Source organism: Phreatobacter sp., from assembly GCF_027532945.1.
Taxonomy (GTDB): domain Bacteria; phylum Pseudomonadota; class Alphaproteobacteria; order Rhizobiales; family Phreatobacteraceae; genus Phreatobacter.
Window position 1 is genome coordinate 223,576 of the sequence record NZ_JAPZTZ010000003.1, and the last position, 54,366, is coordinate 277,941.

The window sequence follows — 54,366 nt, forward strand, 5'->3', positions numbered from 1 at the left end:
GGACAAATCGCGCGTTTTTCATGAGAAGGGCCGAACGCCGCCGCTAAACTGGCGCGATCGCCCCGCCCCACAGGACACCCCGCATGACCGCCGATCTCCTCGCCTCACTGCGCCCGGAAGCCTCGGGCGCCCCCGCCAGCGGCATTGTCGAGCTGTCGAAATATGCGCGGGCCGCCGGCGACGTGATCCAGCTGTGGGTCGGCGAGGGCGACACGCCCACCCCCTCGTTCATCTACGAGGCCGCGACCCGCTCGCTCGCGGCGGGCGAGACCACCTACACCTGGCAGCGCGGCATCCCCGAGCTGCGGCAGGCCATCGCCACCTACGCCTCCGACCTCTATGGCCGGCCGCTGTCGCCCGAGCGCTTCTTCGTCTGCGGCTCAGGAATGCAGGCGATCCAGATCGCCATGACCATGGTGGCCGGTGCCGGCGACGAGATCCTCATTCCCTCCCCCACCTGGCCGAACGCCCCGGCGGCTGCGGGCCTGCGTGGCGCGACGCCGGTCTTCGTCGCGCTCGACCATGGCAATCGCGGCTGGCAGATCGACCTCGACAAGCTCGAGGCGGCGATCACGCCCAAGACCAAGGCGATGTTCATCAACACGCCCTCCAACCCGACCGGCTGGACCGCGACCCGCGAGGAACTCGCCGCGATCCTGGCACTCGCCCGCCGCCACGGCCTTTGGATCGTCGCCGACGAGATCTACACCCGCTTCGTCTGGACCGAGGGGTCGCCGCGCCGCGCGCCCTCCTTCCATGACGTGCGCGAGGACGGCGACCGCATCATCTGGGTCAACACCTTCTCGAAGAACTGGGCGATGACCGGCTGGCGCACCGGCTGGGTGGAGGCAGACCCGTCCCTCGGCGACGTCGTCGAAAACCTCATCCAGTATTCGACCTCGGGCTCGCCGGTCTTCGTGCAGCGCGCCTGCGCCGTGGCGCTCGAACGCGGCGAGAGCTTTCTCGCCCACCAGATCGCCAAGGCCCGCAAGGCCCGCGACATCGTCTCGGAGGCGATCGAGGCGACGGGCCGCTGCCGCTTCTCCCGCCCCGATGGCGCATTCTACCTGTTCTTCGGCATCGACGGCGTCACCGATTCGAATGCCGCGGCGATGAAACTGGTCGATATCGCCAAGGTCGGGCTCGCCCCCGGCAGCGCCTTTGGGCCGGGCGGCGAGGGCCACTTGAGGCTCTGCTACCTGCGCTCTCAGGAGCAGATCGAGATCGCGGCGGAGCGTTTGCGCAAAGCCATCCCCCTTTTGTGATGCATTTTGGGGAAGGAAACCGCCCTTACCCGTTGCAATGCGCAAAACTCCGTAGCATGGTCCGGGGGGTGAGGCGAGTTGACGCAGGGGGCCATCCTGCGCAGCGCCAAGCGGAGGATCCCCCATTCAGCAGGTCGTCCCCCCACCGGCGAGTGTCTCGGAGGCACGGTTGTCGAGCGTTCTCGACATGGCCGGCGAAGGCATCGTCGTGCTGGATGCCGGCGGTACGATCCTCGTTTTCAACAAGGCCTGCGAGGCCATGTTCGGCCGCACCACGGCCGATGTTGCCGGACGCAAGTTCGGCATCCTGCTGGCCGACCCGCATCAGCCGGAGGGCACGTTGCTCGCCACATGGGTCGGCGCGCCGCGCGAGATCGCCGGCCGCCACCGGGATGGCACGGCGCTGCCGCTGGAACTGTCGCTGGCCCGTGCCGATACGGCGGAGGGCGCGCAGTTTATCGCCATCCTCAGGGACCTTCGCCCCCGCCGCGCCACGCAGGAGCGGCTCGCTCGCCGCGAGTCCGAGCTGTCGCATCTCGCGCGCGTCGCGGCGCTCGATCAGATGGGCGCGGCGCTCGCCCATGAACTCAACCAGCCGCTGACCGCAGCAACCCTCTATCTCCAGGCCGCCGACAGGCTGCTCGACCCCCACGGGGCGGCGACCGAGGTCGTCGCCAAGGCGCGCCGCGAGGCGGAACGGGCCGGCCGCATCGTCCGCGCCATGCGCCAGTTCATCGCCAACCGCCCGCCGGAGCAGGTGCCCGTGACCTTGGCGCCGCTGGTCGAGGAGGCGGTGGAGCTGACGCTGATGGGCCGTCGCGCCTGCGGCGGTGTCAGCATCGAGGAGGCGGTGCGCGGCGTCTCGGTCGTCGGCGACGCGATCCAGATCCAGCAGATCGTCGTCAATCTCGTGCGCAACGCCCTGGACGCGGTTGGCGACCGGGAGGACGCGCGCATCACCGTCACCATCGGCATTGCCGCCGACAAGGCGACCATCGCGGTCAATGACAATGGCACCGGCGTGCCGCCGGAGGCCGTCGCCGACCTTTTCACGCCCTTCGCCACCTCCAAGCGGTCCGGCCTCGGCCTCGGCCTCGCCATTTCCCGCACCATCGCCGAGGCCCATGGCGGCGACATCCATGTCGAGCCAGGCGGTGACGGCCGCGGCGCAACCTTCACGCTGATCCTGCCGCTAGAGACGGGACCGGCCCCTTCCCCCGATGAGCGGAGGTCCCTCCCGTGAGCACCCTTCACCGCAATGACGTTTATGTGGTCGACGACGATCCGGCCGTGCGCGACGCGCTGAGCACCATCCTGTCGATGGAGGGTTTCGGCGTCACCGGCTTTGCGGACGGTCCGTCCTTCGTCACGGCGGCGCGGCATCGCCGACCGGCCTGCGTCATCCTCGACGTCAACATGCCGGGTACCTCCGGCCTCGACGTGTTGCGCCAGTTGAAGGCTTCCGCCTCCACGGCGCCGGTCTTCGCCATTTCCGGCCAGGCCGACATCCCCATGGCCGTCGACGCGATCCGCAACGGAGCGCTCGACTTCTTCGAGAAGCCCTTCGACGCCGGGCGCCTCGTTAGCCGCGTGCGTGAGGCCATTGCGCAGACCGAGCAGCCCGCGACGCAGCCCTCGCGCCTTGCCTCCCACTTCCCCGGCATGGAACTGCTGACACCGCGCGAGCGCGAGGTGCTCGAGCAGATCGCCGCCGGCTCCTCCAACAAGGAGGCGGGCCGCACGCTCGGCATCAGCCCGCGCACCGTCGAGGTGCATCGGGCCCGCATCATGGAGAAGCTCGGCGCCCGCAACGCTGCGGACCTCGTCCGCATCGTCCTCACTGAGCACTGAGCGGCGGCGTCAGCCGCGGCTGACGGCGGCCTGTTCGAAGGTCGCCATGCCCTGATGGACGGCGAGCGCATTGCGGACGATGCCGCAGGCGAGCGCCGCTCCCGATCCCTCGCCGAGCCTCATGCCGAGATCGAGCAGCGGACGCTTGCCGATCTTCTCGAGCACGCGGCCATGGGCGGCCTCCGCCGAGCGATGGGCGGCGATGCAATGGTCGAGGCTTGCCGGGTCAATCGCATGCAGGATGGCGGCGGCGGCGGTGACCACATAGCCGTCGAGCAGCACCGGGATGCGCTGCAGGCGCGCGGCGATGATGGCTCCGACGGCAGCGGCGATCTCGCGGCCACCGACACGGCGCAGCACTTCCAGCGGATCGAGGCCGGGGCCACCGGCGCGGGCGACGGCGCGGGCCACGACCTCGGCCTTGCGCGCAAGGCCCTCGTCATCGACGCCGGTTCCGCGGCCGACCCAGTCGGAGGCCTCGCCACCGTAGAGGGCGTGGTGGACGGCCGCAGCGATGGTGGTGTTGCCGATGCCCATTTCGCCGAGGCAGAGCAGGTCGGCCCCGACGATGGCCTCCATGCCGAAGGCGATGGTGGCGGCGCAGGCCGCCTCGTCGAAGGCATCATCCTCGGTGATGTCCGGGGTCGGCACGTCGATGGCGAGGTCAAAGACCTTGAGGCCGATGTCGTTGGCAACACAGAGCTGGTTCACCGCGGCCCCGCCGGCGGCGAAATTGTCGAGCATCTGGCGGTTCACGGCGTCCGGGAAGGCCGAGACACCCTGCTTCGTGACGCCGTGCGACGTGGCGAAGATGGCGACGAGCGGCCGATCGACCCGCGGCTTAGGATTGGCGCTCCAGGCCGCCACCCATTCGACGATGGTCTCCAGACGGCCGAGCGCCCCCGCCGGCTTGGTCAATTCGGCGTCCCGGGCCCTGACGGCGGCGATCGCCGCCTCGTCCGGGCCAGGCATACGCGTCAACAGGTCGCGGATGTCGTCGAAGGGGAGGCCCGTCGGGCTGTGGGACGGCGAAGGCATGGAGCGCTTTCGAAATCGGATGGGGGGCGAGCGGTACCAGCAGAGGGTATCGGCGCACAAGCCGGCTGGCGGCGGGGCGCGGCACTGGCTATGCCATTCGCCATGGACAATCCAGCCCTCTGGCGCGACACCGTCGTTGCGCTGCGCTTTTTCTCAAGGCTGCCACTGCCCGCCCTGCCCGGCGAGGCGGATCCCCATGGGCTGCCCGACTTCACCCGGCTCATTCGGGCGGTGCCGCTGGCGGGCTTCGTCCTCGGCGGCCTTGCCGGCGCCGTGGTGCTGGCCGCCTCGCTGGTCCTGCCGCCGGTGATCGCAGCACTGCTCGGTGTCGCGGCTGCGGTGGTGATGACCGGGGCCTTCCACGAGGACGGACTTGCCGATTCCGCCGACAGCTTCGGCGGCATGACGACGGAGAGGCGCCTCGACATCATGAAGGACAGCCGCATCGGCACATTCGGTGCAGCGGCGCTCATCCTCGGCCTCGGCCTGCGTGTCGCCGGCCTGACCGCTTTGGTGGCCGCGGTCGGTGGCGGGCGGACGGCGCTCGCCATGGCGGCGATCGGCGCTGCCTCGCGGACGGTGGCGCTCGGCCTGCAGGTCCATCTCGATCCCGCCCGCATCGAGGGCGCGGCCTATGCGACGGGACGCCCACAGGCAGCAGACTGGCATATCGCCCTCGCCATCGCGGCGGGGCTCGCGCTGCTGCTCATCCCGGCCGGCGGCATCGCCGGGGCCTTCCTCGCCTTCGGCGTCGCCGGCCTCATCCTGCCGCTTGCCATCCGCTTCGCCTCAGCCCATGTCGGCGGTCAGACCGGTGACCTCACCGGCGCCACCCAGCAGGTCATCGAGATCGCCATGCTCCTCGTTCTCGTGGCCATCGCCGTGCCTGTGGGAGCTGCCTGATGAACGCGCCGCTGCCGCCGGTCTCCAGCCCCTGCATCCGCATCTGCCGCATCGACCCGCAGGCGCGCATCTGCGAGGGCTGCGGCCGCAGCCTCGACGAGATCGCCAACTGGATGGCCATCGGCGAGGTTCGCCGCCGCGCCGTCATGGCGGAGCTGCCCGGCCGTCTCGCGCGACTGGCGGAGCGCTGAGCCATGCGGCTGGTGCTGTGGATCCTGCTGGTCAGTGTCGTCCTGCTGGTGATGGTAGCGGCGATCCGCTCGGGCGGCCTCGCCGAGGGCAATCTCGACTCCGGCGACTGGGCCTCGATCATCGGCCTCACCATCCTCGCCAGCCTCAGCGGCGCGACCGTGCTCGGCATGTTCCGCGGCCGGGCCGGCGACGCGGTCCAGGCGGCCCTCGCCTGGCTCGGCATCTTCGCCGTGCTGGGCGTCGTCTACACCTATCGCTACGAATTCGAATCGGTCGGCCGCCGCGTCCTCGGCAACGTCATTCCCGGCATGGGCCAGGAGGGCGTCACCGGCAGCCGCGAGGTCACCGTGCCGCGCAGCGGCGGCTCGACCTTCGTCGCCCGCGTCTCGCTCAACGGCTCCAGGGCCGTTCCCATGCTGGTGGATACCGGCGCATCGGCGCTCGTGCTGACCGACGCCGATGCCCGCCGCGCCGGAATCGACCCGGCGAGCCTGTCCTTTTCCATCCCGGTCCAGACCGCCAACGGCTCGGCCATGACCGCCGCGACAACCGTCGGCACCGTCACCCTCGGCCCGATCGTCGAGCGCAATGTCCGGGCCCTCGTGGCGCGGCCGGAGGCGCTGACGACCAGCCTTCTCGGCCACACCTTCCTCGACCGGCTGGAAAGCTACGAGGTGCGCGGCGGCCGCATGGTGCTGCGCGGACGCAACTGACGGCTTGCCAGCGTGGAGCCACCGGCGGCATGGTCCGCGCCGCAAAGAGGATGCCTGATGAGCCCGATCTCCCGTCGTGACACCCTGACCGCAAGCCTCGGTGCGGGCCTCGCCGCCGTTGCGGGAAGCCAGGCCGGTGCGCAGACCCCGTCCCAGCCCGGCGCCACGGTCACGCTGCTGCTGGTCAACGACATCTACAAGATGGGCGATGAGAACGGCCGCGGCGGCTTCGCGCGCCTCAACGCCATCGTGAAGGCCGAGCGCGCCCGCGGCGTGCCGATGCTCTATGTCCATGCCGGCGACATGTTCTCGCCCTCGCTGATGTCCGGCTTCGACCAGGGCGCCCATACGGTCGAGCTCACCAACATCGCCCCGCCCGACGTCTTCGTGCCGGGCAATCACGAGTTCGATTTCGGGCCCGAGGCCTACATGAAGCGCCGGCAGGAATCGCGCTTCCCCTGGTACGCGTCCAACATGCGCACCGCCGATGGCGGGCAATTGCCTGGCCATGAGGACGGGCGGATCATCGACCTCGGGGTGGTGAAGCTCGGCGTCTTTGGTGTCGTGCTGCCCAACTCGCCGGAGGTCTCCTCCACCGGCACGTTCCGCTTCCTGCCGACCATGGAGACGGTGCGCCGCGAGGCCGCGCGGCTGCGGCGCGAGGGCGCCGACCTCATCGTCTGCTGCGCCCATACCGACCGGAAGGACGACCTGGAGATCGTCCGGTCGCGTCTCGTGGACGTGCTGCTGACAGGCCACGACCACGACCTCGCCATCGCCTATGACGGTCGCACCGTCATGGTCGAGAGTTCGGAAGAGGGCTACTACGTCACCGCCGTCGACCTGACGCTCTCCCGCGTCACCGCAGACGGCGTGACGCGCATGGCGTTCACGCCCTCCTTCCGGGTCAATGACAGCCGGCAGGCCGTGCCCGATCCCGAGACGCAAGCACGGGTCGCGGATTACGAGAAGATCCTGTCGGAGGAACTCGACGTCGCCATCGCCACGCTCACCGGTGAGCTCGATACGCGCACCGCGTCGGTCCGCTCCGGCGAACAGCCCATCGGCAATCTCGTCGCCGACGCCATGCGCGCCGCCACCGGCGCCGATGTCGGGATCACCAATGCCGGGGCCATCCGCGGTAACCGCATCTATCCGGCGGGCCACAGGTTCACGCGGCGTGACGCGCTGAGCGAACTGCCCTTCGGCAACCGCACGGTCGTCGCCAAGGTCTCGGGCGCCGACCTGCGCCAGGCGCTGGAGAACGGCGTCAGCCAGGTCGAGCAGCGCGCCGGCCGCTTCCCGCACGTGTCGAACCTGACGGTGGAGGTCGATCCGCGCCGGCCGGCCGGCAGCCGGGTGGTCTCTGTGCAGGTTGGTGGCCAGCCGCTGGACGATGACCGGGTCTATACGGTAGCGACCAATGATTTCATGCTGCGTGGCGGCGACGGCTATACCAGCCTCGGCCTCAGAGCCCCGGACAAGGACGTGCAGGGCAAGCTGGTGGCATCCGATCTGATGACCCACATGCGCCGGCTCGGCACGGTCGCGGCGCAGCGCGAGGGCCGCATCATCCTGCGCTAAGCCATGCCGGCGCCATGGTGACGCCGCGAAGGCGAGGCACGCCGGGGCAGCCCCGGAGGTTTCCATGCCGCATGCCCCTGCCCTCACCCGCCGTGCCGTCGTCACCGCCGCCGCGGTGCTGCCCCTTGCGGGCGCGTCCCACGCCGCGGAGACGGTTGAACGGGATGACCTGCTCTCCGTCTTCCGCGAGAAGGGCCTCACCGGCTGCTTCGCGCTGGTCGATGCACAGACCGGCCGCAGGACGCTGGTGGGCGCGGCGCGCTCCCGCCAGCGCTTCGTGCCGGCCTCGACCTTCAAGATTCCCAACAGCCTCATCGCTTTCGAAACCGGCGTGGTGCGCGACGCCGACGAGGTGCTGCCCTATGGCGGCGGCCCTGTCGCGGTGCCGGCCTGGGGCCGCGACATGTCGCTGCGCGAGGCCATGCCGATCTCCAACGTGCCGATCTTCCAGGAGGTGGCGCGGCGTGTCGGCCTTGCCCGCTATCGCGACTGGCTCGCACGCCTCGACTACGGCAACCGCGATCCCGGCACGGTGGTCGACCGCTTCTGGCTTGACGGTCCCTTGCGGATCAGCGCGCTGGAGGAGGCGGCGTTCAACGCCCGCCTCGGCACCAGGGCACTGCCTGCCTCGCAGCGGGCGCAGACCCTTGTCCACGACATCATCCGCATCGAAAGCCGAGGCGGCGCGACGCTCCATGCCAAGACCGGCTGGTACGTTCAGCGCGGCCAGACCTCGATCGGGTGGTGGAGCGGCTGGGTGGAACGCAGTTCGCAGATTCGGGCGTTCACGCTGAACATGGACATGCCTCAGATGGCCATGGCGCCGCTGCGCCTCGAGATCGGACGTAACCTTTTGGCACGATTGGCCATTTTTTCCCTGTAGCTCCCCGCCGCGGGAGCTGTCGAAACGGTTTCCAGATACCAATCGCCGTGACTTTCATGCCGCACTGGCAGGCCGTCATGGGGGGCGGGCTGCAGCGCGCCTTGTAACTCCGCGTTGCATGGGTAACGTGCCACCAGCCTAATTCAGGACACGCTCATGACCTTTCGTACAAAACTCCTGTCCTCAGCCTGCCTGATCGCGCTGTCGACCGGCGCCGTCCAGGCGCAAGGGCTCTCCGCGCCGAACACCGGCTGGACGGGCGGCTATGTCGGCGGCCTCATCGGCGTTGGCTTCGGGTCGAACCGGATGCAGGAGGATATTTCCGGCGGTCTCGGTGCCTTCAGCCCGGCCGGCACCGTGTACCGGCTGTCCGGAACTGGCGCCGTCTTCGGTGCCTATCTCGGCTACAATTGGCAGGTCTCGCCCACCGGCCTCGTCGGCATCGAGGCGGATCTGACCTACAATACAGCGTCGGGTTCAGCGGGAACGTTTTCTTTTGGCGTTACTGCCAATGGCAAGTCGCAATTCGCGGGCAGTCTCCGGGCTCGGGCCGGGCTCGTTGTCGACCGCGCCCTCTTCTATGTGACGGGTGGACTTGCCCTCGGCAATCCGTCGATCACCATCGATCAAGCCGGCTTCCCATCCCCCGCCCGTCAGGACTCCCTGCGGGCTGGCTTCGTCGTCGGCCTCGGCACGGAGTACATGGTCAGCCAGGCCTGGACTGTTCGTTTCGAGGGCCTATACTACGATTTCGGCTCGTTCCGCGTGACCGACCTGACGAACACCGGCTACATCTTCCCGGGCCGGGCGTCGCAGTTCCAGGCCCGCGTCGGCGCAAGTTACCGGTTCTGATCGCTCCCGTTACGGAGCCGAAAGTCCCAGCCGATCCAGCAACGCCTTCATCTTCTGGCTTTCGCCAGCAAGGCGCTCCGCGAAGGCGGCCGCATCGCCATGGACCGCCTCGACGCCGGACAGCTGCACCGCGTTACGGAAAGCCGGCTCCGAAAAGGCGCGCCGGCAGGCCTGCTCCAGAGCGGCTTGCCTCCCGGGCCTCAAGCCCGCCCGCACGAACAGGCCTCCGAAAGCCTCCAGCGCGACCGGATAGCCGAGGGACGGGATCGTCGGCAGGCCCGGATAGGCCGCCGACGGGCGCTGGCTGAAGGTTGCCAGCGGGCGAACCAGAGTGGGATCGAACGATCCGGTCGCCAGCACCGCGCCGTCGAGCTGGCCATTGGCGAGATCCGCCAGCATCTGACCATGGGCGCGATAGGGAATGTCGTTGACGCTGATTCCGGCGCTGGTGGCGAACCCCATGAGCTGCAGATGGGTGGCGGCCGCACGTCCCTGGTGGCCCATGCGCAACGCGCCGGGGGCCGCCGCCGCCCTCCCCACCAGATCTGGCACGTCAGCGATGCCGGAGGCCTTCGAGGCGACCAGCACGAAGGACAGTTCATAGACCTGGCAGAGCGGCAGATAGGCCGCCGGATCGAGGTGCGGTTCGCGCTTCAGATGCGGATGCACGGTGAGCTGGGTCGGTCCGGAAAAGACCAGCGTCAGGCCGTCCGGTTCGGCCTGGGCGAGATCGACGAAAGCCAGCGTACCAGCGGCGCCGTCGCGGTTTGCGACGACAGGACGACGCCCCAGAGCCGGCTCCAGCGCCTCGGCAAGAGCGCGGGCGAGCGCGTCGATGGTGGTGCCGGCCGAGAACGGCACAATGATTCGCACCTGTCCCGCATCCTGAGCCCGCGCCGCGCGGCCGAGAAAGGCGAGCCCCAGCAGTCCTGCGCCGAGACCGAAAGCCCGCCGTCCGATCAACGCCTGGTTGTCTCGATCACGCATGTCTGCCTGCCCTGCCCGTGCGACCGATCGCGACCCGCCGAAACTCGACCGACTGCCATCGCCGATCTGCTGTAGCCTGCCACCGGCCACCATGCCTATCCCGGACTCCGAGATGATCTTCGTCGACACGATCCACCTGAACGCCCGGCTGTTCCCGAACCGGCCCGCCCTGATGATGGCGGACCGGCTCGTGACCTATCAGATGCTGTCGGATGCCATCCATTGGCTCTCGGCCCGACTGCACCAAGCAGGCCTGAGGTCCGGCGACATGGTGCTGGTCGACATCGAAAACCCGGTCCGTCACGTCACGCTGGTGTCGGCGTTGATGAACCTGGGCATCGTCTCCATGACCGGCAGCGGTCAGATCGCACAGGTGCCGAAAGTCGGCATCACGACGGTGCTGGCGAGCCGTGCCATGGACGTCCCGCGCGGCATGCGCATGGTGGTGGTGGACGATGGCTGGTTCCAGCCTCCGCAGGACGCGACTTATCCGAGCGACCCTGCATCGCGCGATCCGCGCCGCCTGATCCTGTTCGGCCTGACCTCGGGCACGACTGGCGAGCCGAAGGCCATCCCCTTCACGATTGGCGAGTTCGACCTGCGACTGCGCAACCTCATGCTCTATCACGGCGCGCCCGGCACCGAGCGCGACCTCGTGCTTATCGGCTTCGCCTCACAATGGGCCCTGTCGGAAACGGCGCGGGCGCTCGCCTCGGCGCGCACGGTGTGCCTTGCGCGCACCGCGGAAGAGGCCGTGCGGCTGGTCGACCAGTACCAGGTCGGCGTCATCCTTGGCTCGCCGCAGCAGTTTGCGGGGCTGCTGGCGGCGCTCCGCGACACTCCGGTCTCCTGTGCCTCGGTGCGACTGGCGTCGGTGGCGGGTGCGATGTTGGGGGCGGAACTCGGTGCCGCCATCCGCCGGCGGATCGCACCTCAGGTGCTCGTGGGTTATGGGTCCACCGAAGCCGGCAAGACCGCCATGGCCCATCTGGACAGCGTGGAGACGATCCCCGGCGCCGTCGGCCACGTGGTGCCATCGGCGCGCCTTGAGATCGTCGATGGCGACGACCGTCCGGTTCCCGCCGGCACGGTCGGCCGCATCCGCATCATGGCGGCCGGCGGCGGGCGGCCCTATGAGCCCGGCACGCTCTTTCCCGACCGTACGCCGGACTGGTTCTACCCTGGCGACCTCGGACACCTGACGGCGGACGGAATGCTGGTGGTCGTCGGACGGTCTGACGACCTGATCAATGCCGGCGGCCTGAAGATCGCCCCGGAGCGCGTCGAGGAACTGGTCGCCGGCCATCCCGCCATTGCCGAGGCGGTGGCTTTCGCACTGCCAGGTGCGACGGGCATCGACGAGATCTGGCTGGCCGTGGTCGCCCGACAGCCGGTGAGCGCCGAGACGATCATCGCCCATTGCCGCAGCCGCAGCGAGACGCTGGCCCCGCGGCGCATCCTCTTCCTGGAGGCCATGCCGCGGGCGGCGCTCGGCAAGCCCGATCGCATCCGCTTGCGGGCGCTGGCCAGCCGCTGAGATCAGGCAGCGCCGCGGGTGGCGAGGTCCCAGACGAAGCGCAGGCAGACGATCAGCAGGAAGATGCCGAAGGAGAGCTCTAGCTTGCGCTTCGGCAGCGAATGGGCGAGCCGCGCGCCCAGCGGGGCCGTCCACATCGAGGTCGGGATGAAGAGGAGGAAGCCGATCAGCGAGACATAGCCGAGGGCGAAGGGGAACTGGACCGCCGCGACGTTCGGAAACTCCGCCGCCTTGGGCCAGCCGGCATAGATGAAGCCGAGGGCGCCGGGGATGGAGATGAGCACGCCGAGGCCCGAGGAGGTCGCCACCGCATTATGGATGGTGCGGCCATAGGCCATCATCACGAGATTGCCGAGCTGGCCGCCGCCGATGCCCATGAGGCTCGACAGGACGCCGATGATGCCGCCGGACACCACCATGCCGGTCGGGCCGGGCATGCCGGTGCCGAAGTTCAGCTCCTTGCCCGTGAGCAGCCGCCAGGCCGAGAGGCCGGCGACGACGACGAAGACCGCCTTGAACACGCCGGGCGGGGCATAGCGGGCGATGAGCGAGCCGACGATGACCCCGACAATGACGGGAACGGCCCAGGCCTTCAGGATCTCCATGTCGACGGCGCCCTTGGCCCGGTGCGCCTGGAACGAGCGGATCGAGGTCGGGATGATGATGGCAAGCGAGGTGCCGACGCAGAGCGGCATGCGCAGCTCGACCGGCACACCGACCACGCCGAAGAGCTCGTAGAGCACCGGCACGATGACGGCGCCGCCACCGACCCCGAAGACGCCGGCGAGGATGCCCGTCACGGCGCCGGCGGCGAGCAGGCCGACGGCGAGAATGGCAAGTTGGTCGTAGGGAACGCCGAAGAGCATGGGGACATCCGCGCGCGGGGATCACAGCGGGCGGCTTAAACCCGCATCTGCGTGCGAACAAGGCCCGGCGCCGCGTGTCCGGCCTGCACGGGTCCTCATTCGATCCGACAGGAGATCGGACAAGGCCGGCAACATGACGGTTACGGGGGAAATGCAGCGAGCCTCCCGCGGCGTCAGGCGGCAAAGGACGCCTGCGACAAGGGCGTCATCGGCGAACGGATCCGCAGGCCAGCAAGGCCACGGGACGCACCGCCCCAGTCAACAGGAGACAGGACCATGACCTCGTTCAAGACCCTTGCCGTCGCCGCCCTCTTCGCGCTCAGCGCCGGTTCCGCCATGGCGCAGACCGCTGGCGGTGGCGCAGGCGGATCGGATGGCGGGGCCGGCGCCACCAGCTATGACCCTCCGGCGGCGATCCTTGTCGTGCCGGGCGTGCCCCAGCAGCCGCTTCGTACGGACAGCGACTCGATCCTCACCTGCCGCTACGAGTTGCTGCGCGGCCGGTTCTGCGAAACTTACCACCTGCGCTGATCGCGACCTGCGGCAAGATCGGGGGGCGGCCGCAAGGCCGTCCTTCATCGTTCCGGCCCTGAACCGACCTGGCCTCAGGCCGCGATCTCGCCAGGGCTGGGCCGTCCGGCGACGAGCGCCATGGCCTCGCGCAGCACCTCGACGCCCGCACCCGGTTTCACCGCCTCAACCGAGAGGTGGCGGCGGAACTGGCGGGCACCGGGGACGGCCTGGAACAGGCCGAGGATATGCCGGGTGATCGACGACAAGCGCACACCAGCGGCAAGCTGCCGCTCGACATAGGTCAGATAGGCCTCGAGCGCGGCAAGTCCGTCAGCGACGGGTGCGTCTGCGCCGAACAGCACCGGATCGACCTCACGCAGCAGGGCCGGCGACTGGTAGGCGGCGCGGCCGAGCATGACGCCGTCGAGCCGGACGCCGTCGCGAGGCGCCAGCAGCGCCTCCGCCTCGGCGATGCTGGCAATGCCGCCGTTGATGGCGACGGGAAGCGACGGGAACCTCGCCTTCAGACGGAAGACACGGTCATAGTCGAGCGGCGGGATCTCGCGGTTCTCGCGCGGTGACAGGCCCTGCAGCCAGGCCTTGCGGGCGTGGATGATCAGCGCGTCGGTGCCCGCCGCCACCACCGCGTCGGCGAAGCGGTCGAGGGCGGGTTCGGGGTCCTGGTCGTCGATGCCGATGCGGCACTTGACGGTGACCGGCAGGCGCACCGCCGCCTTCATCGCCGCCACGCAGTCCGCCACGCGCTCCGGCTCCGCCATCAGGCAGGCGCCGAAATGGCCGCCCTGGACCCGGTCCGACGGGCAGCCGCAATTGAGATTGATCTCGTCATAGCCATAGTCAGCGCCGATCCGCGCCGCCTCGGCCAGGGCCGTCGGGTCCGAGCCCCCGAGCTGCAGCGCCACGGGATGCTCGACTGCGTCGAAGCCGAGCAGGCGATCACTGTCGCCGTGAATGATGGCGTTGGCCGTGACCATCTCCGTGTAGAGCCTCGCCCGGCGCGACAGCACGCGATGGAAGACGCGGCAGTGCCGGTCCGTCCAGTCCATCATGGGGGCGACCGTGAAGCGCCAGGGGCTCATGTCAGCGTTGGGTGTCATGCCGTCGTTCGTCGTCGCAGCGGGATGGCGGGGCTGACCGCCCACACCGGTTCTCCGGCCTGTCTAGCCTCTCCTGGAGGGGTGCATAGCACATCTGGAACGCTCATGCGGCGGCGCGGATCGCCTTGCGAAGCACGGCGAAGACGCGCGGGTCGGAGCATTGCGCGACGTTGAAGCGCAGGTGGCTGCGGGCCGTCTGCGACAGGCTGAAGGCGTTGCCGGGGGCGAGCACGACATTGTCGGCCAGCGCCCGGCGTGCGACCGCGGCGGCATCGATGTCGCCGGGCAGCCGGCACCACAGGAACATGCCGGCCTGCGGCTCGAGCCACGGAACGAGGCCGAGATCGCGGAGCTTGTCGGCGGTCTCGGCGCGGGCCGTGGCGAGGCGGGTGCGCAGTGCCGCCACATGGCGGCGGTATCCACCATCGGTGAGGACGGCATGAACCAGTTCGGCCGCCAACCCGGCGCCGCCGAAACTGGTGGCGACCTTCAGGTCGGTGAGACCCTGGATCCAGGATGGCCGGGCGACGAGGTAGCCGCAGCGCAGCCCGGCGGACAGGGTCTTCGAGAAACTGCCGCAGGAGATCACCCGCTCGAGCCCGTCGAAGGCGGCGAGCCGCGGCGAAACTTCGACCTCGAAATCAGCGAAGATGTCGTCCTCGACGATGGTGAGATCCGCCCGCCCGGCGAGCGTCAGAAGCCGGTGGGCGACAATCGGCGACAGGGTCGCTCCGGTCGGATTGTGGACGCCGGCATTGGTCACGTAGAGCCGCGGACGGTGCTCGGCGAGCGCCCGCTCGAACAGCGCGAGGTCGGGGCCCTGCGCAGTGTAGGGGACCGGCACGACCTTGGCGCGGTGGGCGCGCAGCAGGGCGTGGAAATTGAAATAGCAGGGATCGTCGACCAGCACGGTGTCGCCGGGTTCGACGAGGAAGCGGCAGGCGAGATCGAGCGCCTGCGTGCCCGACTCGGTGATGATCACCTGGTCGGCGGCGGCCTCGATCCCCTGCCCCGTCACGCGGCGGGCGAGGAGGTGCCGCAGCGCCGGCAGACCCTGCGGCGTGCCGTAATCGGTGAGAGCGAGCGCATCGCCACGGGCGAGGCCGCGCAGAGCCCGCCGCAGGCTCTCTTGCGGCATCCAGGACGCCGGCAGCCAGCCGCAACCGGGCATCAGCAGGTCCGGATTGCGGCCAAGAGCCTGCCGCGTGATCCACAGCGGATCGACTTCCTGGTCGAGCTTCGGCCCGAGATCGGCGAGGGAGAGCGGGGCGAGCGGCGCATCGACATAGAAGCCCGAACCCGGGCGCGAGGTAATGATCCCTTCCGCCGAGAGCCGGTCATAGGCCTCGACAACCGTGGATTTGGAGACCTTCATCGCCGCCGCAAAGGCGCGGATGGACGGCAGCCGCGCGCCGGGCGTCAGTGCCCGCTGCGCCACCCGCTGCTTCACCTCACGGACGACGCGGTCCGTCAGGGTCTCTGTCGCCGTCTCACCCTTCTCCAGCATCCGTACTGCTCATCGCCACCGGACAGTTCGCCTGGATTGTACTGAAGTGTCCCTTGAGGCGCCAGCGCCCGGCTGCCACTGCTGCGGCACGCGCGGAGGAGCGGATGGACAGGACGACAGACGGCTGGATCAGCGGCTTCACCGGCATGGTGATCTTCAGCGGCTCGCTGCCGGCGACGCGGGTCGCCGTGGCGGATTTCGACCCGGTCTTCCTCACGGGGATGCGGGCGACCATCGCCGGCCTCCTCGCCCTGGCGCTGATCGGCCTGTTGCGGGTCGACCGCCCCCGGGCCAGTGACCTTGTGCCCCTCGCCATCGTCTCGATCGGCGTCGTGGTCGGCTTTCCGCTGCTGACGGCGCTCGCCCTCCAGCATGTCGGCGCCGCCCATTCCGTCGTCTTCATCGGATTGCTGCCGCTGGCCACGGCCGCCTTCGGCGTGATGCGGGCGGGCGAACGGCCGCGGCCAATCTTCTGGCTGTTCTCGGGCCTCGGCAGCGCGCTGGTCGCGGGCTTCGCCCTGAGCCAGGGCGGGCGAGCCTCCCTCGTCGGCGACGGGTTGATGATCGCCGCCGTGCTGGTCTGCGGCCTCGGCTATGCGGAGGGCGCGAAACTGGCGCGCCGGCTCGGCGGCTGGCAGGTGATCTGCTGGGCGCTGGCGCTGTCGCTGCCGGTCATGGCGGTGCTGGCGGCGCTCACCTGGCCGCCCTCCTTCGCAGCGGTCTCGGGGGCGGCCTGGATCGGCCTCGGCTATGTGTCGCTGTTCAGCATGCTCATCGGCTTCGTGTTCTGGTATCGCGGGCTCGCCCTCGGCGGCATCGGGGCTGTCGGTCAGCTCCAGCTGCTCCAACCCTTCTTCGGCCTGGCGCTTGCGGCAACGCTGCTCGGCGAACCGGTCAGCCTCGCCATGGTTGCGGTCACCGTGGCGATCGTCGCCTGCGTCGCGGGAGCCAAGCGATCGGCAGGGTGACCCTCGCGCTCCAGGCCGCGATCATCGCCCAAAACCCTCCGCCGCACGCCAAAAAGCGCGACATGGCGGCCAGATCGGTGAGGTCCTGGCCGCATTGCTCAGCTGGCGTGCCGCAGCGCGGTGCGAACCGGCCCCTTGCGTGCGTTTTGCTGGACCCTGTCCCCCGTTCGCCCGGCTTGTCGTATCTTGTATCATCGGTGAGGGTCTTGGGCATGGACAGGCTTCTCACCGAAGACCAGCGCCGGATCCTCGCGAGCGTCGACGGCTTCGCGGCACAGCACCTGCCGCCCGACGAGGTGCGCCGCCGCGACCGCGAGCACCAGACGCCCTATGACCTGCTGCCGGCCATGGGCGAGGCGGGCTTCTTCGCCCTCGCTGTCCCTGAGGCCCATGGCGGGCTTGGCCTCGGCTGGCGCGAGGTGGCGCTGGTGCAGGAGCGCCTCGGCCGGCACGGCTACATGGCCGCCTCGATCTACAACCGCGTTGTCGGCTTCGGCGTCATGTCGGTGCTTGCCTATGGCTCTGAGGCACAGAAGGGGGACCTGCTGCCGGGCCTCCTCTCAGGGGCCTTTTTCATCGCCCTCGCCCTGACCGAACCGGGCGCGGGCAGCGATGCCGGGGCGCTGTGCATGCGGGCGCGTCGCACGGCCGGCGGCTATGTCATCTCCGGGGCGAAGATCTGGATCAGCGACGCGAAGGGCGCCCGCTTCCTGCTCACCGCCGCTCGCACCGGCGAGGCGGCCACGGGCAGCGACGGCGTCACGCTCTTCCTCGTGCCGAGCGATGCGCCGGGCCTGACGCTGTCGCCGCTCGCCAAGGTCGGCAACAACTGCATGCCGAGCTTCGAGATCGGTTTCACCGATGTCGAGGTCGGCGAGGAGGCGGTGATCGGCGAGGTCGGTGGCGGCTTCCGCCACCTGATGTCGACCCTGCATTATTCGCGCGCGAGCATGGCGGCGACCGTCACCGGCGCGGCCCAGGCCGCCCTCGACGGCGTCATGGCCCATGCCCGCGAGCGCCAGCAGTTCGGCAAGCCCATTGGCTCGTTCCAGGTCCTCGCCCACCGCCTTGCCGACCTGCAGACGCGGGTCGACCTGTCGCGGCTGATGGTCCGGCATCTCGCGACGCTCATCGACAGCGGCCTGCCCTGCAAGCGCGAGGCGGCGCAGGCGAAGGTCGTCGCCACCGAAACGCTGCGCGACGTCGCAGACCAGGGCATGCAGATCATGGCCAGCGCCGGCTATGCCGCCGACAGCGACATCCAGCGCTTCTGGCGGGATTCGCGGCTCTACACCTTCGGCGAAGGCACCAACGAGATCCTGCGCGACGGCATGGCGCGCGAACTGGGACTGACCGGGAGACAACCGACATGAGCGCCGTCAAGGCCATCGACACTGTCGTGAACATCTGGACGCCGGAGGCCCTTGCCGGCCGGCCGGACCGCACCGGCTTCTACACCGAGAAGATGCGGGTCAATGCCCAGACCTTCGCCGGCGTCACCCACAAGGAGATGCTGGAGCGGATGGACCGCGCCGGCATCGAGAAGAGCTTCCTCATCGCCGCCAAGGTCGGCCAGCTGGGCCATCCCGCCTGCTACCATGTCCCCTACAAGCTGGTGGCGGACGCAGTGCAGGCCTATCCCGACCGCTTCTATGGCCTTGCCGGCCTCGACCCGACCGAGGGCATGACGGGTGTGCGGGAGCTCGAGCGATCCGTGCGCGAATACGGGTTCATCGGCGCGCATTTCTACCCGCACTGGTTCGAACTCGCGCCCGACCATGCCAAATGGTACCCGTTCTACGCCAAATGCGTGGAGCTCGACGTGCCGATCCAGCTCCAGGTCGGCCAGTCCATGGTCTATGACCCGCGCTATCCGCGCCGCAGCGTCGGCCGGCCGATCACGCTGGATTCCGTCGCCTGCGACTTCCCCGAGTTGAAGATCGTCGGCATCCATGTCGGCATCCCCTGGACCGACGAGATGATCGCCATGGCGTGGAAACATGCCAATGTCTATATCGGCTCGGACGCCCACAGCCCGAAATACTGGCCGGCCTCCTTCGTCCATTTCATCAAGAGCTTCGGCAAGGACAAGGTGCTCTTCGGCACCGACTTCCCCGTTCTCGACTTCGAGCGGACGATGAAGGAGATCGACGCCCTCGGCTTCTCCGACGAGGTCCGGGCGAAGTTCCTGCGCGACAACGCCGTCAAGCTCTACAAGCTCGACCGATGATGAACCTTGCCGACGCCCTCGACATCCATGCCCGGGCGCGGCCGGACCATCCGGCCATCATCGAGAACGGGCAGGTCATCACCCATGCCGCCTTCGCCGACGAGGTCCGCCGGCTAGCGGCGGTCATCCAGGCGAAGGTGCCGGACGAGACGGCTGTCGTCGGCCTCTGCCTCGCCGACACGGCGCGCTATGTGGTGGCGCTCTATGCCCTGGCACGGGCGGGACGCGCCATCCTCCCCATGGACCTGCGCTGGACGCAGGCGGAGCGGGAGAATGTGGCTGTGCATTTCGGCGCAGCACTGGTGCTCACCGAGCCAGGCGAGCCCGCCATCGCCGACATCCCGATGCTCGCCTGGGACGAGGCCCTGGACGCTGCCATCGCCGCGGCCGATCCGGCGACCGCCTTCACCTCCGATGGCGAGACGCCGCTGGTCCTGTCGCTGTCGTCCGGCACGACCGGGCGGCCGAAGGGGCCGCTCATCACCCATCGGCACTTCTTCCGCCGCTTCATGACGCACTGGATCAATCTCGGCCTCAATGGCCGCGACCGCTTCGTCATGGCGACGCCGCTCTATTTCGGCGGCGGCCGGACCTTCGCCATGTCGGTCCTCTATTCCGGCGGCACGCTGATCATGAAACCGCCACCCTGTTCCGCCGAGGACCTCATCGCCACGCTCGCGCGGGAGGGCGGGACGAGCCTCTTCCTCGTGCCGACGCAGTTCCGGCGGCTGCTCGAACTGTCCGATGAGGCCCTTGCGCCGCTGAACGGGCTCAACCTGCTGTTCTCGTCAGGTGCGCCACTGTCCAGGGACGAGCGCCACGCCATCCGCGACCGCATGTGCGAGCGCTTCTTCGAGTACTACGCCTCGACCGAAGGCGGCGGCGTCACGCTGCTCGGGCCCGGCGACATCGCCGATCACGGCGAGAGCGTCGGGCGTCCGGTCTTCGCCGTGGAGGTGGAGGTCGTCGATGACGAGGATTGTCCGCTTCCCGCCGGCTTTGTCGGCAGGCTGCGCTATCGCGGCCCTGGCGTCGCGACCGCCTATCACCGCGACCCCGAGGCCTCGCTCGAGGCCTTCCGGCATGGCTGGTTCTATCCCGGCGACCTCGCCGAGATCGACGCGGCCGGCTTCGTCAGCCTCAAGGGCCGTGCGAAGGACATGATCATCCGCGGCGGCATCAACATCTATCCGGCCGATATCGAGGCGGTGCTGAATGCCCATCCGGCAGTAGCCGAGGCGGCGGTGGTCGGCTGGCCGTCGCGGGAATTCGGCGAGGAGATCGCCGCCTTCGTGCGCCTCACCAGCGTGACCTCCGAGGCGGAACTGATCGGCTTCGTCCGCCAGCGCCTCGCGCGCGCCAAATGGCCGCGCGGGATCTTCGTCGTCGACGACCTGCCGAAGAACGGCGCCGGCAAGGTGCTGAAGCGCGAACTTGTCCAGCGGCTGGGGCCTCTCTGAGGCGTCAGGCGGCGGGAAAGCTCGCCTCGCCCTCGTCCATGGCCGCCATCATCGCGTCGATCCCCACGACCCGGCCGAAGCCGAAGGCGATGGCCGCGAGCGAGGCCGCGTGGCGCGCCTCGTCGAAATCGGCGACGGCCTCGCGCACCACGAAGGTCCTGAGGTCGCGCTGGGCAGCGTCGCGCGCCGTGGTCTCGACGCACATCGACGTGGTGACACCGCCGACGACGAGGCTCCGGATGCCGTTGGCGGCGAGGATCACGTCGAGGTCGGTACCGAAGAAGGCGGAGTAGCGGGGCTTGTCGACAATGATGTCGCCGGGCTGCGGACTGGCGCCATCGAACAGCTCGATATCCGGAGTGCCGCGCTTCAGCGCGCCGAGCTCGCCGAGGCGGGGCCGGATCTCGGTCACCAGCAGCCCGCCATCGGCATAGTCGGCGCGCAGGACATGGCGGGTCCAGATCACCTTCATGCCCGCCGCACGGGCCGCAGCGGCGAGCGCCACGCCGCGCAGCGCCGCCCGCTTGCTCGCGGAGACGTCCCGCCCCTGCACCGCGACGAAGCCCTCCTCGTCGACGAAGCCGCGCTGCAGGTCGATGAGGATGAGGGCCGCCTCGCGCGCCGCAAACCGCATCAGCGGATGGCCTTCTCGACGAACTCGTTGGTGTAGAGCCCATCTGCCTTGCCGGGCGGGGTGAAGCCGGCAGCGGCCATGAGGTCATAGCCCTTCTGCCAGCGCTCCGGCACATGGCGCAGGACGTTCTCGCGGCCAGCGGTCAGCCAGAACTGCATCTCATTGCGCAGGATGTCAGGGGCAACGGCGCGGTTGCGCATCTCGGCGATCTCGAAGCCCTCGATGCGCTTCAGGGTGGTGGAGAGGTCGGTGTCGGCGAGCATGTCGTCGATCGAGCGCTTCACCGCCCGAAGGAAGCTCACCACGAGGTCGCCGTCGCGCTGCACGCTCTCGCGCTTGGCGATGTAGCACTGGCCGGGGATGGGCGCGTATTCGTCGGTGTTCCACGACAGGAAGCGCTCGTTCGCGGCCCTGAGCGCAACGGGAACGCCGGCGCTGACGATATAGGCGTCGATGCGGCCCTGGGCGATCAGCGCCATGCCGGCCGGGGTGTTCGGCGCCTGAACGCGCTGGACCTGGGCCTTGTCGACGCCCTGCGCCACCAGCATGCAGTCGAGGGTGATCTCGGTGGCGCCGCCGACCGAGAGCACGCCGATGGTCTTGCCCACCATCTCCTTCGGCGTGCGCACCGGCTTGTCGGACGAGGAGATGACGAAGAAGGGCGAGCCCTGGCTGATCGTGCCGACGGAGATGAGCGCATCGCCGCCGGGACGGCTCGAGGCGCGGATATGGTCCGAGACGCCGGTGCGCGACAGGAGGCCACCGCCGCCAAGCACCTGCTGCACCGCCATGGCGGAGCCGCGGCCCTGCTCGATGGTGACGTTGAGGCCCTCGCGGTCGAAATAGCCGCCGCCCTTGGCGTGCAGGATGTCGACGAAGGCGAGGATGTAGGAGAAGGGCGTGATGAAGGTCATGGGCCGGGCGGCCTGGGCGCCGGCGCGGCCCACGGTGAGGGCTACGAACCCGCCTGCGCCGAGCGCGAGGGCGGAACGACGGGAGACGCTGGTGACGGGGCTCATGGTTCTCTCCGGGTCCTCGGGACGGTGATGAAGCTTACGGGACCCGGCGCGCGCGGCAATCGGATCACCCATGGAACAGATGCCCTGGCACGCGCGATCAGGAGGCCCCCGTCGCGTGCCAGGGGATGAGGATGCGCTTCAGCAGCCCGATGGCAAAGTAGAAGGCGAAGCCGATCAGCGACATCTGGATCAGCACCGCGAACATCTGGCTGGTCTCGAAGCCGTTCATGGCCTGGATGAGCAACTGGCCGAGGCCCTGGTTGCCGCCGAGATATTCGCCGACCACCGCGCCGATGATCGCGAGGACGATGCCGACCTCGAAACCCGTGAGGATGTAGGGCAGCGCCGAGGGCAGCTCGAGCCGGCGGAAGACCTGCCAGCGCGTGGCATTGAGCGCCGTCATCACGTCCCGGTGGCCCTCGTCGATGGATTTCACCCCGAGCACCGTGTTGGTGAGGATGGGGAAGAAGGCGAGCACCCCGGCGACGATGACCTTGGAGGTGATGCCGAAGCCGAACCAGACGACGAAGAGCGGCACCAGCGCCACTTTCGGGATGACCTGCGTAGCGATGATGAAGGGGTTCAGCGTCAGTTCGAGCCAGCGAATGCGGGCGATGAGCACGCCGAGGACGACGCCGATCAGCGCCGCCCAGAAGAAGCCGACGACAGTCGCATAGACGGTCATGCCGGTATGGAACCAGGCCCGGCGATTGCCGAGGAGCGCGACCCACTCCGCGAAGACGGCGCCCGGCGCCGGCAGGATGAAGGGGGAGATGCCGCTCATCCGCACATAGGCGTGCCAGATTAGGACGATGATGGCGAGGAGCAGCGGCGTCGTGATCCAGGGAATGCGTGCCTCGCGGCTGGCGAGGAAGCCGCGCCGGGCGGCGAGCTGGGGCGGCGGGGTCGGATTGTCGGCGGTCATCACGAAATCTCCGCCAGACGCGCGCGCAGCGACAGGACGATCTCCTGGAACGCGGTGGTGGCCTGCAGCTCGAGCGTCCGCGGACGGGCGAAGGGCACGTCGACGATGCGGTCGATGCGGCCGGGCCGCGGCGACAGCAGCACGATCCGGTCGGCGAGGAACACTGCCTCGGTGATGGAATGGGTGACGAGGACGATGGATTTCTCGGTGGCGAGGAAGATCCGCTCCAGCTCGATATTGAGGGCGTCGCGGGTCATGGCATCGAGCGCACCGAAGGGCTCATCCATGAGCAGGATCTTCGGATCGTAGGACAGGGCGCGGGCGATGGCCGCGCGCTGGCGCATGCCGCCGGAGAGTTCACGCGGCCATCGCCGCTCGAAGCCGCCAATGCCGACGAGCTTCATGAGGTCATGGGCGCGCGCCCGGCGTTCGGCCGGACGCATGCCCTTGAGCTCCAGCGGCAGGGCGATGTTGTCCTCGATGGAGAGCCAGGGGAAGAGATTGGCCTCCTGGAACACCATGCCAAGATCGGCGAGGGCCTCGCTCTGCCGCTCGCCCCGCGCCCAGAGGGGCTTGCCGACGATGGAGAGCTCGCCGGAGGTGGGCTCGATCAGGCCGCCGATCATGCGGAGCAGCGTGGTCTTGCCGCATCCTGAGGGCCCCAGCAGCACCACCAGTTCGCGGGAGCCGACATCGAGGTCGGTGGACGACAAGGCATGCACCGGTCGATCCCGCGTCCCGTACCATTTCTCAATGGAACGGAGGGCAATGACAGGACCGGGCAAGCGATCAGACAACATAATACAAAGCAATCACGGACGCAGGTTGGCCACAACCTGCAAATTTCATGGGCTCCGGAGGAGAGCCATGCGCGTGGCGCGTCCCGCTGCGCGGCAGGGGACCATCAGGGCAAAGGCTGCGGGAGGGCCTCGGCGCGCCGATGATCGCCACAGACCGCGCGGGACGCCTTCATCGCCCGAGCAGATGACCGGCGATTGATGCACCGGGTTCAGCAAAGAGCCCGGAGCTTTCCTTTGCATGCCGGGAGCCACCATGGCGACATGCGCCACCTTCACCGGCTGGCGCCAGCGCGGGAGGGTGAGGCGCGGGGGGCAACCGGACGATGCAGGGACAGGGGATGGCGGGGCAAGGGACGTCCGGCAACGGGGAGACGCCGCGCGATCTCGCCCATCTCGGCCATGTCGAGATGCTCACCCCTCGGATCGAGGCGAGCCTTTCCTTCTTCACCGACGTCTTCGGCATGACGGAAGCGGGACGCGAGGGCCAGTCGGTCTATCTGCGCGGCTGGGACGACTATGAATTCGCCTCGCTGAAACTGACCGAGGCGCCCCTCCCCGGCCTCGCCCATGTCGCCTTCCGCACCTGGAGCCGCGAGGCACTGGCGCGGCGCGTGGCGGTGCTGGAGGCCTCCGGCCACGGCATTGGCTGGACCGAGGGCGACATGAGCCATGGGCCGTCCTACCGGGCGCATGGGCCGGACGGGCACGTCTTCGAGATTTATTTCGAGACGCGGAAGTACCAGGCGCCCGACGCCCTGCGGCCGGCGCTCAAGAACCAGGCACAGCGCTTCCCCGCCCGCGGCATGTCGGTGCGCCGGCTCGATCACCTGAACCTGCTCTGCTCGGAGGTCGAGCCCACCCGCGACTTCCTGCGCGACCAGCTCGGCATGCGACTCACCGAGGCCATCGTGCTGGATTCCGGCATCTGGGGCGGGGCCTGGATGACGGCCACCAACAAGACCTACGACATCGCCTTCACCCGCGACCATTCGGGACGGCGCGGCCGCTTCCACCACGTGACCTATGCCATCGACAGCCGCGAGGAGATCCTGCGCGCCGCCGACATCGCGCTGGAGGCCGGCGTTCCGATCGAGACCGGCCCGCGCAAGCACGCGGTCCAGCAGACCTTCTTCCTCTATCTCGAGGAGCCCGGCGGCAACCGCGTCGAGGTGGCCAATGCCGGCGCGCGCCTCATGCTCGATCCCGACTGGGAGCCGGTCATCTGGACCGAGACGGAGCGCAAGAAGGGCCAGGCCTGGGGCCTGAAGACCGTCGAGAGCTTCCATACCCGCGGGACACCGCCATGACCGACCGCCGCCGTTTCACCACGCTCTTCGCCTCTGCCCTGGCGGCGTCAGCCCTGCCGGCGCGAGCCCAGGCCTTCCCGTCGCGGCCGGTGACCCTCATCGTGCCCTTCGCCGCGGGCGGCGCGGTCGACATCGTGGCGCGGACCATCGCCGACCGCCTCGCCCAGCGCTGGGGCCAGCAGCCCGTCATCGAGAACCGGCCCGGCGCGGGCGGCATCGTCGCCTCGCAGGCGCTGGTGCGCGCCGCGCCCGACGGCCACACGCTGATGGTCGTCGCCAATGGCCACCCGCTGAACCCCTTCTTCCACGAGAAGCTGCCCTACGACACCGACCGCGATTTCACGCCGATCACCCAGATCGGCGCCTCGCCGCTGGTGATCTCGGTGCCGCCGGGCGAGACCGCCCGCGACGCCAAGGCCTTCTTCGAGGCGGCGAGGGCGAAACCCGACGGCATCGTCTTCGGTGTCTCCGGCTTCGGCACGTCCGCGCATCTTGCCGGCGTGCTGGCCTCGCAGGTGACCGGCGCGAAGCTCGTCGCCGTGCCCCACCGCTCCGGCTCTCAGGCGCTGCAGACGGTGATGACCGGCGGGCTGCCGATGAGCATCAATCCGCTGCTGGAGGTGATCGAATTGGCGCGGGCCGGCAAGGTCCGCCCGCTGGCGGTGACCACGGCGGCCAGATCCGCCATCCTGCCGGACGTGCCGACCATGGCTGAGCAGGGCTATGCCGGTTTCGACACCGGCGTCTGGTGGGGCGTGGTGGCCCCTGCGGGCCTCGCCCCCGACATGGTCCAGCGCCTGTCGCGCGACCTCACCGACGCCATCCGCTCACCCGAAGCGACGACGCGGCTGCAGCAGCTCGGCGCAACGCCCGCCGCCTCGACGCCTGACGCCTTCCGCGCCTTCCTCGCCAGCGAGGCCGCCACCTGGGGGCCGGTCATCCGCGCCGCCAACATCCGGCTGGAATGACGGCTCTTCCCAAGACCCGCATCAACCCCATGTGAATTGCGTCCGGCTCCCTTACGTCATCCACTCCCCGGCGCTCAGATAACCCCTTCAAGGAGGCTTCGATGTCCACCACGTCCCGGCGTACCGTTCTCGCAGCCTCTGCCGGCCTCGGTGCCAGCATCGTCACCGGGCAGGTGGACGCGCAGGCGCAGACTGCCGCGCCTGCGGCCGGTGCTACGCTCCAGCAGCCGGGCTTCTACCGGATCAAGGTGGGCGAGGCGGAGATCACGGTGCTCCATGACGGCTTCGTCGGCCGCCGCGCCCAGGGCCTGGTGCGCAACGCTGCCCAGCCCGAGGTCGAGGAGCAGCTCCGCACCCATTTCGTCGACCCCGAGGCGATGGAGAACCCCTACAACATCGCCGTGGTGACCATCGGTTCGCGCCGCTACATCATCGACTCGGGCTTTGCGGATAATGGCCCGCCGACCACCGGCCAGCTCGCCGCCAATATGCGCGCCGCCGGCATCGACCCGGCCTCGATCAACGCCGTGCTGGTCACCCATTTCCACGGCGACCACATCAACGGCATCCGCAAGAAGGACGGCACCCTTTCCTATCCCAATGCCGAGATCCATGTGCCGGAGGCCGAATGGGCCTTCTGGATGGACGACACGCGCATGGGCCAGGCGCCCGAGGGCCAGCGCGGGAACTTCGCCCTGGCGCGGCGCGTCTTCGGGCCCAATGCCGGCGATGTCCGTCGCTTCACGCCGGGTGGCGAGATCGTGCCGGGCATCCAGTCCGTTGCCACCGCCGGCCACACGCCGGGCCACACCTCCTTCGTGGTGACCTCAGGCTCGGCCAAGGCGCTCATCCAGGGCGACGTGTCGGGCATTCCCTCGCTCTTCGTGGAGCGGCCGGGCTGGCATTCCATGTTCGACATGGACGCCGCCGCCGCCGAGGCCACCCGCCGGCGCACCTATGACATGGCGGCGTCGGAGCGGATGCCGATCGTCGGCTACCACTTCCCCTTCCCGGCCGTGGGCCGCGTGTCGAAGCAGGGCGACGGCTATCGCTTCGGCCTCGCCCAGTGGCGCTCGACCATCTGAGCCCTACTCGGCCTTGAGATTGGCGGCGCGGGCGACCGCGCCCCAACGGGCGAGCTCCGACGCAATGTGAGAGGCGAAGCCGTCGGGGGTCGATGGCATCGCATCCGCGCCCTCCTGTTCGAGCCGCGCCGCCATGGCCGGCGTCGACAGGGTCGTGCGGCAGATGGCGTTCAGCGTGTCGATCACCGGCGCCGGCGTGCCGGCGGGCGCCACGAGCCCATACCATTGCGAGGCGTCGAAGCCCGGCAGCGCGGCTTCCGCGATGGTCGGCACATCGGGGAGCGCGGCGAGCCGCCGGGTTCCAGAGACCCCCAGCGCGAGGAGCGAGCCCGCCCGGACCTGCGGCAGCAGGATCGGCGCGCCGGTGAGCGCCATCTGGATGCGGCCGGCGAGGAGGTCGCTCACCGCCGGTCCGGTGCCGCGATAGGGCACGTGCTGCAGGCGGATGCCGGCGGCGACCTCGAAGGCGGCGGTGGCGATATGGGCAGCCGATCCGACCCCGCCGGTGCCGTAGTTCAGGCTGCCCGGGGCCGCTTTCGCGAGCGCGATGAGCTCCGGCACCGAGCGCGCGACGACGGACGGGTGGATGGCGAGGACATTGTGAACGGCGGCCAGCAGGCTCACCGGCGCGAAGGAGCGGACGGGATCGTAGGGCAGGCGCGCATAGATCCAGGGGTTCACCGCCAGCGTGCCGATATGGGCGAGCAGCAGGGTCTGCCCGTCGGGGGCTGCCTTGGCGACGGCGCCCGAGGCGATGCCGCCGCCGGCGCCGGGGCGGTTCTCCACCACCACGCCGACGCCCAGCGCATCGGTGATGGACTGGCCGAGGAGGCGGGCGAGAAAATCGGTCGAGCCTCCCGGCGTAAACGGCACCACGAGGGTGATGGGCCGCGTCGGACGCCACGCAGCTTGCGCCCGCGCCAGGGTCGGTGCCGCAAGACAGGCGGCGAGAAGGGAACGGCGGGAGAAACGCGGCATGGTTCCGGTATCGCCGCGGCTCGACAATGAATCAAATGCGAAACATGGTGCGATCCGTGAGCCGCCTGCATCATTGGGGAGCCCCGTGCGAATCGACTTTCCCGGCCTCGAAGCCTTCGTTGCCATCGCCGAGCGCGGTTCGTTCAACCGTGCCGCCGTCCATCTCAACCTGTCGCAGACGGCGCTGAGCCACCGGATGCGCAAGCTGGAGGACGACCTCGGCGTGCGCCTGCTGATGCGCACGACGCGGCAGGTGACGCTGACGCCCGCCGGGCTCGAGCTGCTGCCCAAGGCGCGCGCAGCCATCGACGGGCTCACCGTCTCCATTGATGCGCTGCGGCGGCAGGCCCGCGCCGGCCAGCAGCACATCGCCATCGCCTGCCTGCCAACCATCGCCGTCACCTATCTGCCGCAGGTCCTCGCCGCCTTCGCGCGCAAGCACAGGGGCGTGAGCGTGCAGGTGCTCGACAATTCGGCGAGCGAGATCGCCGACCATGTGCAGTCCGGTCGGGCCGAATTCGGCCTGACCATCGTCTCCGCGAACCGCTGGGACCTCGACATCACGCCGCTGATGAAGGAGCCCTTCGTGCTGATCTGCCCGGCCGGGCACCGGCTTGCCGGCGTGGAGGCCGTGCAGTGGCCGGACCTCGAAGGCCAGCCGCTGGTGCGCATCAGCCCGCAGACAGGCAACCGCGTCCTCATCGACGATGCGCTCGGAACCCGGCGCGAGGCGCTCGACTGGCGCTACGAGGTGCAGCACCTCGCCACCGCCGTGAGCCTCGTGAGGGCCGGCATTGCGCTCGCCATCGTGCCGCGCCTGGCGCTCGGCATCACCGCGACCGATGGCATCGTCACCGTGCCGCTGCGCAATCCCGCGGTGACACGCACGCTCGGCATCATCGCGCGCCATGGCGTGCCGATCAGCCGGACGGCGAAGACCCTGCACGATCTCATCGTCAAGACGCTGAAGTCGTCGGATACGGATCCGCAGGGCTGAAGCGCTTGCATGAGTGGGCCGCAGGCTTTCACTCGACAAGGCGTCGCGGGCGGCTCCTCATGGAGCGACAGGGAGTGCAGCGCATGAAAAATTCCGTCTCCGTCGCGTTCATCGGCTTCGGCGAGGTCGGCCGCACCTTCGCGAGCGGCTTCCGCATGAAGCCCGGCATGTCGCTCGCAGCCTATGACATCCTTCTCGATGATCCCGTGCGCGGCGAGGCCGTGCGGGCTGCGGCAGGGCCCCTCGACGTGACGCTGCGCGACGGCCCGGCGGCCGCAACGGCGGGCGCCGACATCATCTTCTCCGCCGTCACCGCCTCCGATGTCATGGCCGTGGCGGACGTCGCCGCCGGCTATATCCGCCCGGGGCAGTTCTTCGTCGACGTCAATTCGGCCTCGCCGAACACCAAGAAGGCGGCGGCGGCCCTCATCGAGGCGAAGGGCGGGCGCTATGTCGAGGCCGCGGTCATGGCGCCGGTCCGAGCGCCCGGCCTTGCCGTGCCGATCCTGGCCGGCGGCCCCCACGCGGCCGAAGCGGCGGCTCTCCTCAACCCGCTCGGCATGGCGATCACGCCGGTCGCCACCGAATTCGGCCGGGCCTCGGCGATGAAGCTCTGCCGCTCGATCATGATCAAGGGGATCGAGGCGCTGATCGTCGATGCGAGCCGCGCCGCGGCGGCCTTCGACGTGGAGGCGGAGGTCTATGGCAGCCTCGGCGAGACCTTCCCGTCCATCGACTGGCGGGCGCTTGCCGGGATGATGGCCGAGCGCGTTGCGACCCACGGCATCCGCCGCGCCGCGGAGATGCGCGAGGCCGCCGACATGATCGCCGAGCTCGGCCTCGACCCGGAACTCTCTCGCGCCGTGGCGAACGCCCAGCAGCGCGGCGCCCGGCCGAAATAGGCTAGTCGCGCGGGAAGACCACGCCGTCGAATAGCGCGCGCGCCGTGCGCAAAAGGCCAGCGCGCTCGACGACGGGCGCCTCCGCCGTGCCACCGACCGTCAGCCGCACAGTGAACTCGCCGGTCGGATGCTCGCAGGACATCAGCCTCTCACGGCCCTCCGGGACCTGCGCGAGGCGGTAGGCCGGCGAACCGGGAAGCACGCAGGCGGTGGCGACCGACACGGCGGCGAAGACGCCGATGGCGGCGTGGCATTCGTGCGGGATGAAGGAGCGGGTGTTGATCGCGCCGCCCTCGCGCGGCGGCGCCACCAGCGCGAGTTTCGGGATGTTCTTGGAGCCCGCATCGGCGATTCCCATGAGCGGGGCAGCGGCGAGGCGGATCTCTTCGAGGCGCTGCTTCAGCGCCGCATCGGCATTGAGCACCGCATGGGGTTCGGCACCGGTGACGCCGACGCTCTCCGCCGCCAGTACGATCACCGGCATGCCATTGTCGATGAGCGTGACCTCGATGCCATCCACCACATCGACGGCGCGGCCGGTCGGCAGCAGCGCGCCGCAGACCGAGCCCTCGGCGTCGAGAAAATCGATGGGGATGGGCGAGGCCGCGCCCGGCACGCCGTCGATCGCCGCATCGCCGGCATAGGTGACGCGGCCGCCGGGCGTTGCGACGCGCATCTCGGCGACGGTCCCGGTATTGACCGTGCGCACCGTGACGGTGGTGACCGGGTCCGTCGCAGCAATCAGGCCCCGCTCGATGGCGAAGGGCCCGACGCCGGCGAGGATGTTGCCGCAGTTCTGGTTGTAATCGACGCGCGGCTTCTCGACGAGGACCTGGGCGAAGAGGAAGTCGATATCGACGCCCGGTTCCTCTGACCGGGACACGATGGCGACCTTGGACGTCAGCGGGTGGGCGCCGCCGACGCCATCGATCTGGCGGGGATCGGGCGAGCCCATGATGGAGAGGAGCAGCGCGTCGCGAGCAGCTGTGTCGGCGGGTAGGTCTTCCTTGAGGAAATAGGCGCCCTTCGAGGTGCCGCCCCGCATCAACATGCACCGGATGCCCGTCGCCATGGTTCCTCCCGAAGGTTCGACGGGACCATGGGTCGGCGCCGCCCGTCCGCGCAAATGAATGATGGCCGGCGATGGGTGAAGGCGCCGCATCAATGGCGCGCAGCTTTGATGGACCGCATTCATCAATGGGCGCAGAATGCTCACTTGATGCTTCAATCGCATCGGGCAGAGTGCGCGCCGCGGGAAAGGCCTTCGCCGTCCCGCGCATGTCCATCTGAAACGGATCCCGCGCATGTCGGAAGCCAAGACCGGCCTCGTCATCACCGCCCATCCCGGCGACTTCGTCTGGCGCGCCGGCGGCGCCATCGCGCTGCACGCCAAACGGGGCATGCGGGTGAAGATCCTGTGCCTGGCCTATGGCGAGCGCGGCGAGAGCCAGTTCGCCTGGAAGAAGGCGGGCGTGAAGATGGAGGACGTCAAGGCGCAGCGCCGCGACGAGGCGGAGCGGGGCGCCGCGGTGCTTGGTGCCGAGATCGAGTTCATGGATGCCGGCGACTATCCGCTGCGCACCACCGACGCGATGCTCGACCGCGCCATCGACATCTTCCACGAGCTGAAGCCATCCTTCGTGCTGACCCACTCGCTCGAAGACCCCTACAATGTCGACCACCCCGAGGCGACGCGCTTCGCGCAGGAAGCCCGCATCATCGCGCAGGCCGCCGGCCACAAGCCGGACCCGGATCGCGCCTATGCCGCCCCGCCGGTCTTCCTGTTCGAGCCGCACCAGCCCGAGCAGTGCAACTTCAAGCCCAACGTCATCCTCAACATCGACGAGGTCTGGGAGCAGAAGCGCAAGGCCTTCGAGGTCCTCGCCGCCCAGAAACACCTGTGGGAGTACTACACCCGGGTGGCGCTGAACCGCGGCATGCAGGGCGGGCGCAATTCCGGCAAGGCCATGACCTATGGCGAGGCCTACCAGCGGCTCTTCCCCGAGGCGCTCGAGGCGCTGGCATGACCGGCGTCGTCGTCCGCACGACAAAGCGCGCCGATGCCGCCGACATGGCGGCGCTCGCCTCTCTCGGCGTCTCGACCACCCATGAGGCCATGGGGCGCACCGGGCTCATGAAGCCCTATATGCGGCCGATCTATCCCGGCGCGCAGATCGCCGGCGGCGCTGTCACGGTGCTCGCCCAGCCGGGCGACAACTGGATGATCCATGTTGCCATCGAGCAGGTCATGCCCGGCGACGTCCTGGTCGTGGCCTGCACCACCGACAACACCGACGGCATGTTCGGTGACCTGCTGGCAACCTCGCTGAAGGCGCGCGGCGGCATCGGCCTCGTCATCGATGCGGGCGTGCGCGACGTGAAGACCCTCACCGAGATGGGCTTTCCGGTCTGGTCGCGGGCGATCTCCGCCAAGGGCACGGTCAAGGCGACGCTCGGCTCGGTGAACGTGCCGGTGGTCTGTGCCGGCGCCCTCGTGAACCCCGGCGATGTCATCGTCGCCGATGACGACGGCGTCAGCGTCGTGCCGCGGCTCGATGCCGCCAAGGTCGCGACCGCCGGCCGGGCCCGCGAGGCCGCAGAGGAGGATAAGCGCCGGAGGCTCGCAGCGGGCGAGCTCGGGCTCGACATGTACCGCATGCGCGAGGGGCTGGCGAAAGCCGGGCTCGTCTATCGCGACGAAGACTGACACAACAAACGAACGGCGCGGCACAAGCGCCGGACCGCAACGAACGCCCGAGGAAACGCCCCCATGACCTCTTTCTCCGCTCCCGGTCGCCGCACCGTCCTCAAGGGCGCCGCCGGCCTTGCTCTCTCAACCGCCTTCGCCCCCGCCCTGCGCGCGCAGAGCGAGCCGATCCGCATCGGCCTCATCCTGCCGATGACCGGCCCCTTCACCTCCACCGGCCGCCAGATTTCGGCGGCGGTGAACCTCTATGTCCAGCAGAACGGCGCGACCGTCGCGGGACGGCCCGTGCAGGTGATCCTGCGCGACGATACCGGCGTCGCCGACGTCACCCGCCGCATTGCCCAGGAGCTGATCGTCAACGAGCGTGTCACGGCGCTCGCCGGCTTCGGCCTGACCCCGCTCGCGCTTGCCACCGCGCCGCTGGCGACGCAGGCCCGGATGCCGATGGTGGTGATGGCGGCTGCGACCTCCGTGATCGTCGACCGCTCGCCCTTCGTGGTGCGCACCAGCCAGGTCATCGCCCAGATCGCCTCGCCCTTCGCCACCTGGATGGCGCAGCAGGGCACCAAGCGCGTCATCTCCATTGTCTCGGATTACGGCCCCGGCCACGATGTCGAGACCTCCTTCACCGCGGCGTTCCGCGAGGCTGGCGGCACGATCGACAACATCCGCGTGCCTCTCCAGAACCCGGACTTCTCGCCCTTCCTGCAGCGCGTCGCCGACGCCAAGCCGGAGGCCCTGCTGGTCTTCGTGCCTTCGGGCGTCGGCGCGCAGTTCATGAAGCAGTTCGTCGAGCGCGGCATGGACAAGTCGGGCATCCGGCTCATCGGCACCGGCGACGTGGTCGATGACGACATCCTCAACGGCATGGGCGACGCGGCCCTCGGCGTCGTCACCGCGCACCACTATTCCGCAGCCCATCCGAGCCCGGCGAACCGCGCCTTCGTCGAGGCCTTCCGCAAGGCCAACAACAACATGCGGCCGAACTTCATGGCCATTGGCGGCTATGACGGCATGCATGCGCTCTACGAGGGCCTGAAGAAGACCAACGGCCAGGGCGGCGAGGCGCTGGTCAATGCGATGAAGGGCATGGCCTGGGAGAGCCCGCGCGGGCCGATGTCCATCGATCCGCAGACCCGCGACGTCGTCCAGAACGTCTATATCCGGCGGGTGGAGCGCGTCGACGGTGAACTTTACAACGTCGAGTTCCACACGATCCCCAACGTCCGCGACCCGTCCAAGCGCTGAGCCTCGGGCCGTATCGGATGACATTGCTGACCATCCTGATCGACGGCATCGCCTACGGGATGGTGCTGTTCGTGCTGGCGAGCGGGCTGTCCGTGACGCTGGGATTGATGAACTTCGTCAACCTCGCGCACGGCGCCTTCGCCATGGTCGGCGGCTATGTCACGGTGCTTCTCATGCAGCGTCTCGGGGTGCCCTTCCTCGCGACGCTGCCCGCGGCCTTCCTCGTCGCGGCGTTGGCCGGCCTCGTGCTGGAGCGCACGCTCTACCGGCCGATGTACGCCAAGAGCCATCTCGACCAGGTGATGTTCTCCATCGGCCTCGTCTTCATGGCTGTGGCAGCGATGAAATATGCGGTGGGCTCGCAGCAGCAGATCATCTCGCTGCCCTCGTTCCTGCTCGGGCGCTTCGACGTGTTCGGCGTCAGCGTCGGGCGCTACCGGCTCTTCGTCATCGTCCTCTGCGGGCTGCTCGCCCTCGCCCTGTTCTGGGGCTTCGTGCGGACCCGCTTCGGCAGCCGCCTGCGCGCGGCGGTGGATGACGCACGTGTCGCGCGGGGTCTCGGCATTCCCGTCACGGCGCTCTTCGCCGTGACCTTCGCCGTCGGTTCGGGCCTTGCCGGGCTCGGCGGCGCGCTCGGGGTCGAGCTCCTCGGCCTCGACCCGACCTTCCCGCTGAAGTTCATGATCTACTTCCTGATCGTGGTGACGGTCGGCGGCACGACGACGATCACCGGCCCCTTCTTCGCGGCCATGCTGCTCGGCGTCGCCGATGTCGGCGGCAAGTATTTCATCCCGCAGGCGGGCGCCTTCATCATCTACGGGGTGATGGTGGCCCTGCTGATCCTGCGCCCCGAGGGCCTGTTCGCGCGGAGCCGGTCATGAGCACCGCCGACCTGACGGCACGGGTCCGCGGCTCGCTCGTCCTTGCTCGCAAATGGCATCCGGCGGAGTTCGTCGTCTGGGTGATGGCGGCGGCCGCCTTCGTGCTCTTCCCGCGCCAGCTCCTCCTGCTCAACGAGATCGCGATCCTCGCGCTCTTCGCGCTCTCGCTCGACCTCATCGTCGGCTATGCCGGCATTGTCTCGCTCGGCCATGCCGCCTTCCTCGGCATGGGCGCCTACACGGCCGGTCTCATCGCCCTGCATGTCACCGCCGACCCGCTGGTCGGGCTCGTCATCGGCATGGCGGCCTCGGGCCTCCTGGGCCTCGTCACCTCGCCGCTGGTGCTCAAGGGCAACGACCTGACCCGCCTCATGGTGACGCTCGGCATCGGCCTGCTGATGCTGGAACTTGCCAATTCGCTCGGCTGGCTCACCGGCGGCGCCGACGGGCTGCAGGGCATCGCCATGGGCAAGATCCTCGGGATCTTCGAGTTCGACCTCTTCGGCAAGACCGCCTACGCCTATTCGCTGACCGTGCTGTTCCTGCTCTTCGTGCTGGCGCGGCGCATCGTCCATTCGCCCTTCGGCCTGTCGCTCAGGGCCGTGCGTGACAACCCGCTGAGGGCTGCCTCCTCCGGCGTGCCGATCCCGTGGCGACTGGCGGCGGTCTATACCCTCTCCGCGGCCTATGCGGGCGCGGCGGGCGCGCTGCTGGCCCAGACCACGCAGTTCGTCTCGCTCGACGTGCTCGACTTCCACCGCTCGGCGGACGTGATGCTGGTGCTCATCATCGGCGGTGCGGGCTGGCTCTATGGCGGCATTGTCGGCGCGGCGGTGTTCAAGCTGCTGCAGGACTGGATCGCCTGGTTCACGCCGCAATACTGGCAGTTCTGGATCGGCCTTTTCCTCGTCGCCTTCGTGCTGGGCGGCCGGGAGATCCTGCATGGCGGCATCCGGGCGCTGGTTGCCCGCGTCAGCGGCCGGCGCGGAGGCGGATCATGACCGCCGCCCTGGAGACCATCGGCCTCATCATGCGCTTCGGCGGCATCACGGCCACGGACGACGTGTCGTTCACGCTGGAGCGCGGCGCGCGCCACGCCCTGATCGGTCCGAACGGGGCGGGCAAGACCACCTTCGTCAACCTGCTCACCGGCGTGCTGACGCCGAGCGCCGGCAAGGTCCTGCTTGGCGGCGAGGACATCACCGCGCTGAACCGCGAGGCGCGGGTGAAGCGTGGCATTGCCCGCACCTTCCAGATCAACCAGCTCTTCGGTGCCATGACGCCATTGGAGATGATCGCCCTCGTCGTCTCCGAACGGCTCGGCGAGGGCGGCCGTCCGCTTGCACGCCTCGATGCCTCGCCGCGCCTTGTCGAGGAGACCGCCGACATCCTCGCCCGCTTCCGCCTCGACGACATCATGGACGAGCGCATCTCCACCCTGCCCTATGGCAAGCAGCGGCAGATCGAGATCGCCGCGGCCTTCGCGGCGAAGCCATCCGTCCTGCTGCTCGACGAGCCGGCGGCCGGCGTGCCGGAGGCCGAGCGGCGCGAGCTGCTCGACCTCGTCGGCTCCCTGCCGGAGGACGTCTCCGTGCTGCTGATCGAGCATGACATGGACCTCGTCTTCCGCTTCGCGACCCGCATTACCGTGCTCGTGAACGGCCGGGTGCTGGCGGAGGGCGATCCGTCAGAGGTCGCGCGTGATCCGGCGGTGAAGGCCGCCTATCTCGGCGAGGGCGCCCATGGTTGAGGCCCCTCTCCTCTCCCTCACCCGCCTCAGCGCCGGCTATGGCGAGGCGGCCGTGCTCTTCGACGTGGACCTCACGCTCGCCGAGGGGCGCTCCCTCGCCCTGCTCGGCCGCAACGGCGTCGGCAAGACGACGCTGGTCAATTCGATCATCGGCGTCACCCGATGGCGCGGCGGCTCCATCGCCCTCGCGGGGCGCGACATCACCCGCCTCGCGCCGGAGGAGCGCGCCCGCGCCGGCATCGGCTGGGTGCCGCAGGAGCGCAACATCTTCCGCTCGCTGACGGTGGAGGAGAACCTCACGGCCGTGGCGCTGCCGGGACCCTGGACGCCCGCCCGCGTCTTCGAGATGTTCCCGCGCCTCGCCGAGCGAAAGACCAACATGGGCAACCAGCTCTCGGGCGGCGAGCAGCAGATGCTCGCCATCGGCCGGGCGCTGGTGCTGAACCCAAAGGTCCTGCTGCTGGACGAGCCGACCGAGGGCCTCGCGCCCATCATTGTCGAGGAACTCCTGAAGGCGCTGACGCGGCTGTTCCGCGAGGAGGGCCTTGCCGGAATCGTCATCGAGCAGCACGCCCGCAAGATCCTCGAGATCACCGACGAGGCGCTGGTGCTGGAGCGCGGCCGCGTCGTCCTCTCGGCGCCGAGCGCGGACCTCATCGCCCATCCCGATCGCCTCGAGCGCCATCTCGGCCTCGGGGCTGCCCACTGACTTTCTCACCACAGGACAGACCATGACCGCCCGTACCACCCCGCCCTTCCGCGCCGACATGGTCGGCAGCCTGCTGCGCAGCGCTCCGGTGAAGGAGGCGCGCGAGAAGAAGGCCGCCGGCACGATCTCCGATGCCGAACTCGCGGCGATCGAGGACCGCGAGATTGCCGAGCTCTTGAAGAAGCAGGTGGCCGTCGGCCTCCACGCCGTGACCGACGGCGAGTTCCGCCGCTCGTTCTGGCACTTCGACTTCCTGGAGAACCTCTCCGGCGTCATCGGCGTGGAGACGGAGGGCATCGCCTTTGCCGGTGTCACCACCAAGGGTCACGGCGTCCGCGTGAAGGGCAAGATCGACTTCACCGAGGCCCACCCGCACCTTGCTCACTTCAAATACCTGAAGTCGCTGACGCCCGCCGGCCATGTCGCGAAGATGACCATCCCCTCGCCCTCCATGCTGCACTATCGTGGCGGCCGGAAAGCCGTGGAGATCGGCGCCTATCGCGAGATGGACAGCTACTATGCCGATCTCGGCGCGGCTTACGCCAAGGCGATCAAGGCCTTCTACGCGGCCGGCTGCCGCTACCTGCAGCTCGACGACACCTCGCTCTCATACTTCTGCGATCCCGCCCAGCGGCAGATGCTCGCCGAGCGCGGCGACGACCCGGACCGGCTGATCCACGTCTATCGCGACATCATCAACACCGCGACGGCGGCCAAACCCGCCGACATGGTGATCACCACCCACACCTGCCGTGGCAACTTCAAGTCCACCTTCATCGCGTCGGGCGGCTACGAGCCGGTGGCGGATCTGGTCTTCAACCAGATCAATGTCGACGGCTACTTCATGGAGTGGGACGACGACCGCTCCGGCGGCTTCGAGCCCCTGCGCTTCCTGCCCAAGGGCAAGCATGTCGTGCTCGGCCTCGTCACCTCCAAGGTCGGGGCGATCGAGAGCAAGGACAACCTCAAGCGCCGCATCGAGGAGGCCTCAAAGTACGCCCCGCTCGACCAGCTCTGCCTGTCGCCGCAATGCGGCTTCGCCTCCACAGAGGAGGGCAATGTGCTGGCCGAGGACGAGCAGTGGGCGAAGCTCTCCCGCATCGTCGAGGTGGCGAAGGAGGTCTGGGGCTGATGGGCGTCCACGGTCGCAAACCCAGTCTCGCGCTGCCGCCGCTCGCCTGCGACGCGCATTGCCATGTCTTCGGCCCGGCGGCGGTCTTCCCCTATGCGCCGGACCGTCGGTACACGCCCGAGGACGCGCCGAAGGAGGCACTGATCGCCCTCCATGACCGGCTTGGCCTTCAGCGTGCGGTCATCGTCCAGGCGAGCTGCCACGGTGCCGATAACCGCGCCATGGTGGATTGCCTCAAGCATGACCCGGCGCGGTTCCGCGGCGTCTCCATTCTCGACGGCACGGCGACCGAGGCCCTCGTCGCCGAACTCGACGCAGCGGGCGTGCGCGGCGTGCGCTTCAACTTCGTGAAGCATCTCGGCGGGGCGCCGGACATGGCGGTGTTCGACCGCGTGCTGGCGATGGTGCGTCCCTTCGGCTGGCACGTCGTGCTGCATCTCGATGCTCCCGACATTGCCGAACTCGCGCCGATGATCGAGACGCTGCCCATGACCAAGGTCATCGACCATATGGGCCGCGCCCCGGCGAAGGCCGGGATCGACCAGGAGCCGTTCCGCATCCTGCTCGGCCTAGCCCGTCGCGACGATGTCTGGGTGAAGGTCTCGGGTGCCGAGCGCATCGCCGACCCGCCCTTCACCGCCGCAGTGCCCTTCGCCCACGCCTTGATGGAGGTCGCGCCGGACCGGGTGCTGTGGGGCACGGATTTCCCCCATCCGAACCTCAAGCACGAGGTGGACGAGGCCGATCTCGTCGATCTCCTCGCCGACTATGGCGACGCCGATGCGCTGCACCGGCTGCTCGTGACCAATCCCGCCCGCCTCTACGGCTTTACCTGACCGGAGATCCCGATGCGCCTCTCCCGCCGCGCCGTTACCGCCGCCGCCCTCGCCCCTGCCCTTGCGCCCTTCATGGCGCGGGCCCAGGGGCGCTATCCCGACCGACCGATCCGGGTCACCGTGCCCTTCGGGCCGGGCGGGCTCGCTGATGTCACGATCCGCCTCGTCGGCGAGCGGCTGTCGCAGCGCCTCGGCCAGCAGATCGTGGTGGTGAACCAGCCGGGCGGCGCCGGCGCTATCGCCGCGCGGGCGGCGACCTCCGCCCCGGCCGATGGCTACACGCTGGCTCTGCTCACCAACGGCACGGCGGTGAGCGCCGCGACGGCGCGGTCGCTGGGCTTCGACCCGCTCGCTGACTTTGCACCAATCTCCACCCTCGGCTTCTTTGAGTTCGTTCTGGCGACCAGCAGCGCCCAACCCTACCGGACCTTCCGGGACCTCCAGCAGGCGGCCCAGGCCTCGCCGGGCAAGCTCAATATCGGCACGATCCAGCCGGGCTCGACCCAGCACCTCGCCGCGGTTCTGCTGCGCTCGCTGGCGCGGATCGATGCCGTCATCGTACCGTTCCGCACCACGCCGGACGCGCTGACCGCGCTGCTGCGCCGCGATGTCGACCTCGTCATCGACGGCTTCTCGGCCATGGGCGGGATGCTGCGCGAGGGGCAGCTGCGGGCTCTCGCCACCACAGGCGCACGACGCAGCGCCGCCCTGCCTGACGTGCCGACCATGATCGAGAGCGGCTTTGCCGACTACGACGTCACCTCATGGAACGCGCTCTTCGCGCCCGCGGCCGTGCCGGCCGACATCGTCTCGCGGCTCAACACCGAGCTGCAGGCGGTGCTCGCCGATCCGGCCCTCGGAGCTCGGCTCGCGGAGCTCGGCATCGCGGCACGCGGCTCGACGCCGGCGGAGCTCGGCCAGCGCCTGCGGGACGACATCGCCCGCTGGACGCGGGTCGCCGAGCAGGCGGGTCTCGAGAAGCTCTAGAGCATCATCCCATCAAGCGGGCACCGGTTGATGGGATGAGATGATGCGATCAAACACCGAGATGGAGCGGCCGATCTGATGCGGTCAGATCGGCCGTTCTCAAGCCCGCGGTCAGCCCGCAAGCCAGGCCTTCAGGCTATTGCAGATGGCTTCCGTCGAGATGCCGTAGCGGTCGTGCAGGGTGGGCAGCGCGCCGGCGGCAAGGAACTCGTCGGGCAGGCCGATCTGGCGGAAGCGCGGGCTGAGGCCGTTGCGCATCAGGAGGGCTGCCACAGCCTCGCCGAGGCCGCCGACGACCGTGTGGTTCTCGGCGACGACCACCAGACGCCCGGTCTTGCCGGCTTCAGTGAGGATGGTCGCGGTGTCGAGCGGCTTGATCGTCGGCACGTGCAGCACTGCGACGCTGACCTTGTCGGTGGCCAGCTTGGCGGCGGCCTCAAGCGTCCGCATGGTGAGCAGGCCGGAGGAGATGACCAGCACGTCGGTGCCGTCGCGGATCACCTTGGCCTTGCCGATCTCGAACCGGTAGCCGTACTCGTCGAGCACCACGGGTACCTGGCCGCGCAGCAGGCGCATGTAGACGGGGCCGCGATGGTCGGCGATGGCCGGCACCGCCTGCTCGATCTCGTGGGCGTCGCAGGGGTCGATCACCGTCATGCCGGGGATGGCGCGCATCAGCGCGAGGTCCTCGGTCGCCTGGTGGCTCGGCCCGTAGCCGGAGGTAAGGCCCGGCAGGGCGCAGACGATCTTCACGTTGCGGTCTTCCTCCGCGATCGTCTGGTGGATGAAGTCATAGGCCCGGCGCGAAGCGAAAACCGCATAGGTCGTGGCGAAAGGCGTAAACCCCTCGGCGGCAAGACCAGAGGCTGCGCCGAACATCACCTGCTCGGCCATGCCCATCTGGTAGAAGCGGTCGGGAAAGGCCTGCGAGAAGATGTGCAGGTCGGTGTATTTGCCGAGGTCAGCGGTGAGGCCGACGATCTCCGGGCGCTCCTTCGCCGCCGCCACCAGCGCATGGCCGAACGGGGCGGGCCGCGTGCGCTGGCCCTCCGCCGCGATCGAGGCGATCATCGCGGAGGTGGTGAGGCGCGGCTTGCCTGATGATGTCAGGACGGGCTTGGTCATGCGAGCCTCCCGGCGTCGAGCGCATCGAGCGCCAGCTTCCACTCATGCGCCTCGACACGGATGAAGTGGTTCTTCTCGCGCGCCTCGAGGAAAGGCACGCCCTTGCCCATGAGGGTGTCAGCGACAATCATCCGCGGCTTCGCCTCGCCATGGTCGCGGGCGGCGTCGAAGGCCTTCACTACCGCGTCGAGGTCGTTGCCATCGACCCGCTGGGTGTACCAGCCGAAGGCCTCGAGCCGGTCGACCAGGGGCTCGAAGCCCATGACCTGCGTCGATGGGCCGTCAGCCTGCTGGTTGTTGACGTCGACGATGGCGATGATGTTGTCGAGCTTGTGGTGGGCGGCGGCCATGATCGCCTCCCAGACCGAGCCCTCATCGAGCTCGCCATCGGAGAAGAGGACATAGACGCGGCGGTCCGAGCCCTTGCGCTTCAGGCCCATGGCCATGCCGACCGCGATCGACAGGCCGAGGCCGAGCGAGCCGCCCGACATCTCCATGCCCGGCGTGTATGCCGCCATGCCGGACATGGGCAGGCGGCTCTCGTCGCCGCCATAGGTCTCCAGTTCCTCCGCCGGGATGATGCCGGCCTCCATGAGCGCGGCGTAGAGGGCGATGGCATAGTGGCCGTTCGACAGCAGGAAGCGGTCGCGGCCCTCCCAGTCCGGATCCTCCGGCCGGTAGCGCAGCGCGTGGAAATAGGCGACGGCGAGCACATCGGCGATGTCGAGGGCCTGGGCGATGTAGCCCTGGCCCTGGACCTCGCCCATCAGCACGGCGTTGCGGCGGATGCGATAGGCGCGCTCCGCCAGTTCCTTGTTGTGGCCTGTCGAGGCTGTCATGGGGATCTCCTCGGGCCCGTGATCAGTGGATCAGCATGCCGCCGTTCACGTCGATGACCGCGCCGGTGATGTAGGCGGAGAGGTCTGACGCGAGGAAGAGGTAGGCGCCGGCGACGTCGCGGGCCTCGCCCAGCCGACCGAGCGGAATGCCGGCGGCGATCTCCGCCTTCATCGCGGGGGTGAGCTTGTCGCCGGTGATGTCGGTCTGGATGAGGCCGGGGGTCACGCAGTTGACGCGGATGCCGTCGGGGCCGAGTTCGCGTGCCATGGCCTTGGCGAGGCCGAGGACCCCGGCCTTGGCGGCGGAATAATGCGGTCCGCCGAAGATGCCGCCGCCGCGCTGCGCCGAGACCGAGGACATGCAGGCGATGGAGCCGGCCTTCCGGGACCGCATGTGCGGGATGAAGGCCTGGCTGAGGAACAGGACGCCTGTGGTGTTGACCGCGAGGATGCGGTGCCAGTCGGCCTCAGTGATCTCCATGGTCTTCACCGGCTGGGTGATGCCGGCATTGTTGAGGAGGATGTCGACATGGCCGAAGGCTGAAATCACCTCATCGGCGGCCGCCTTGCAGGCCTTGGCGTCACTGACGTCGCAGGCGAGGCCGAGATGGCCCTGGCCAAGCTCGGTGGCAGCCGAAGCCGCAGCCTGGCCGTCAATGTCGAGGATGGCGACGCGGGCGCCATGCTCGACGAAGAGCTTGGCGGTGGCAAAGCCGATGCCGCGGCGGCCGGCACCGCCGGAAATGACGGCTGTCTTGCCCTTGAGCAGCATGAAGCCCCTCCTCCCCTTCTTTGTTTGGACCGACCAGTTCGCATGGGCATGCGCCACCGACAAACGCAGAATTTGCAACCTCCGGTGAACTGGGTTCATCTGTCGCGATGCTGAACGTTCCCGTGAACCTGCTCAGGCTGTTCGAGGCTGCGGCCCGCACCGGCTCCTTCCGAACGGCGGCCTCGCAACTCGGGCTGACGCCGAGCGCGGTGAGCCATGCGGTGCGCAAGCTCGAACAGAGCCTCGGCGTGCCGCTGTTCGACCGGTCGGCGCGCAGTGTCCGCCTCACCTATGAGGGCGAGGTTCTGATGCGGCATGCGGGCCGGGCCTTTGATGACCTGCGCCGCGGCATGGAGGCCGTCTCGGCCCGCGCGCCGACGCTGCTGCGCCTCCACTGCGCGCCGAGCTTCGCCGCCCAGTGGCTGACGCCGCGCCTGCCCGCCTTTCTCGCCGCCCATCCGGGGATCGACGTGCGTCTGGCCGCCGGCACCGACTACACGCGCTTCACCTCGGACGAGTTCGACGCCGACATCGTCTATGGGCCTCCACGCACCGAGGGGCTCGTCGTGACGCCGCTGGGCGAGGAAACCCTTACCCCGGTCTGTGCCCCTGACCTTGCCACGACCCTGCGCAACCCGAAGGACCTCCTCGGCCTGCCGCTCATCCAGAGCGACACCAAGCAGGTCCAGTGGTCGGACTGGCTCGCGGCGCAGGGGATCACCGATCCACCACGGATCGGCAGCCGCTTCGACCGCAGCTTCCTCGCCATCCTGGCCGCGACGCAGGGCCTCGGCGTGGCGCTGGAATCGACGCGCCTCGTCGAGGCCGAGCTCGCCTCGGGGCGCCTCGTTGCCCCGCTCGCGGAACGCAGCGTGCCGGTGCGCTATGTCGGCCACCATCTCGTCCACCCGCGCCACACCCAGCCACGCCGGACGCTTCGGCAGTTCGCGGACTGGCTGCTGCGGGAGCTCGCACGCGAGATGCCGGACGCAACCGGGCATCCGACGGGCCGATGACGGTGGCCGGCGGGCTGCGAGGCTGCGCCGCGCCAAACCGCTTCTATGAGCCGGTGTCGGAGCGATGACGTGAAGGTGACGGCCGAAACAGGGTCAGCGGGCTGAACCGGCGCTTGGCCCCTCCCGTAAGAACAGAGCGCGTTCGGGCAATATCCGTTCCCCCCGATCCCCGTTCCCTTGGGATATCGGGCGCGCCGCGGCCGCTCCACAGGGGCGGCCGCGTGAGGGGTCCCGCGACCGTCACTGCAACCTGACGTTCGTCTCGTCCACGACCTTCTTCCAGAACGCCATTTCCTCGACCAGCCGCGCCGCGAAGGCGTCGGGTCCGGCATTGACCACGTCGAAGCCGACCTCCCCCAGGCGCTGGCGGGAGGCGGGCATGGCGAGGTAGTTCCCGATCTCGCGATTGAGCGTGGTCACGATCTCTGCCGGCGTGCCCTTGGGCGCGAGGATGCCCACCCAGGTGTCTCCCTCGATCTCCGGAAAGCCCTGTTCGATCATGGTGGGCACATCCGGCAGGAGGGCCGAGCGCGTCTTGCCGGTGACAGCCAGCGCCTTCAGCTTGCCGCCTGCGATCATCGGCCCGGCCGAGGCCATGGTGGTCCAGGCGCTGGGGATCTGGTTGGCGACGACCGCCTGGACCGCAGGCCCGGCGCCGGGGAAGGTGATCGCGACCATGTCGAGCTTCTGCGTCACCTTCAGCCGCTCGGCCAGCAGGTGGCCCTGCGTGCCGAGGCCGCCATGGGCATAGTTCTGGTTCGGCCGCGCCCTGAGGTCGGCGACGAATTCCCGCGCATCCTTCGCCGTGACCGAGGGATGGACCGTCAGGACATGGGTCGAGGAGACCGACAGGTTGATCGGCGCGAAGTCGCCGATGGGATCGTAGGGCAGCGTCGGGAAGACCGAGGCGTTCACCGCGTGGGTGCTCAGCGCGAAGAGCAGCGTGTAGCCGTCCGGCGTCGAGCGGGCAGCCTGCTGGGTGCCGCGGTTGCCGGTGGCGCCGGCGACATTTTCCACCACGAACTGCTGGCCGAGGGTCTCGGAGAGGTGGCGGCAGGCGAGGCGGGCATAGACATCGACCGTGCCACCCGGCGCGAAGGTGACGATGGCGCGCACAGGGCGTGCCGGATAGGCCTGTGCGCGGGCGACCATCGGCGCGGCCAGGACGAAGGCGGCCGAGCCGGCGGCCAGGGTGATGGCCTGCCGCCGATCCAGAGCCGCAGTTGAAGCGGAAACGGGGCCCGCCGAACGTCCTGTCGATTTGTTGCTCATTACCGCATCTCCCTGCCTGTCCTGGTGGCGCTCCGGCCCACGCCTGTCAGCGCGGAAGCCAGGTGCCGATGCCCTTCGCGCGGGCCGCCTCATAGACGATCACCGCAGCGGCAAGGTCAGCAAGTCCCGTGCCGGAGAAAATCAGCGCATTGCGCTCGGAGGTGCTTTCGCGGCCGGGCTTGGCGCCGGCGACGAGTTCTGAGAGTTCCGCGAAGAAGGGACCGTCGTAGTTGAGCGTGCCACCTGGCCCCGTGGTGCTCTGCTCGTGGTCGTCGGTGACGGTACGGTCGAAAGAAGCGAGGCTGTCGCGCCGCCAGCCGAAGCCGAGATCGACGGAGGCGACGAAGGTGCCGGGCTCGACCCATCCGACGTCGAGAAGGCCCGTGGCCTCGGCACCATGGGGAATGGATGAGATGACAATGTCCACGCCGGCGATGGCCTCGCGCGGATCGGCAACGGCGCGGGCGGCAAGTCCGGCCTCGCGCGCCCGGGCGGCGAAGGCTTCCGCCGTCCCGATGCGGCGGCTGTGGGCGACGACCTCGGTGAGCGGCAGGGCCTGCGCGAAGACCGACAGATGGCTGCGGGCCTGGGCGCCGCAGGCGAGGAAGCCGATGCGGCGGGACTCCGAGCGGGCCATATGGCGGGCGGCGATGAGCGAGATGAGGGCCGTGCGGATCTCGGAGATCCAGATGCCGTCGAGAATGGCGACAAGCTGCCCCGTCGTCGCCTCGCTCAGCAGGATAGTCGGCATGAAGTCCGGCAGGCCGGCGCGTTCATTGCCGGGAAAATAGCCGAACCACTTGAAGGCGCCGAAGGCCGGCTCGTCCATGACGCCCCCCTTGCCGCGGAAGACGTTGCGGCCACCGGCGGGGATCGTGACCTTGCGATGGGACCAGGCGCGGCCAGCGGCACGGCGCAGAAAGGCCTGCCTCAGGCCGTCTTCGAGGGCCGCGGCGGTCACGCCGCAGGCGGCCACGTCGGCGCGCGAGAGATAGAGAATGCGGTCGGGCCCAGTGGGTCTCATGTCGCCTCCTGCAGGCGAGGCCGAGACTGAAGAACTCCGACGCTGCGCGCCAGAGGCAGGGCTGCGTCAGAGCAACAAGGCAGATGCGCGCCACTCCGGGGGCGGCCTTTTCGGCGAGGGGTCGCGACGAGGAATACCATCGCCCTCCACCGCCGTATTTTGGATCATGGTTCTATTTACCCGGCACTGATCTCCGGCGAAGATAAAATTATTCTCCTGACACGCCTGCCGGACATTGCTTGCCATGGACGCCATCGACCGCAAGATCCTGACGATCCTCCAGGAGGACGTCAGCATTTCCATCGCGGAACTCGCCTCGCGGGTCCACCTGTCGCAGACGCCGTGCTGGAAGCGGATCCAGAAACTCGAGGCCAACGGTGTCATCCAGAAGCGGGTGGCGCTGGTCTCGCCGGAGAAACTCGGCCTAGGACTGACGGTTTTCGTGTCGATCGAGACGGCCGACCATTCCAAGGAGTGGCTCGCGCAGTTCGCCGAGACGGTGGCGGCGATGCCCGAGGTCATGGAATTCTACCGGATGGCCGGCGACGTCGACTACATGCTGCGCGTGGTGGTCACCGACATGGCCGCCTATGACACGTTCTACAAGCGCCTCATCGACAAGGTGCCGCTGAAGAACGTCACCTCGCGCTTCGCCATGGAGCGGATCAAGCAGACGACGGCCTATGCGATTCCGCCGGCGCCGCGCCCCGAGGCCTGAGCGCGATCGCGCCTGTCGTACTCCCCGCACTGTAGCGCTTGGCTCATCGCCGCCGGGCTCGCGCCAGGAACCGATCGTTCTTTATGGCGAACGCCTTGTGGCGCATCCATCCACGATATTCTTGTTTTGACTTCATTTTTCGCCCGGATGGGCGTTTCTTTCTCCACCTGCCGTTCTTTTTAGAGGATGATTTCGTTGACGCCGCGCCGAACGCCGGGCATGATGAGGGTACGGTTGGTTGATCGCTCGACCCGTCGTCGCGGCTTTTGATGGAGCAGCTTGCACCGCGTCACCAAGGGCTAAAGCGCCACGAAGGACATTCGTGGGCTCCCCTCTTTGGAGTTGGTCCGATGAATTCCGTCGTCTGCGGGGTGCACGCCCCGGTCTCTTCCTCCCAAACTCAATCCTGCCGCCGGACGGGTGGCGCGACGGATCGTTGTCGTCTCGCCTGACGACCACCCCGCGCCTTCGACTTTCCCTCGTCCAGGTTTCCTTCTGTTCAGGAGACGCCGGCCCGTCCGGCGGCAGCTTTTCCATGTCCCATTCCACGCCCCTCCCCGCCCATCCGCCGCTCAGGTCCGATGTCACGCTGATCGAAGTCGGCGACGACGCCGTCGGCCTCGCCGTGCGCGAGGGCACCGGCTACCGCTTCTTCTCGGCGGTTGCGTCCCTCAACGCCCTCGACAGCCAGCTCTTCGCCTCGCTGAAGGAGCTGCGGCGCGCCGCGGCCAAGACCCATCGCGCTGGCCGGGCCCGCGTCGGCGTCATGCCGCGCCAGTCTCTCGCCGCCTGAGCTTCCCCGGCCGGGCGGCGCCCCCGCCACCGGCCGCTGCGCTTTCCCAAGGATTCCCCATGTCCCGTTCTGATGAGCCGTCGGCGGCGTACCGCCCGGCATTGGTGAGGCCGTCCCGATGAACGCCCTCACGCCTTTTCCTGATGCAGTGCCGCTGGCGGCCGCTTCATCCCAGCCTGATCCGCGCGAGGATGCCTCTCGCCCGCACGGCGCGGCGATCGCGTTCTCCGGCGTGACCAAGCGTTTCGCCGCCAAAGGCGCTGCCGCCGAGGTCGTCGCGCTGGACGATGTCACGCTCGACGTCGCGCCGGGATCGATCACCGGCATCATCGGCCGCTCCGGCGCCGGCAAGTCGACGCTGCTGCGCACGATCAACGGGCTCGACCGCCCGACCGCCGGCACGGTGCGGATCGACGGCCTCGATGTCGGAGCGCTCGATGGCGCCGACTTGCGCGCGCTCCGGCGGGAGATCGGCATGATCTTCCAGCACTTCGCCCTTCTGTCCTCACGCACGGTGTTCGACAATATCGCGCTGCCCCTGGAGCTCGCCGGCACGCCGCGCGGCGAGATCGCCCGGCGCGTCGATGAGCTCATCGAGCTCGTCGGGCTGACGGACAAGCGCGGCCGCTATCCCGCCGAACTCTCCGGCGGGCAGAAGCAGCGCGTCGGCATTGCCCGCGCGCTGGCAACGCGGCCGCGGGTGCTGCTGTCGGACGAGGCAACCTCCGCCCTCGACCCGGAGACCACGCGGTCCATTCTCGCGCTGCTGAAGCGCATCAACACGCTGACCGGCGTGACGATCGTGCTGATCACTCACGAGATGCAGGTCATCAAGGAGATCTGCGACCGGGTGGCCGTGATCGAGGCGGGCCGCATCATCGAGGCGGGCGATGTCTACGAGGTCTTCGCCCGACCCCAGGCCGACACCACCCGCAGCTTCGTCGCCTCGGTGACGGGCGCTGCCCTGCCCGAGGCCATCGCCGCCCGGCTCCAGCCTGATCCGGACGGCGCCAGCCAGACCGGGCTGCGCATCGTCTTCACCGGCGAGAACGCCACGACGCCGGTCATCTCGCGGCTGTCGCGCTCGCTCGATGTCGACGTGACGGTCCTCGCCGGCCAGGTCGACGCCATCGCCGGCAAGCCCTTCGGCAATCTCATCGTCGCGATCCCGGCGCGGCCGGATGTCGTCGATGCCGTGGTGGCGCTGGCCGGCGCCCACGGCCTGCAAGCGGAGGTGCTCGGCCATGTCGCCTGAGATCGCAAGACTGCTCGTCGAGGCCCTCGGCCAGACGCTCTACATGGTGGCGGCCGCCGGCCTCATCGGCACGGCGCTCGGCCTGCCGCTCGGCGTGTTCCTCGCGACCTCCGGGCGCGGGGAGCTGTTCGAGGCGGTCGCGCTCAACCGGGTGCTTGGCCTTGTCGTCAATGCCACGCGCTCGACGCCCTTCATCATCCTGGTGGTGGCGATCATCCCGTTCACGCGGCTCGTCGCCGGCACCTCCATCGGCACCACGGCGGCGATCGTGCCCCTGACGGTGGCGGCGACGCCCTTCATCGCCCGGATCATCGAGGCGGCGATCCGCGAGGTCGATGCCGGCCTGATCGAAGCCTCTCGCGCCATGGGCGCAACGCCGCTGCAGATCGTCGGCAAGGTGCTGCTGCCCGAGGCGCTGCCGGCCATCGTGCTCGGCCTGACGCTCACCGCCGTCAGCCTCATCGGCTACTCGGCCATGGTGGGCGCGGTGGGCGGCGGCGGCCTCGGCGATCTCGGCATCCGCTTCGGCTACCAGCGCTTCATGCCCGAGGTCATGGCGGCCGTTGTCATCGTCCTCATCGCCCTCGTCCAGGCCGTGCAGAGCCTCGGCGACTGGATCGCCCGGCGCGTCAACAGGCGCCTGCGCTCAGCCTGACCTCTCCCCTCTCCATCCCAACCTCCTTGAAAGGACTGCCATGACCACGTTCATCGACCGCCGCGCGCTCCTCGCCGGTACCGCCGCCGGCCTCATCGCGGCCCCTGCCCTCGTCCGGGCCCAGGCCCGCACGCCGCTGCGCGTCGGCGTCACCGCCGGCCCGCATGCCCAGATCCTCGAGGCGGTGAAGCCGGTCGCGGCGGCCCGAGGCCTCGACCTCCGGATCGTCGAGTTCTCGGATTTCATTCTGCCGAATGCCGCCCTTGCGGCGGGTGACCTCGACCTCAACTCCTACCAGCACAAGCCCTTCCTCGATCAGCAGAACGCCGACCGCAAATACGGTCTGGTCGGCGTCGGCTTCACGGTCAATTTCCCGATCGGCGTCTATTCGAAGCGGCACAAGAGCTTTGCGGAGGTCCCGGCGGGCGCTCAGGTGTCGATCCCCAACGATCCGACCAACGGCGCACGGGCGCTACTGCTGTTCCGCGACAAGGGCCTGATCACGCTCAAGGACGGCGTGGGCCTCCGGCCGACCGTGGCCGACATCGTCCACAACGAGAAGCGACTGCGATTCATCGAACTGGAAGCGGCACAGACCGCCCGGTCGCTCGACGACGTGGCCGCCGCCGTCATCAACACCAACTTCGCCCTCTCGGTCGGCCTCAATCCCGGCCGCGACGCCATCCTGCGCGAGGATCCGAAGGGGCCTTACGTCAACCTCATCGCCGTGCGCGACGCGGACAAGGACAAGCCCTGGGTGAAGCCCTTCGTCGAGAGCTACCAGTCGGCCGAGGTGAAGGCCTTCATCGAGCGGACCTTCCAGGGTTCGGTCCTGCCGTCCTGGTGACATGACCTGCCTCCGCGCCTTCGGGCGCGGGGGCCTCGTCCTCAGCAGCCCGGCGAGCCCGCCACGCCCGCCACATAGTCGCTGAGGCGCTGGAGCCCACGGCTCATGTGATGGTCGATCTCGGCGAGCATGAGGTCGAGCCGGTCACCGCTGGCCAGGTCGACATAGGCCTGGTGGGCATCGTCGAGCGGACCGGATCGGCCATGGGCCTTCTGGTGGACGGCGAGATAGAGGTGGAGGCGCGGAGCGATGCGGTTCCAGGTCTCAAGCAGCAGCCTGTGGCCGCACTGCTCATAGACCGTGCCGTGGAGACGGACCTCCGCGAGGGCTGCCTCATAGCCGTCGCCGCTGCCGAGGGCTGCGAGGAGCGCCTCGTGGCGCGCCTTCAGCGTCGCGGCGAAGGCCGCCGTGCGGCGCGGCCAGATGTGCTCGAAGGCGAGGCGCTCCAAGGCTATGCGCAGGGAATAGATCTCGCACACATCGCCCGGCGAGAGGCTCACCACCCGCGTTGCGGTATAGGGCACCGAAACGAGCAGCCCCTCCTCGACGAGCAGGCCCATGGCTTCGCGCAAGGGACCCCGGCTCACCCCGAACTCGGCGGCGAGCTGCTGTTCGGTGACGGTGCTGCCGGGCGCAACCTGCCCGTCGATGATGGCGTGGCGCAGGCGCTCGGCGACGCGGTCGCGGAAGGTCTCGCGCTTCAGCGGCGCGACGGCTCCCTCGGCTGCGAGGCGCGCCACCGGGCTCATCGCGTCACCCAGGCCTGGTAGCGCTCGGAGGCGAGCTGGGTCAGAGGGCCGGGCTGACCGGTGCCAATGACCCGGCCGTCGATCCGCGTCACCGGCGTGACGCCGCCCAGCGTGCCGGTGATGAAGGCTTCATCCGCGGCATAGGTCTCGGCGAGGGTGAAGGGCCGCTCGTCCGCGAGGCCACCCGCGTCGCGCCAGGCGTCGAGCACGGCCTGGCGGGTGAGGCCCTTGAAGCAGAAGGCGCCGGTGGAGGTCCACAAGGACCCGCGGCGCACGATGAAGAAATTCGTGGAGTTGCAGCTCGCCACGAGGCCCTGCGGATCGAGCATCAGCGCCTCGTCAGCCCCGGCGTTGATCGCCTGGATCAGCGCCTGGATGAGGTTCAGGCGGCTGTGCGAGTTGAGGCGCAGGTCGAAGACGTCGGGCGTGCTGGTGCGGAAGGTCGAGGTGAAGAGCGCAAGGCCCCGCGCCTTGGTCTCCGGGCGCGGCGTCTTGTACTCGGCGACGATGACGATGGTGGCCTTGCCGATGATGAAGCGCGGGTCCTGGTTGACCGTCTTCTTCACGCCGCGCGTGACCATGAGGCGGACATGGGCGCCGTCGGTCATGCCGTTGCGGGCGAGTGTCTCTTGGACGGCACCCGCGACCTGCTCGCGGCTGAGGCCGATATCGAGGGCGATGGAATTCGCCCCCTCGAACAGCCGGTCGAGATGGGCGTCGAGCTGGATCAGCCGGCCGTTCTTGAGGCGCAGACCCTCCCAGACGCCATCTCCCAACACGAAGCCGCTATCGAAGACCGAAACGCGCGCCTCGTGGCGGGGCACGAAGGCGCCGTCGACATAGACGAGGACGTGGTCGTTGCGCGGATCGTCCTGGTAGCCCTGGGCACTGCCCGCGGTGGAGGTCGAGGCGCTGGTCATGGCATGTCCGTTCAGAAGCTGAACCGGCGGTGGCCGGCGATGAAGGCCTGAGTGAGCGGCCGGCGCGGGTTCTTCAAAACCTCGTCGGGCGTGCCCTGTTCGTAGATGCCGCCCTCCGCGAGGAAGAGCACGCGGGTCGCCATGTGGTAGGCGAAGCCGATCTCGTGGGTGACGAGCAGCATGGTGCGCCCTTCCGCCGCGAGCGCCTGGATCGCGTCCAGCACCTCGCCGACGAGGGCTGGGTCAAGGGCGGATGTCGGCTCGTCGAAGAGCAGGATCTCCGGCTCCATGGCGAGCGCGCGGGCGATGGCGACGCGTTGCTTCTGGCCGCCGGAGAGGTGGGCCGGATAGGCTTCGGCCTTGTCGGCGAGGCCGACGCGGGCGAGTTCGGCCAGCGCCTGGCGGGCGGCGGCATCACGCCCCATCCCCTTCACCGTCACGAGGCCCTCCATGACATTGCCGAGCACGGTCATGTGGGGAAAGAGGTTGAACTGCTGGAACACCATGCCGACGCGCTGGCGCAGGCGCACCAGCGCCGCCTCGCTGTAGCGCGTCTCGGTGCGCTCGCCGCGGCGGACCTCCTCGCCCACGGGCTCGCCGCCGAGGATGACGCGGCCTTGATCGGCGTGCTCCAGCACATTGATGCAGCGGAGCAGCGTCGACTTCCCCGAGCCCGAGGCGCCGATGATGGCGATGCGGTCGCCGCGGGCGACCTCGAGATCGACGCCTGCAAACACGCTGCGGTCGCCGAAACGCTTGCCGAGGCCTTCGATGCGGAGGAGCGGGCCGGTCATCGTCAATCGCTCCGGGCGAGGCGCCGCTCGAGCGCGTAGGTGGCGCGCACCAGCGGGTAGAGCAGGAGGAAGAACAGCGCGCCGATGACGGTGTAGACCTCGAGCGGGTTGAAGTTCAGCGAGGCGACGAGCTTGCCCTGCTGGAGGAGCTCGACATAGGCGACGACGGAGGCCAGCGTCGTCATCTTGAAGATCTCGATGCCGCGGTTGGTGAGGGCCGGCAGCACGCGGCGCAGCGCCTGCGGGAGGACGATGCGGCGGAGCACCTGAAGGCCGGTCATGCCGATGGCGCGCGCCGCCTCCCACTGGCCGGGTTCGATGGACTGAATGCCGGCGCGGTAGATCTCCGCCGAATAGGCCGCCGAATTGAGCGAAATACCGAGGATCGCCGCGCCGAAGGGGCTGATCTCCACCGGTACCAGCATGGGCAGGGCGAAGTAGAACCAGAGGATCTGGACGAGGACCGGCGTGTTGCGGAACAGCTCGATGAAGCCGATGGCGAGCCAGCGCAGCACGCCGTGGCGCGAGCGGCGCATCAGCGCGACGACGAGCCCCAGGGACAGTCCGAGGACGAGGCAAACGAGGAACAGCCGGACCGTGCCGATGGCGCCGAAGGCGAGCGCCTGCCAATTGTCGAGGACGGGCGCGAAATCCCAGCGATAGCTCATCGCGCCATCTCCCCGCTCACCGCCATGCGCCGCTCGACGAGGGCGGCGATCGCGCTCACCAGTGAGATGGTGACGAGGTACATGAGGGCCGCGGCGGTGAAGACCTCCAGCGGCCGGAAGGTCTTCTGGGCGAGTTCGTTCGCCTGGTAGAGCAGGTCGGCATAGGAGACGGTCGCGACCAGCGTCGTCGTCTTCATCAACTCGATGGAGCGCTCCATCATGGCGGGGAACATGCGCTTCACCGCCTGGGGCAGAACGATGCGACGCATGGCCTGCGCTTCCGTCATGCCGATGGCGCGGGCCGCCTCGCGCTGGCCCCGGTCGACCGAGACGATGCCCGCACGGAAAATCTCGGCGAAGAAGGCACCGGACTGGATGGTGAAGGTCAGCGCCGCCGCCAGATAGGGCGTCATCTCCACCTTCAGCACGATGGGCAGGCCGAAATAGAACCAGAAGAGCTGGACCAGCGGCGGCGTCGTACGGAACACCTCGATCACCACGCCGGCGGGAGCCGAGAGGAACCGGCTGCCGGAGAGCCTCGCCAGCGCCAGCGCCAGACCGACAGGAATGCCGCCGGCCAGCGCGAC

General features: G+C 69.0%; 57 protein-coding genes (1 of these 57 only partly in view). 36 read left to right on the top strand and 21 right to left on the bottom strand.

The features are described 5' to 3' along the window. Window positions 1-83 precede the first annotated feature (83 nt). The 3 genes from O9344_RS02195 to O9344_RS02205 all read left to right on the top strand — a co-directional run bounded on the left by O9344_RS02195 (window position 84) and on the right by O9344_RS02205 (window position 3,116). Entirely contained in the window at window positions 84-1,265 is a 1,182-nt protein-coding gene (locus O9344_RS02195; RefSeq protein WP_298472224.1) for a pyridoxal phosphate-dependent aminotransferase, read from the top strand. Between the two features lie 169 nt (window positions 1,266-1,434). Next, on the top strand, window positions 1,435-2,508 hold the full coding sequence (locus O9344_RS02200) for an ATP-binding protein (protein WP_298472225.1): 1,074 nt from the start codon (window positions 1,435-1,437) through the stop codon (window positions 2,506-2,508). Continuing rightward, on the top strand, window positions 2,505-3,116 hold the full coding sequence (locus O9344_RS02205; RefSeq protein WP_298472227.1) for a response regulator: 612 nt from the start codon (window positions 2,505-2,507) through the stop codon (window positions 3,114-3,116). Before O9344_RS02200 ends, O9344_RS02205 begins: the two co-directional genes overlap by 4 nt. A gap of 9 nt (window positions 3,117-3,125) precedes the next feature. Here the strand turns inward: O9344_RS02205 and cobT are convergent, their stop codons facing one another. After that, the gene (gene cobT, locus O9344_RS02210; protein WP_298472229.1) at window positions 3,126-4,154 is read right to left on the bottom strand and encodes a nicotinate-nucleotide--dimethylbenzimidazole phosphoribosyltransferase; all 1,029 of its coding nucleotides are present in this window, start codon (window positions 4,152-4,154) and stop codon (window positions 3,126-3,128) included. A gap of 102 nt (window positions 4,155-4,256) precedes the next feature. Here cobT and O9344_RS02215 point away from each other — a divergent pair, with 102 nt between their 5' ends. The 6 genes from O9344_RS02215 to O9344_RS02240 all read left to right on the top strand — a co-directional run bounded on the left by O9344_RS02215 (window position 4,257) and on the right by O9344_RS02240 (window position 9,281). Beyond that, window positions 4,257-5,057 carry an adenosylcobinamide-GDP ribazoletransferase gene (locus O9344_RS02215; RefSeq protein WP_298472232.1) on the top strand — a complete coding sequence of 267 codons (801 nt, stop codon included), beginning with the start codon at window positions 4,257-4,259 and terminating at the stop codon, window positions 5,055-5,057. Then, window positions 5,057-5,248 carry a DUF1289 domain-containing protein gene (locus tag O9344_RS02220; protein WP_298472234.1) on the top strand — a complete coding sequence of 64 codons (192 nt, stop codon included), beginning with the start codon at window positions 5,057-5,059 and terminating at the stop codon, window positions 5,246-5,248. Before O9344_RS02215 ends, O9344_RS02220 begins: the two co-directional genes overlap by 1 nt. A gap of 3 nt (window positions 5,249-5,251) precedes the next feature. Continuing rightward, the gene (locus tag O9344_RS02225) at window positions 5,252-5,962 is read left to right on the top strand and encodes a TIGR02281 family clan AA aspartic protease (protein WP_298472236.1); all 711 of its coding nucleotides are present in this window, start codon (window positions 5,252-5,254) and stop codon (window positions 5,960-5,962) included. A 57-nt stretch (window positions 5,963-6,019) separates the two neighbouring features. Continuing rightward, window positions 6,020-7,546 (top strand): bifunctional UDP-sugar hydrolase/5'-nucleotidase, encoded by a 1,527-nt coding sequence (locus O9344_RS02230; RefSeq protein ID WP_298472237.1) that lies wholly within the window; start codon window positions 6,020-6,022, stop codon window positions 7,544-7,546. Between the two features lie 64 nt (window positions 7,547-7,610). Continuing rightward, window positions 7,611-8,429, top strand: coding sequence for a penicillin-binding transpeptidase domain-containing protein (locus tag O9344_RS02235; RefSeq protein WP_298472238.1), 819 nt, complete (start codon window positions 7,611-7,613; stop codon window positions 8,427-8,429). A gap of 156 nt (window positions 8,430-8,585) precedes the next feature. Continuing rightward, window positions 8,586-9,281: an outer membrane beta-barrel protein gene (locus O9344_RS02240; RefSeq protein ID WP_298472240.1), complete on the top strand. Its 696-nt coding sequence runs from the start codon at window positions 8,586-8,588 to the stop codon at window positions 9,279-9,281. A gap of 9 nt (window positions 9,282-9,290) precedes the next feature. Here O9344_RS02240 and O9344_RS02245 read toward each other — a convergent pair whose 3' ends face one another. After that, the gene (locus O9344_RS02245) at window positions 9,291-10,268 is read right to left on the bottom strand and encodes a tripartite tricarboxylate transporter substrate binding protein (protein ID WP_298472241.1); all 978 of its coding nucleotides are present in this window, start codon (window positions 10,266-10,268) and stop codon (window positions 9,291-9,293) included. Between the two features lie 112 nt (window positions 10,269-10,380). Between O9344_RS02245 and O9344_RS02250 the strand changes: the two genes are divergently transcribed. After that, window positions 10,381-11,805, top strand: coding sequence for a class I adenylate-forming enzyme family protein (locus O9344_RS02250; protein WP_298472243.1), 1,425 nt, complete (start codon window positions 10,381-10,383; stop codon window positions 11,803-11,805). A 2-nt stretch (window positions 11,806-11,807) separates the two neighbouring features. On the opposite strand, the gene O9344_RS02255 is transcribed toward O9344_RS02250, so the two are convergent. Next, on the bottom strand, window positions 11,808-12,671 hold the full coding sequence (locus tag O9344_RS02255) for a sulfite exporter TauE/SafE family protein (protein ID WP_298472245.1): 864 nt from the start codon (window positions 12,669-12,671) through the stop codon (window positions 11,808-11,810). Window positions 12,672-12,947: 276 nt separating this feature from the next. On the opposite strand from O9344_RS02255, the gene O9344_RS02260 reads away from it, so the two are divergent. After that, window positions 12,948-13,202 carry a hypothetical protein gene (locus tag O9344_RS02260; RefSeq protein WP_298472246.1) on the top strand — a complete coding sequence of 85 codons (255 nt, stop codon included), beginning with the start codon at window positions 12,948-12,950 and terminating at the stop codon, window positions 13,200-13,202. A gap of 74 nt (window positions 13,203-13,276) precedes the next feature. On the opposite strand, the gene dusA is transcribed toward O9344_RS02260, so the two are convergent. Both dusA and O9344_RS02270 read right to left on the bottom strand, forming a co-directional pair. Next, window positions 13,277-14,302, bottom strand: coding sequence for a tRNA dihydrouridine(20/20a) synthase DusA (gene dusA, locus O9344_RS02265; RefSeq protein WP_298472248.1), 1,026 nt, complete (start codon window positions 14,300-14,302; stop codon window positions 13,277-13,279). A gap of 103 nt (window positions 14,303-14,405) precedes the next feature. Next, the gene (locus O9344_RS02270; protein ID WP_298472250.1) at window positions 14,406-15,809 is read right to left on the bottom strand and encodes a PLP-dependent aminotransferase family protein; all 1,404 of its coding nucleotides are present in this window, start codon (window positions 15,807-15,809) and stop codon (window positions 14,406-14,408) included. Between the two features lie 104 nt (window positions 15,810-15,913). Here O9344_RS02270 and O9344_RS02275 point away from each other — a divergent pair, with 104 nt between their 5' ends. From O9344_RS02275 to O9344_RS02290, 4 genes are all read left to right on the top strand, one after another. Next, window positions 15,914-16,777 carry a DMT family transporter gene (locus tag O9344_RS02275; RefSeq protein WP_298472252.1) on the top strand — a complete coding sequence of 288 codons (864 nt, stop codon included), beginning with the start codon at window positions 15,914-15,916 and terminating at the stop codon, window positions 16,775-16,777. Window positions 16,778-16,989: 212 nt separating this feature from the next. Continuing rightward, complete coding sequence (locus O9344_RS02280; protein WP_298472254.1) at window positions 16,990-18,150, top strand: acyl-CoA dehydrogenase family protein; 1,161 nt, start codon at window positions 16,990-16,992, stop codon at window positions 18,148-18,150. After that, window positions 18,147-19,007: an amidohydrolase family protein gene (locus O9344_RS02285; protein WP_298472256.1), complete on the top strand. Its 861-nt coding sequence runs from the start codon at window positions 18,147-18,149 to the stop codon at window positions 19,005-19,007. Before O9344_RS02280 ends, O9344_RS02285 begins: the two co-directional genes overlap by 4 nt. Then, window positions 19,004-20,467 carry a class I adenylate-forming enzyme family protein gene (locus O9344_RS02290; protein WP_298472258.1) on the top strand — a complete coding sequence of 488 codons (1,464 nt, stop codon included), beginning with the start codon at window positions 19,004-19,006 and terminating at the stop codon, window positions 20,465-20,467. Before O9344_RS02285 ends, O9344_RS02290 begins: the two co-directional genes overlap by 4 nt. A 4-nt stretch (window positions 20,468-20,471) precedes the next feature. Here O9344_RS02290 and O9344_RS02295 read toward each other — a convergent pair whose 3' ends face one another. The 4 genes from O9344_RS02295 to O9344_RS02310 all read right to left on the bottom strand — a co-directional run bounded on the left by O9344_RS02295 (window position 20,472) and on the right by O9344_RS02310 (window position 23,758). Further along, window positions 20,472-21,101 (bottom strand): isochorismatase family cysteine hydrolase, encoded by a 630-nt coding sequence (locus tag O9344_RS02295; protein WP_298472260.1) that lies wholly within the window; start codon window positions 21,099-21,101, stop codon window positions 20,472-20,474. After that, the gene (locus tag O9344_RS02300) at window positions 21,101-22,120 is read right to left on the bottom strand and encodes an ABC transporter substrate-binding protein (protein ID WP_298472261.1); all 1,020 of its coding nucleotides are present in this window, start codon (window positions 22,118-22,120) and stop codon (window positions 21,101-21,103) included. The genes O9344_RS02295 and O9344_RS02300 overlap by 1 nt, the downstream gene beginning before the upstream one ends. 97 nt (window positions 22,121-22,217) lie before the next feature. Continuing rightward, a complete protein-coding gene (locus O9344_RS02305; RefSeq protein WP_298472262.1) occupies window positions 22,218-23,045 on the bottom strand; it encodes an ABC transporter permease in 828 nt (275 codons plus the stop codon). Then, window positions 23,045-23,758: an ABC transporter ATP-binding protein gene (locus O9344_RS02310; RefSeq protein WP_298472264.1), complete on the bottom strand. Its 714-nt coding sequence runs from the start codon at window positions 23,756-23,758 to the stop codon at window positions 23,045-23,047. The genes O9344_RS02305 and O9344_RS02310 overlap by 1 nt, the downstream gene beginning before the upstream one ends. A 425-nt stretch (window positions 23,759-24,183) precedes the next feature. Between O9344_RS02310 and O9344_RS02315 the strand changes: the two genes are divergently transcribed. The 3 genes from O9344_RS02315 (at window position 24,184) to O9344_RS02325 (ending at window position 27,205) form a co-directional block, all read left to right on the top strand. After that, on the top strand, window positions 24,184-25,152 hold the full coding sequence (locus O9344_RS02315) for a VOC family protein (RefSeq protein WP_298472266.1): 969 nt from the start codon (window positions 24,184-24,186) through the stop codon (window positions 25,150-25,152). Beyond that, window positions 25,149-26,120 carry a tripartite tricarboxylate transporter substrate binding protein gene (locus O9344_RS02320; RefSeq protein ID WP_298472268.1) on the top strand — a complete coding sequence of 324 codons (972 nt, stop codon included), beginning with the start codon at window positions 25,149-25,151 and terminating at the stop codon, window positions 26,118-26,120. Before O9344_RS02315 ends, O9344_RS02320 begins: the two co-directional genes overlap by 4 nt. 101 nt (window positions 26,121-26,221) lie before the next feature. Then, window positions 26,222-27,205, top strand: coding sequence for an MBL fold metallo-hydrolase (locus O9344_RS02325; protein WP_298472270.1), 984 nt, complete (start codon window positions 26,222-26,224; stop codon window positions 27,203-27,205). A gap of 3 nt (window positions 27,206-27,208) precedes the next feature. On the opposite strand, the gene O9344_RS02330 is transcribed toward O9344_RS02325, so the two are convergent. Beyond that, window positions 27,209-28,183: a tripartite tricarboxylate transporter substrate binding protein gene (locus tag O9344_RS02330; protein WP_298472272.1), complete on the bottom strand. Its 975-nt coding sequence runs from the start codon at window positions 28,181-28,183 to the stop codon at window positions 27,209-27,211. A gap of 85 nt (window positions 28,184-28,268) precedes the next feature. On the opposite strand from O9344_RS02330, the gene O9344_RS02335 reads away from it, so the two are divergent. Further along, window positions 28,269-29,180: a LysR family transcriptional regulator gene (locus tag O9344_RS02335; protein ID WP_298472273.1), complete on the top strand. Its 912-nt coding sequence runs from the start codon at window positions 28,269-28,271 to the stop codon at window positions 29,178-29,180. Window positions 29,181-29,263: 83 nt separating this feature from the next. Further along, window positions 29,264-30,082, top strand: coding sequence for a DUF1932 domain-containing protein (locus tag O9344_RS02340; protein WP_298472275.1), 819 nt, complete (start codon window positions 29,264-29,266; stop codon window positions 30,080-30,082). Between the two features lies 1 nt (window position 30,083). On the opposite strand, the gene O9344_RS02345 is transcribed toward O9344_RS02340, so the two are convergent. Beyond that, entirely contained in the window at window positions 30,084-31,154 is a 1,071-nt protein-coding gene (locus O9344_RS02345; protein WP_298472277.1) for a 4-oxalomesaconate tautomerase, read from the bottom strand. 232 nt (window positions 31,155-31,386) lie between these two features. Here O9344_RS02345 and O9344_RS02350 point away from each other — a divergent pair, with 232 nt between their 5' ends. The 10 genes from O9344_RS02350 (at window position 31,387) to O9344_RS02395 (ending at window position 40,332) form a co-directional block, all read left to right on the top strand. Then, entirely contained in the window at window positions 31,387-32,109 is a 723-nt protein-coding gene (locus O9344_RS02350; RefSeq protein WP_298472279.1) for a PIG-L deacetylase family protein, read from the top strand. Further along, entirely contained in the window at window positions 32,106-32,789 is a 684-nt protein-coding gene (locus tag O9344_RS02355; RefSeq protein WP_298472280.1) for a 4-carboxy-4-hydroxy-2-oxoadipate aldolase/oxaloacetate decarboxylase, read from the top strand. The genes O9344_RS02350 and O9344_RS02355 overlap by 4 nt, the downstream gene beginning before the upstream one ends. A 63-nt stretch (window positions 32,790-32,852) precedes the next feature. Further along, complete coding sequence (locus tag O9344_RS02360) at window positions 32,853-34,037, top strand: ABC transporter substrate-binding protein (protein WP_298472282.1); 1,185 nt, start codon at window positions 32,853-32,855, stop codon at window positions 34,035-34,037. Between the two features lie 23 nt (window positions 34,038-34,060). Next, window positions 34,061-34,918, top strand: a complete 858-nt coding sequence (locus tag O9344_RS02365; RefSeq protein WP_298472428.1) for a branched-chain amino acid ABC transporter permease — start codon at window positions 34,061-34,063, stop codon at window positions 34,916-34,918. After that, entirely contained in the window at window positions 34,915-35,919 is a 1,005-nt protein-coding gene (locus O9344_RS02370; protein ID WP_298472283.1) for a branched-chain amino acid ABC transporter permease, read from the top strand. The genes O9344_RS02365 and O9344_RS02370 overlap by 4 nt, the downstream gene beginning before the upstream one ends. Further along, complete coding sequence (locus O9344_RS02375) at window positions 35,916-36,668, top strand: ABC transporter ATP-binding protein (RefSeq protein ID WP_298472284.1); 753 nt, start codon at window positions 35,916-35,918, stop codon at window positions 36,666-36,668. The genes O9344_RS02370 and O9344_RS02375 overlap by 4 nt, the downstream gene beginning before the upstream one ends. After that, entirely contained in the window at window positions 36,661-37,377 is a 717-nt protein-coding gene (locus O9344_RS02380; RefSeq protein ID WP_298472285.1) for an ABC transporter ATP-binding protein, read from the top strand. Before O9344_RS02375 ends, O9344_RS02380 begins: the two co-directional genes overlap by 8 nt. A gap of 22 nt (window positions 37,378-37,399) precedes the next feature. Further along, complete coding sequence (locus O9344_RS02385) at window positions 37,400-38,509, top strand: 5-methyltetrahydropteroyltriglutamate--homocysteine S-methyltransferase (RefSeq protein WP_298472287.1); 1,110 nt, start codon at window positions 37,400-37,402, stop codon at window positions 38,507-38,509. After that, window positions 38,509-39,345: an amidohydrolase family protein gene (locus O9344_RS02390; protein ID WP_298472290.1), complete on the top strand. Its 837-nt coding sequence runs from the start codon at window positions 38,509-38,511 to the stop codon at window positions 39,343-39,345. The genes O9344_RS02385 and O9344_RS02390 overlap by 1 nt, the downstream gene beginning before the upstream one ends. Before the next feature lie 12 nt (window positions 39,346-39,357). Beyond that, window positions 39,358-40,332 carry a tripartite tricarboxylate transporter substrate-binding protein gene (locus tag O9344_RS02395; protein WP_298472292.1) on the top strand — a complete coding sequence of 325 codons (975 nt, stop codon included), beginning with the start codon at window positions 39,358-39,360 and terminating at the stop codon, window positions 40,330-40,332. Between the two features lie 111 nt (window positions 40,333-40,443). Here O9344_RS02395 and O9344_RS02400 read toward each other — a convergent pair whose 3' ends face one another. Genes O9344_RS02400 through O9344_RS02410 form a run of 3 tightly spaced genes read right to left on the bottom strand, consistent with a single transcriptional unit; the run spans window position 40,444 to window position 43,068 of the window. Next, the gene (locus tag O9344_RS02400; RefSeq protein WP_298472294.1) at window positions 40,444-41,457 is read right to left on the bottom strand and encodes a transketolase family protein; all 1,014 of its coding nucleotides are present in this window, start codon (window positions 41,455-41,457) and stop codon (window positions 40,444-40,446) included. Then, window positions 41,454-42,296 (bottom strand): transketolase, encoded by an 843-nt coding sequence (locus O9344_RS02405; protein ID WP_298472296.1) that lies wholly within the window; start codon window positions 42,294-42,296, stop codon window positions 41,454-41,456. Before O9344_RS02405 ends, O9344_RS02400 begins: the two co-directional genes overlap by 4 nt. Before the next feature lie 22 nt (window positions 42,297-42,318). Continuing rightward, window positions 42,319-43,068, bottom strand: coding sequence for an SDR family NAD(P)-dependent oxidoreductase (locus tag O9344_RS02410; protein ID WP_298472298.1), 750 nt, complete (start codon window positions 43,066-43,068; stop codon window positions 42,319-42,321). A gap of 107 nt (window positions 43,069-43,175) precedes the next feature. On the opposite strand from O9344_RS02410, the gene O9344_RS02415 reads away from it, so the two are divergent. Further along, window positions 43,176-44,084, top strand: coding sequence for a LysR substrate-binding domain-containing protein (locus O9344_RS02415; protein WP_298472300.1), 909 nt, complete (start codon window positions 43,176-43,178; stop codon window positions 44,082-44,084). A 240-nt stretch (window positions 44,085-44,324) separates the two neighbouring features. Here O9344_RS02415 and O9344_RS02420 read toward each other — a convergent pair whose 3' ends face one another. Both O9344_RS02420 and O9344_RS02425 read right to left on the bottom strand, forming a co-directional pair. Beyond that, window positions 44,325-45,356 carry a tripartite tricarboxylate transporter substrate-binding protein gene (locus tag O9344_RS02420; protein WP_298472302.1) on the bottom strand — a complete coding sequence of 344 codons (1,032 nt, stop codon included), beginning with the start codon at window positions 45,354-45,356 and terminating at the stop codon, window positions 44,325-44,327. Window positions 45,357-45,402: 46 nt separating this feature from the next. Further along, complete coding sequence (locus O9344_RS02425; RefSeq protein WP_298472304.1) at window positions 45,403-46,380, bottom strand: ornithine cyclodeaminase family protein; 978 nt, start codon at window positions 46,378-46,380, stop codon at window positions 45,403-45,405. A 244-nt stretch (window positions 46,381-46,624) separates the two neighbouring features. On the opposite strand from O9344_RS02425, the gene O9344_RS02430 reads away from it, so the two are divergent. The 5 genes from O9344_RS02430 to O9344_RS02450 all read left to right on the top strand — a co-directional run bounded on the left by O9344_RS02430 (window position 46,625) and on the right by O9344_RS02450 (window position 50,648). Then, the gene (locus O9344_RS02430) at window positions 46,625-47,098 is read left to right on the top strand and encodes an Lrp/AsnC family transcriptional regulator (RefSeq protein WP_298472306.1); all 474 of its coding nucleotides are present in this window, start codon (window positions 46,625-46,627) and stop codon (window positions 47,096-47,098) included. A gap of 535 nt (window positions 47,099-47,633) precedes the next feature. Continuing rightward, complete coding sequence (locus O9344_RS02435; protein WP_298472308.1) at window positions 47,634-47,891, top strand: hypothetical protein; 258 nt, start codon at window positions 47,634-47,636, stop codon at window positions 47,889-47,891. Window positions 47,892-48,009: 118 nt separating this feature from the next. Continuing rightward, window positions 48,010-49,146: a methionine ABC transporter ATP-binding protein gene (locus O9344_RS02440; RefSeq protein ID WP_298472310.1), complete on the top strand. Its 1,137-nt coding sequence runs from the start codon at window positions 48,010-48,012 to the stop codon at window positions 49,144-49,146. Next, the gene (locus tag O9344_RS02445; RefSeq protein WP_298472312.1) at window positions 49,136-49,801 is read left to right on the top strand and encodes a methionine ABC transporter permease; all 666 of its coding nucleotides are present in this window, start codon (window positions 49,136-49,138) and stop codon (window positions 49,799-49,801) included. The genes O9344_RS02440 and O9344_RS02445 overlap by 11 nt, the downstream gene beginning before the upstream one ends. A gap of 40 nt (window positions 49,802-49,841) precedes the next feature. Then, window positions 49,842-50,648: a MetQ/NlpA family ABC transporter substrate-binding protein gene (locus O9344_RS02450; RefSeq protein ID WP_298472314.1), complete on the top strand. Its 807-nt coding sequence runs from the start codon at window positions 49,842-49,844 to the stop codon at window positions 50,646-50,648. Window positions 50,649-50,689: 41 nt separating this feature from the next. Here O9344_RS02450 and O9344_RS02455 read toward each other — a convergent pair whose 3' ends face one another. The 5 genes in view from O9344_RS02455 to O9344_RS02475 are tightly spaced (at most 11 nt apart) and all read right to left on the bottom strand, a layout consistent with a single transcriptional unit that may run on beyond the window. After that, window positions 50,690-51,388 carry a GntR family transcriptional regulator gene (locus O9344_RS02455; RefSeq protein ID WP_298472316.1) on the bottom strand — a complete coding sequence of 233 codons (699 nt, stop codon included), beginning with the start codon at window positions 51,386-51,388 and terminating at the stop codon, window positions 50,690-50,692. Between the two features lie 5 nt (window positions 51,389-51,393). Next, window positions 51,394-52,317 carry an aminotransferase class IV gene (locus O9344_RS02460; protein ID WP_298472317.1) on the bottom strand — a complete coding sequence of 308 codons (924 nt, stop codon included), beginning with the start codon at window positions 52,315-52,317 and terminating at the stop codon, window positions 51,394-51,396. 11 nt (window positions 52,318-52,328) lie between these two features. After that, window positions 52,329-53,111, bottom strand: coding sequence for an amino acid ABC transporter ATP-binding protein (locus O9344_RS02465; RefSeq protein ID WP_298472318.1), 783 nt, complete (start codon window positions 53,109-53,111; stop codon window positions 52,329-52,331). Between the two features lie 2 nt (window positions 53,112-53,113). Next, the gene (locus O9344_RS02470; RefSeq protein WP_298472319.1) at window positions 53,114-53,779 is read right to left on the bottom strand and encodes an amino acid ABC transporter permease; all 666 of its coding nucleotides are present in this window, start codon (window positions 53,777-53,779) and stop codon (window positions 53,114-53,116) included. Beyond that, window positions 53,776-54,366: the 3' portion of an amino acid ABC transporter permease gene (locus O9344_RS02475; protein WP_298472320.1), read on the bottom strand. It continues 84 nt past the right edge of the window; only the last 591 of its 675 coding nucleotides appear in the window; its start codon lies off the right edge, out of view; its stop codon occupies window positions 53,776-53,778. Before O9344_RS02475 ends, O9344_RS02470 begins: the two co-directional genes overlap by 4 nt.

Bases quoted from the DNA above. Each gene is read 5' to 3' on its own strand.
- O9344_RS02195 (WP_298472224.1), top strand. From the start codon at position 84: ATGACCGCCGATCTCCTCGCCTCACTGCGCCCGGAAGCCTCGGGCGCC.
- cobT (WP_298472229.1), bottom strand. From the start codon at position 4,154: ATGCCTTCGCCGTCCCACAGCCCGACGGGCCTCCCCTTCGACGACATC.
- O9344_RS02215 (WP_298472232.1), top strand. From the start codon at position 4,257: ATGGACAATCCAGCCCTCTGGCGCGACACCGTCGTTGCGCTGCGCTTT.
- O9344_RS02220 (WP_298472234.1), top strand. From the start codon at position 5,057: ATGAACGCGCCGCTGCCGCCGGTCTCCAGCCCCTGCATCCGCATCTGC.
- O9344_RS02225 (WP_298472236.1), top strand. From the start codon at position 5,252: ATGCGGCTGGTGCTGTGGATCCTGCTGGTCAGTGTCGTCCTGCTGGTG.
- O9344_RS02230 (WP_298472237.1), top strand. From the start codon at position 6,020: ATGAGCCCGATCTCCCGTCGTGACACCCTGACCGCAAGCCTCGGTGCG.
- O9344_RS02235 (WP_298472238.1), top strand. From the start codon at position 7,611: ATGCCGCATGCCCCTGCCCTCACCCGCCGTGCCGTCGTCACCGCCGCC.
- O9344_RS02240 (WP_298472240.1), top strand. From the start codon at position 8,586: ATGACCTTTCGTACAAAACTCCTGTCCTCAGCCTGCCTGATCGCGCTG.
- O9344_RS02245 (WP_298472241.1), bottom strand. From the start codon at position 10,268: ATGCGTGATCGAGACAACCAGGCGTTGATCGGACGGCGGGCTTTCGGT.
- O9344_RS02250 (WP_298472243.1), top strand. From the start codon at position 10,381: ATGATCTTCGTCGACACGATCCACCTGAACGCCCGGCTGTTCCCGAAC.
- O9344_RS02255 (WP_298472245.1), bottom strand. From the start codon at position 12,671: ATGCTCTTCGGCGTTCCCTACGACCAACTTGCCATTCTCGCCGTCGGC.
- O9344_RS02260 (WP_298472246.1), top strand. From the start codon at position 12,948: ATGACCTCGTTCAAGACCCTTGCCGTCGCCGCCCTCTTCGCGCTCAGC.
- dusA (WP_298472248.1), bottom strand. From the start codon at position 14,302: ATGACACCCAACGCTGACATGAGCCCCTGGCGCTTCACGGTCGCCCCC.
- O9344_RS02270 (WP_298472250.1), bottom strand. From the start codon at position 15,809: ATGCTGGAGAAGGGTGAGACGGCGACAGAGACCCTGACGGACCGCGTC.
- O9344_RS02275 (WP_298472252.1), top strand. From the start codon at position 15,914: ATGGACAGGACGACAGACGGCTGGATCAGCGGCTTCACCGGCATGGTG.
- O9344_RS02280 (WP_298472254.1), top strand. From the start codon at position 16,990: ATGGACAGGCTTCTCACCGAAGACCAGCGCCGGATCCTCGCGAGCGTC.
- O9344_RS02285 (WP_298472256.1), top strand. From the start codon at position 18,147: ATGAGCGCCGTCAAGGCCATCGACACTGTCGTGAACATCTGGACGCCG.
- O9344_RS02290 (WP_298472258.1), top strand. From the start codon at position 19,004: ATGATGAACCTTGCCGACGCCCTCGACATCCATGCCCGGGCGCGGCCG.
- O9344_RS02295 (WP_298472260.1), bottom strand. From the start codon at position 21,101: ATGCGGTTTGCGGCGCGCGAGGCGGCCCTCATCCTCATCGACCTGCAG.
- O9344_RS02300 (WP_298472261.1), bottom strand. From the start codon at position 22,120: ATGAGCCCCGTCACCAGCGTCTCCCGTCGTTCCGCCCTCGCGCTCGGC.
- O9344_RS02305 (WP_298472262.1), bottom strand. From the start codon at position 23,045: ATGACCGCCGACAATCCGACCCCGCCGCCCCAGCTCGCCGCCCGGCGC.
- O9344_RS02315 (WP_298472266.1), top strand. From the start codon at position 24,184: ATGGCGGGGCAAGGGACGTCCGGCAACGGGGAGACGCCGCGCGATCTC.
- O9344_RS02320 (WP_298472268.1), top strand. From the start codon at position 25,149: ATGACCGACCGCCGCCGTTTCACCACGCTCTTCGCCTCTGCCCTGGCG.
- O9344_RS02325 (WP_298472270.1), top strand. From the start codon at position 26,222: ATGTCCACCACGTCCCGGCGTACCGTTCTCGCAGCCTCTGCCGGCCTC.
- O9344_RS02330 (WP_298472272.1), bottom strand. From the start codon at position 28,183: ATGCCGCGTTTCTCCCGCCGTTCCCTTCTCGCCGCCTGTCTTGCGGCA.
- O9344_RS02340 (WP_298472275.1), top strand. From the start codon at position 29,264: ATGAAAAATTCCGTCTCCGTCGCGTTCATCGGCTTCGGCGAGGTCGGC.
- O9344_RS02345 (WP_298472277.1), bottom strand. From the start codon at position 31,154: ATGGCGACGGGCATCCGGTGCATGTTGATGCGGGGCGGCACCTCGAAG.
- O9344_RS02350 (WP_298472279.1), top strand. From the start codon at position 31,387: ATGTCGGAAGCCAAGACCGGCCTCGTCATCACCGCCCATCCCGGCGAC.
- O9344_RS02355 (WP_298472280.1), top strand. From the start codon at position 32,106: ATGACCGGCGTCGTCGTCCGCACGACAAAGCGCGCCGATGCCGCCGAC.
- O9344_RS02360 (WP_298472282.1), top strand. From the start codon at position 32,853: ATGACCTCTTTCTCCGCTCCCGGTCGCCGCACCGTCCTCAAGGGCGCC.
- O9344_RS02370 (WP_298472283.1), top strand. From the start codon at position 34,915: ATGAGCACCGCCGACCTGACGGCACGGGTCCGCGGCTCGCTCGTCCTT.
- O9344_RS02375 (WP_298472284.1), top strand. From the start codon at position 35,916: ATGACCGCCGCCCTGGAGACCATCGGCCTCATCATGCGCTTCGGCGGC.
- O9344_RS02380 (WP_298472285.1), top strand. From the start codon at position 36,661: ATGGTTGAGGCCCCTCTCCTCTCCCTCACCCGCCTCAGCGCCGGCTAT.
- O9344_RS02385 (WP_298472287.1), top strand. From the start codon at position 37,400: ATGACCGCCCGTACCACCCCGCCCTTCCGCGCCGACATGGTCGGCAGC.
- O9344_RS02390 (WP_298472290.1), top strand. From the start codon at position 38,509: ATGGGCGTCCACGGTCGCAAACCCAGTCTCGCGCTGCCGCCGCTCGCC.
- O9344_RS02395 (WP_298472292.1), top strand. From the start codon at position 39,358: ATGCGCCTCTCCCGCCGCGCCGTTACCGCCGCCGCCCTCGCCCCTGCC.
- O9344_RS02400 (WP_298472294.1), bottom strand. From the start codon at position 41,457: ATGACCAAGCCCGTCCTGACATCATCAGGCAAGCCGCGCCTCACCACC.
- O9344_RS02405 (WP_298472296.1), bottom strand. From the start codon at position 42,296: ATGACAGCCTCGACAGGCCACAACAAGGAACTGGCGGAGCGCGCCTAT.
- O9344_RS02410 (WP_298472298.1), bottom strand. From the start codon at position 43,068: ATGCTGCTCAAGGGCAAGACAGCCGTCATTTCCGGCGGTGCCGGCCGC.
- O9344_RS02415 (WP_298472300.1), top strand. From the start codon at position 43,176: ATGCTGAACGTTCCCGTGAACCTGCTCAGGCTGTTCGAGGCTGCGGCC.
- O9344_RS02420 (WP_298472302.1), bottom strand. From the start codon at position 45,356: ATGAGCAACAAATCGACAGGACGTTCGGCGGGCCCCGTTTCCGCTTCA.
- O9344_RS02425 (WP_298472304.1), bottom strand. From the start codon at position 46,380: ATGAGACCCACTGGGCCCGACCGCATTCTCTATCTCTCGCGCGCCGAC.
- O9344_RS02430 (WP_298472306.1), top strand. From the start codon at position 46,625: ATGGACGCCATCGACCGCAAGATCCTGACGATCCTCCAGGAGGACGTC.
- O9344_RS02435 (WP_298472308.1), top strand. From the start codon at position 47,634: ATGTCCCATTCCACGCCCCTCCCCGCCCATCCGCCGCTCAGGTCCGAT.
- O9344_RS02440 (WP_298472310.1), top strand. From the start codon at position 48,010: ATGAACGCCCTCACGCCTTTTCCTGATGCAGTGCCGCTGGCGGCCGCT.
- O9344_RS02445 (WP_298472312.1), top strand. From the start codon at position 49,136: ATGTCGCCTGAGATCGCAAGACTGCTCGTCGAGGCCCTCGGCCAGACG.
- O9344_RS02450 (WP_298472314.1), top strand. From the start codon at position 49,842: ATGACCACGTTCATCGACCGCCGCGCGCTCCTCGCCGGTACCGCCGCC.
- O9344_RS02460 (WP_298472317.1), bottom strand. From the start codon at position 52,317: ATGACCAGCGCCTCGACCTCCACCGCGGGCAGTGCCCAGGGCTACCAG.
- O9344_RS02465 (WP_298472318.1), bottom strand. From the start codon at position 53,111: ATGACCGGCCCGCTCCTCCGCATCGAAGGCCTCGGCAAGCGTTTCGGC.
- O9344_RS02470 (WP_298472319.1), bottom strand. From the start codon at position 53,779: ATGAGCTATCGCTGGGATTTCGCGCCCGTCCTCGACAATTGGCAGGCG.